54 protein-coding genes and 1 tRNA gene (1 of these 55 running past the window's edge) are annotated in these 57671 nt (G+C 34.9%); 26 read left to right on the plus strand and 29 right to left on the minus strand.

Annotation, left to right across the window (positions count from 1 at the left end; all coding sequences use genetic code 11):
* Nucleotides 1-484: 484 nt before the first annotated feature.
* Nucleotides 485-2104: an alkaline phosphatase PafA gene (gene pafA / locus G3A47_RS19215; protein WP_166925341.1), complete on the plus strand. Its 1620-nt coding sequence runs from the start codon at nt 485-487 to the stop codon at nt 2102-2104.
* A 105-nt stretch (nt 2105-2209) separates the two neighbouring features.
* Here pafA and ald read toward each other — a convergent pair whose 3' ends face one another.
* Nucleotides 2210-3328 (minus strand): alanine dehydrogenase, encoded by a 1119-nt coding sequence (gene ald / locus G3A47_RS19220; protein WP_166925343.1) that lies wholly within the window; start codon nt 3326-3328, stop codon nt 2210-2212.
* A 199-nt stretch (nt 3329-3527) separates the two neighbouring features.
* Here ald and G3A47_RS19225 point away from each other — a divergent pair, with 199 nt between their 5' ends.
* Nucleotides 3528-3986, plus strand: coding sequence for an Lrp/AsnC family transcriptional regulator (locus tag G3A47_RS19225; protein ID WP_166925345.1), 459 nt, complete (start codon nt 3528-3530; stop codon nt 3984-3986).
* A 384-nt stretch (nt 3987-4370) separates the two neighbouring features.
* Here the strand turns inward: G3A47_RS19225 and G3A47_RS19230 are convergent, their stop codons facing one another.
* Together G3A47_RS19230 and G3A47_RS19235 are read right to left on the minus strand one after the other, a co-directional pair.
* Entirely contained in the window at nt 4371-5819 is a 1449-nt protein-coding gene (locus tag G3A47_RS19230; RefSeq protein ID WP_166925347.1) for a glyceraldehyde-3-phosphate dehydrogenase, read from the minus strand.
* 243 nt (nt 5820-6062) lie between these two features.
* A complete protein-coding gene (locus tag G3A47_RS19235) occupies nt 6063-7463 on the minus strand; it encodes a S1C family serine protease (RefSeq protein WP_166925349.1) in 1401 nt (466 codons plus the stop codon).
* Nucleotides 7464-7601: 138 nt separating this feature from the next.
* On the opposite strand from G3A47_RS19235, the gene dapF reads away from it, so the two are divergent.
* The 5 genes from dapF to G3A47_RS19260 all read left to right on the plus strand — a co-directional run bounded on the left by dapF (nt 7602) and on the right by G3A47_RS19260 (nt 11719).
* The gene (dapF, locus tag G3A47_RS19240) at nt 7602-8384 is read left to right on the plus strand and encodes a diaminopimelate epimerase (protein WP_166925351.1); all 783 of its coding nucleotides are present in this window, start codon (nt 7602-7604) and stop codon (nt 8382-8384) included.
* 83 nt (nt 8385-8467) lie between these two features.
* On the plus strand, nt 8468-9001 hold the full coding sequence (locus G3A47_RS19245; protein WP_166925353.1) for a GNAT family N-acetyltransferase: 534 nt from the start codon (nt 8468-8470) through the stop codon (nt 8999-9001).
* 10 nt (nt 9002-9011) lie between these two features.
* Nucleotides 9012-10052: an endolytic transglycosylase MltG gene (gene mltG, locus G3A47_RS19250; RefSeq protein WP_166925355.1), complete on the plus strand. Its 1041-nt coding sequence runs from the start codon at nt 9012-9014 to the stop codon at nt 10050-10052.
* Nucleotides 10053-10111: 59 nt separating this feature from the next.
* Nucleotides 10112-10975: a DUF2279 domain-containing protein gene (locus G3A47_RS19255; protein WP_166925357.1), complete on the plus strand. Its 864-nt coding sequence runs from the start codon at nt 10112-10114 to the stop codon at nt 10973-10975.
* 99 nt (nt 10976-11074) lie between these two features.
* Complete coding sequence (locus tag G3A47_RS19260) at nt 11075-11719, plus strand: peptidoglycan-binding protein LysM (protein ID WP_166925359.1); 645 nt, start codon at nt 11075-11077, stop codon at nt 11717-11719.
* Nucleotides 11720-12376: 657 nt separating this feature from the next.
* Here the strand turns inward: G3A47_RS19260 and G3A47_RS19265 are convergent.
* From G3A47_RS19265 to dnaA, 11 genes are all read right to left on the minus strand, one after another.
* A complete protein-coding gene (locus G3A47_RS19265; protein ID WP_166925361.1) occupies nt 12377-12694 on the minus strand; it encodes a GIY-YIG nuclease family protein in 318 nt (105 codons plus the stop codon).
* Nucleotides 12695-13454: 760 nt separating this feature from the next.
* Nucleotides 13455-15593, minus strand: coding sequence for a methylmalonyl-CoA mutase (scpA, locus tag G3A47_RS19270; RefSeq protein WP_166925363.1), 2139 nt, complete (start codon nt 15591-15593; stop codon nt 13455-13457).
* Between the two features lie 45 nt (nt 15594-15638).
* Nucleotides 15639-17003 carry a methylmalonyl-CoA mutase subunit beta gene (locus G3A47_RS19275; RefSeq protein WP_166925365.1) on the minus strand — a complete coding sequence of 455 codons (1365 nt, stop codon included), beginning with the start codon at nt 17001-17003 and terminating at the stop codon, nt 15639-15641.
* 19 nt (nt 17004-17022) lie between these two features.
* Entirely contained in the window at nt 17023-17358 is a 336-nt protein-coding gene (locus G3A47_RS19280; protein WP_166925367.1) for an FtsB family cell division protein, read from the minus strand.
* 142 nt (nt 17359-17500) lie between these two features.
* A complete protein-coding gene (udk, locus tag G3A47_RS19285) occupies nt 17501-18109 on the minus strand; it encodes a uridine kinase (RefSeq protein ID WP_166925369.1) in 609 nt (202 codons plus the stop codon).
* A gap of 637 nt (nt 18110-18746) precedes the next feature.
* Nucleotides 18747-19628, minus strand: a complete 882-nt coding sequence (locus G3A47_RS19290; RefSeq protein WP_166925371.1) for an SDR family oxidoreductase — start codon at nt 19626-19628, stop codon at nt 18747-18749.
* Between the two features lie 74 nt (nt 19629-19702).
* On the minus strand, nt 19703-20830 hold the full coding sequence (locus tag G3A47_RS19295) for a methionine aminotransferase (RefSeq protein ID WP_166925372.1): 1128 nt from the start codon (nt 20828-20830) through the stop codon (nt 19703-19705).
* Between the two features lie 66 nt (nt 20831-20896).
* The gene (locus tag G3A47_RS19300) at nt 20897-21358 is read right to left on the minus strand and encodes an energy transducer TonB (protein ID WP_166925374.1); all 462 of its coding nucleotides are present in this window, start codon (nt 21356-21358) and stop codon (nt 20897-20899) included.
* A gap of 23 nt (nt 21359-21381) precedes the next feature.
* Nucleotides 21382-22095, minus strand: a complete 714-nt coding sequence (locus tag G3A47_RS19305; RefSeq protein WP_166925376.1) for an SAM-dependent methyltransferase — start codon at nt 22093-22095, stop codon at nt 21382-21384.
* Nucleotides 22096-22168: 73 nt separating this feature from the next.
* On the minus strand, nt 22169-22636 hold the full coding sequence (locus tag G3A47_RS19310) for a low molecular weight protein-tyrosine-phosphatase (RefSeq protein WP_166925378.1): 468 nt from the start codon (nt 22634-22636) through the stop codon (nt 22169-22171).
* Nucleotides 22637-22645: 9 nt separating this feature from the next.
* Nucleotides 22646-24073, minus strand: a complete 1428-nt coding sequence (dnaA, locus tag G3A47_RS19315; protein ID WP_041517015.1) for a chromosomal replication initiator protein DnaA — start codon at nt 24071-24073, stop codon at nt 22646-22648.
* 188 nt (nt 24074-24261) lie between these two features.
* Between dnaA and G3A47_RS19320 the strand changes: the two genes are divergently transcribed.
* Nucleotides 24262-24666 carry an acyl-CoA thioesterase gene (locus G3A47_RS19320; RefSeq protein ID WP_166925380.1) on the plus strand — a complete coding sequence of 135 codons (405 nt, stop codon included), beginning with the start codon at nt 24262-24264 and terminating at the stop codon, nt 24664-24666.
* Between the two features lie 31 nt (nt 24667-24697).
* On the opposite strand, the gene G3A47_RS19325 is transcribed toward G3A47_RS19320, so the two are convergent.
* The 3 genes from G3A47_RS19325 to ribD are packed head-to-tail and all read right to left on the minus strand — an operon-like array spanning nt 24698 to nt 26986.
* Nucleotides 24698-25330 (minus strand): IMPACT family protein, encoded by a 633-nt coding sequence (locus G3A47_RS19325; RefSeq protein WP_166925382.1) that lies wholly within the window; start codon nt 25328-25330, stop codon nt 24698-24700.
* An 11-nt stretch (nt 25331-25341) separates the two neighbouring features.
* A complete protein-coding gene (locus G3A47_RS19330) occupies nt 25342-25944 on the minus strand; it encodes an HAD family hydrolase (RefSeq protein ID WP_166925384.1) in 603 nt (200 codons plus the stop codon).
* Nucleotides 25937-26986, minus strand: coding sequence for a bifunctional diaminohydroxyphosphoribosylaminopyrimidine deaminase/5-amino-6-(5-phosphoribosylamino)uracil reductase RibD (gene ribD / locus G3A47_RS19335; protein ID WP_166925386.1), 1050 nt, complete (start codon nt 26984-26986; stop codon nt 25937-25939). Before ribD ends, G3A47_RS19330 begins: the two co-directional genes overlap by 8 nt.
* A 95-nt stretch (nt 26987-27081) precedes the next feature.
* On the opposite strand from ribD, the gene G3A47_RS19340 reads away from it, so the two are divergent.
* Together G3A47_RS19340 and prmC are read left to right on the plus strand one after the other, a co-directional pair.
* Nucleotides 27082-27567, plus strand: a complete 486-nt coding sequence (locus tag G3A47_RS19340) for a GNAT family N-acetyltransferase (RefSeq protein ID WP_166925388.1) — start codon at nt 27082-27084, stop codon at nt 27565-27567.
* Between the two features lie 88 nt (nt 27568-27655).
* Entirely contained in the window at nt 27656-28510 is an 855-nt protein-coding gene (gene prmC, locus G3A47_RS19345) for a peptide chain release factor N(5)-glutamine methyltransferase (protein ID WP_166925390.1), read from the plus strand.
* 125 nt (nt 28511-28635) lie between these two features.
* On the opposite strand, the gene G3A47_RS19350 is transcribed toward prmC, so the two are convergent.
* Entirely contained in the window at nt 28636-29880 is a 1245-nt protein-coding gene (locus tag G3A47_RS19350) for an ABC transporter permease (protein WP_166925392.1), read from the minus strand.
* 203 nt (nt 29881-30083) lie between these two features.
* On the opposite strand from G3A47_RS19350, the gene hisS reads away from it, so the two are divergent.
* A complete protein-coding gene (hisS, locus tag G3A47_RS19355; protein ID WP_166925394.1) occupies nt 30084-31511 on the plus strand; it encodes a histidine--tRNA ligase in 1428 nt (475 codons plus the stop codon).
* 165 nt (nt 31512-31676) lie between these two features.
* Nucleotides 31677-31747, plus strand: a tRNA-Trp gene (locus tag G3A47_RS19360).
* A gap of 418 nt (nt 31748-32165) precedes the next feature.
* Here G3A47_RS19360 and G3A47_RS19365 read toward each other — a convergent pair.
* A complete protein-coding gene (locus G3A47_RS19365; RefSeq protein WP_166925395.1) occupies nt 32166-32654 on the minus strand; it encodes a hypothetical protein in 489 nt (162 codons plus the stop codon).
* 327 nt (nt 32655-32981) lie between these two features.
* Here G3A47_RS19365 and G3A47_RS19370 point away from each other — a divergent pair, with 327 nt between their 5' ends.
* The 9 genes from G3A47_RS19370 (at nt 32982) to G3A47_RS19410 (ending at nt 41071) form a co-directional block, all read left to right on the plus strand.
* Nucleotides 32982-33560: a nucleotide exchange factor GrpE gene (locus G3A47_RS19370; protein WP_166925397.1), complete on the plus strand. Its 579-nt coding sequence runs from the start codon at nt 32982-32984 to the stop codon at nt 33558-33560.
* Nucleotides 33561-33664: 104 nt separating this feature from the next.
* A complete protein-coding gene (dnaJ, locus tag G3A47_RS19375; RefSeq protein ID WP_166925399.1) occupies nt 33665-34777 on the plus strand; it encodes a molecular chaperone DnaJ in 1113 nt (370 codons plus the stop codon).
* 161 nt (nt 34778-34938) lie between these two features.
* Entirely contained in the window at nt 34939-35868 is a 930-nt protein-coding gene (locus G3A47_RS19380) for an ABC transporter ATP-binding protein (protein ID WP_166925401.1), read from the plus strand.
* Nucleotides 35869-35936: 68 nt separating this feature from the next.
* Nucleotides 35937-37253 carry an ABC transporter permease gene (locus G3A47_RS19385; RefSeq protein ID WP_166925403.1) on the plus strand — a complete coding sequence of 439 codons (1317 nt, stop codon included), beginning with the start codon at nt 35937-35939 and terminating at the stop codon, nt 37251-37253.
* An 85-nt stretch (nt 37254-37338) separates the two neighbouring features.
* Nucleotides 37339-38502, plus strand: coding sequence for a sigma-54-dependent transcriptional regulator (locus G3A47_RS19390; RefSeq protein WP_166925405.1), 1164 nt, complete (start codon nt 37339-37341; stop codon nt 38500-38502).
* A 147-nt stretch (nt 38503-38649) separates the two neighbouring features.
* Nucleotides 38650-39312 (plus strand): DEAD/DEAH box helicase, encoded by a 663-nt coding sequence (locus G3A47_RS19395; protein WP_166925407.1) that lies wholly within the window; start codon nt 38650-38652, stop codon nt 39310-39312.
* Between the two features lie 137 nt (nt 39313-39449).
* Nucleotides 39450-39668 (plus strand): putative signal transducing protein, encoded by a 219-nt coding sequence (locus G3A47_RS19400; protein WP_166925409.1) that lies wholly within the window; start codon nt 39450-39452, stop codon nt 39666-39668.
* Nucleotides 39669-39730: 62 nt separating this feature from the next.
* Nucleotides 39731-40534 carry a Cof-type HAD-IIB family hydrolase gene (locus tag G3A47_RS19405; RefSeq protein ID WP_166925411.1) on the plus strand — a complete coding sequence of 268 codons (804 nt, stop codon included), beginning with the start codon at nt 39731-39733 and terminating at the stop codon, nt 40532-40534.
* Between the two features lie 6 nt (nt 40535-40540).
* Nucleotides 40541-41071, plus strand: coding sequence for a GNAT family N-acetyltransferase (locus tag G3A47_RS19410; RefSeq protein ID WP_166925413.1), 531 nt, complete (start codon nt 40541-40543; stop codon nt 41069-41071).
* A gap of 100 nt (nt 41072-41171) precedes the next feature.
* Here G3A47_RS19410 and G3A47_RS19415 read toward each other — a convergent pair whose 3' ends face one another.
* Nucleotides 41172-41690 (minus strand): hypothetical protein, encoded by a 519-nt coding sequence (locus G3A47_RS19415; RefSeq protein ID WP_166925415.1) that lies wholly within the window; start codon nt 41688-41690, stop codon nt 41172-41174.
* 507 nt (nt 41691-42197) lie between these two features.
* On the opposite strand from G3A47_RS19415, the gene mtaB reads away from it, so the two are divergent.
* Nucleotides 42198-43532 (plus strand): tRNA (N(6)-L-threonylcarbamoyladenosine(37)-C(2))-methylthiotransferase MtaB, encoded by a 1335-nt coding sequence (mtaB, locus tag G3A47_RS19420; protein WP_166925417.1) that lies wholly within the window; start codon nt 42198-42200, stop codon nt 43530-43532.
* 344 nt (nt 43533-43876) lie between these two features.
* Here the strand turns inward: mtaB and G3A47_RS19425 are convergent, their stop codons facing one another.
* From G3A47_RS19425 to G3A47_RS19455, 7 genes are all read right to left on the minus strand, one after another.
* Nucleotides 43877-44386 (minus strand): hypothetical protein, encoded by a 510-nt coding sequence (locus G3A47_RS19425; protein ID WP_166925418.1) that lies wholly within the window; start codon nt 44384-44386, stop codon nt 43877-43879.
* 11 nt (nt 44387-44397) lie between these two features.
* A complete protein-coding gene (locus G3A47_RS19430) occupies nt 44398-45114 on the minus strand; it encodes a 3-ketoacyl-ACP reductase (RefSeq protein WP_166925420.1) in 717 nt (238 codons plus the stop codon).
* Between the two features lie 112 nt (nt 45115-45226).
* The gene (locus tag G3A47_RS19435) at nt 45227-45814 is read right to left on the minus strand and encodes a phospholipid scramblase-related protein (RefSeq protein ID WP_166925422.1); all 588 of its coding nucleotides are present in this window, start codon (nt 45812-45814) and stop codon (nt 45227-45229) included.
* A 74-nt stretch (nt 45815-45888) separates the two neighbouring features.
* On the minus strand, nt 45889-48048 hold the full coding sequence (locus tag G3A47_RS19440; RefSeq protein WP_166925424.1) for a YfbK domain-containing protein: 2160 nt from the start codon (nt 48046-48048) through the stop codon (nt 45889-45891).
* Nucleotides 48049-48083: 35 nt separating this feature from the next.
* On the minus strand, nt 48084-49055 hold the full coding sequence (locus G3A47_RS19445; protein WP_166925426.1) for a hypothetical protein: 972 nt from the start codon (nt 49053-49055) through the stop codon (nt 48084-48086).
* 2 nt (nt 49056-49057) lie between these two features.
* Nucleotides 49058-49558, minus strand: a complete 501-nt coding sequence (locus tag G3A47_RS19450; RefSeq protein WP_166925473.1) for an RNA polymerase sigma factor — start codon at nt 49556-49558, stop codon at nt 49058-49060.
* A 439-nt stretch (nt 49559-49997) separates the two neighbouring features.
* Nucleotides 49998-50837 (minus strand): DUF6929 family protein, encoded by an 840-nt coding sequence (locus G3A47_RS19455; protein ID WP_166925428.1) that lies wholly within the window; start codon nt 50835-50837, stop codon nt 49998-50000.
* Between the two features lie 330 nt (nt 50838-51167).
* On the opposite strand from G3A47_RS19455, the gene G3A47_RS19460 reads away from it, so the two are divergent.
* Nucleotides 51168-52043, plus strand: coding sequence for a PPK2 family polyphosphate kinase (locus tag G3A47_RS19460; protein WP_166925430.1), 876 nt, complete (start codon nt 51168-51170; stop codon nt 52041-52043).
* 75 nt (nt 52044-52118) lie between these two features.
* On the opposite strand, the gene G3A47_RS19465 is transcribed toward G3A47_RS19460, so the two are convergent.
* On the minus strand, nt 52119-52652 hold the full coding sequence (locus tag G3A47_RS19465) for a hypothetical protein (RefSeq protein WP_208328377.1): 534 nt from the start codon (nt 52650-52652) through the stop codon (nt 52119-52121).
* A 191-nt stretch (nt 52653-52843) separates the two neighbouring features.
* Between G3A47_RS19465 and G3A47_RS19470 the strand changes: the two genes are divergently transcribed.
* From G3A47_RS19470 to G3A47_RS19480, 3 genes are all read left to right on the plus strand, one after another.
* On the plus strand, nt 52844-54229 hold the full coding sequence (locus G3A47_RS19470; protein WP_166925432.1) for an MATE family efflux transporter: 1386 nt from the start codon (nt 52844-52846) through the stop codon (nt 54227-54229).
* A gap of 117 nt (nt 54230-54346) precedes the next feature.
* Entirely contained in the window at nt 54347-54574 is a 228-nt protein-coding gene (locus tag G3A47_RS19475; RefSeq protein ID WP_166925434.1) for a hypothetical protein, read from the plus strand.
* 85 nt (nt 54575-54659) lie between these two features.
* Nucleotides 54660-56597, plus strand: coding sequence for an LTA synthase family protein (locus tag G3A47_RS19480; protein ID WP_166925436.1), 1938 nt, complete (start codon nt 54660-54662; stop codon nt 56595-56597).
* Nucleotides 56598-56855: 258 nt separating this feature from the next.
* On the opposite strand, the gene meaB is transcribed toward G3A47_RS19480, so the two are convergent.
* Nucleotides 56856-57671 carry the 3' portion of a methylmalonyl Co-A mutase-associated GTPase MeaB gene (meaB, locus tag G3A47_RS19485; RefSeq protein WP_166925438.1) on the minus strand. The gene runs 309 nt beyond the window's last position, so the window shows 816 of its 1125 coding nt (coding positions 310-1125); the start codon falls outside the window, past its right edge; the stop codon is at nt 56856-56858.

Here is a 57671-nt window from a genome sequence, read left to right on the forward strand (position 1 = left end):
GCAGTTATGTGGGAGAGTATGTCGTCGCCTTTCTTTTAAAAACCCTGTTCTAACGAACGGGGTTTTTTGTTTTATAACGTTTTTTAAATTTCGCAGAGATTCGCAGAGATTCGCAAAGAAGACACAGAGAGACACAGAGTTTAATCTAAATTTTAGCGAATCTCTGTGCTTGCTTTGTGCAGCTCTGTGTAATCCTTGTTTGTTGAAATATAGAGAATTGTCACGCAAAGACGCAAAAGCGCAAAGTAATTTGAAACTGAAAAAAGAAAACTCTGCGTCTCTGCGTCTTTGCGAGGAAAAACAGTATCTTAAAAATCGTTGTGTTTCTTTGTGTGTATTTAATCGGCAAAGATTGGATTGCTGCTAATGATTAGTAAACTTCTGAAAATCTGTTAAATTATAGTAAATAATGGTTTTTAGAGTGGGACTGGTTAGAGTTTTTAAATGTGAATCTGTATTTTTGTTTTTTAATTATAATCTAAATATGAAAAAAAGTATCTTATTGTTGGCCTTATTTGTTATCACAAATATAAGTGCTCAACAGCGCCCCAAATTAGTTGTAGGTATTGTGGTTGATCAAATGAAAATGGAGTATTTATACCGGTTTTCTGATGATTTTTCGTCAAATGGTTTTAAGAGATTAATGAATAATGGGTATACTTTTCAAAATATGCATTATAATTATATGCCAACTTATACTGCACCGGGACATGCTTCTATTTATACAGGAACTACACCGGCGACACACGGTATTGTAGGTAATGAGTGGTTTAGCAGAACCCTTGGTAAAGAAATGTATTGTACAGATGATGCAAGTGTTAAAACGGTTGGTGAGGGTACAGCAGAAGAAGGAGCGATGTCGCCAAAAAACTTGCAGAGTACTACTATTACAGATGAAGTAAGAATGGCAACAAATTTTAACGGAAAAGTAATTGGTATCAGTTTAAAAGATCGCGGGGCAATTTTACCTGCCGGACACTTTGCAAATTGGGCATTTTGGTATAGTAAAACAGGTTCTTTTATTTCAAGTACCTTTTACGGTGATAATTTGCCTGATTGGGTTACAGAGTTTAATAAGGAGAAACGTTATTTGAATTATATTAATAAAGGCTGGGATTTATACAAGTCAGCAGATACATATAATGAAAGTTTACCGGATAATAATCCTTACGAAGGGAAATTATACGGAAGTGCTGCACCGGTTTTTCCATATGACTTGAAATCAATGTATGAGAAAAATGATGCTGGTATTTTGAGAGCTACTCCATTTGGTAATGATTTGTTAGCAGATTTTGCCATGAAAGCAATCGAAAAAGAAGAGTTAGGGAAAGATAATGTTACAGATTTCCTTACTGTTAGTTTTTCTTCTACGGACTATGTTGGTCATTTGTTAGGGCCTCGTTCTATGGAGCTTCAGGATACTTATTTGAGATTAGACCAAACTATTGCTGACTTTCTGAATTATCTTGATAAAACGGTTGGAAAAGATAATTATTTGCTTTTTCTAACAGCAGATCATGCGGGTGCAGAGAATGTAATCTATTTGAAAGATCGCAAGTATGATGTAAATAATTATCCTGGAAAAGAGGTTAAGAAGAGTTTACAGGATTTCTCTGTTAAAGCTTTTGGAGTTGATTTGATTTTGAACTATTCTAATTTTAATGTATTCTTAAATAAAACGCTTATTAAAGCGAAAAAATTAGATTTGGTAAATGTGAAAAAAGCCTTCAAGAACTTTTTAATTGCACAACCACAAGTAAAGAAAGTATATACAGAAGAAGAGGTTTTGGCTAATTCCGGAAATGATTACTACTTAAATTTTGTGGCAAAAGGGTACGATGTAACTCAAAATGGAGATTTGATTATTGTAGACAAACCAGGGAATATTGAGTATTCAACGACAGGAACATCACACGGAACACCTTATAGTTATGATACACATGTGCCTGCTATTTTTTACGGCTGGCATATCAAAAAAGGAGAGTCATATGATAAAAAAGCGATTACTGAAATTGCACCAACAATAGCACAAAAAGTAAAAGTTACTTTTCCAAATGGTACTGAGGCAAAAGTGTTGCAGGAAATTTTAAATGAAGAGAAGTAATCTCAAAAAATAATAAAGCTTGATTTAATAGCAGGCTTTTATGCAAAAAAGGCTTTTCAATTAAGAAAAGCCTTTTTATTTAGTAAGCATTTATTTAATTTAGTATTATGCGTTTGCTAACACTAATTCTTCGTTAAAAGGAAGATTCCATGCTTCAGCAACTCCTTTGTAAAGGATTTTTCCATTAGCAACGTTTAATCCTTTTTTCAATTCTTCATTTTCAGCACAAGCTTTTTCCCATCCTTTGTTAGCCAATTGTACAGCATACGGTAAAGTAGCATTTGTCAAAGCTAATGTAGAGGTGTAAGGAACAGCTCCTGGCATATTTGCTACACAGTAGTGAACAATATCGTCAATAATAAAAGTTGGGTTTTCGTGAGTTGTTGGAGTACAAGTCTCGATACAACCACCTTGATCTACTGCTACGTCAACAACAACAGTTCCCGGACGCATTAATTTAAGCATATCACGAGTGATTAAGTGAGGTGCTTTTGCTCCTGGAATTAAAACAGCACCAACAATTAAATCTGCATCAGCAATTGCTCTGGTAATGTTATAGTGATTTGACATTTCAGTATTAACGTTAGCCGGCATAATATCATCTAATTGACGTAAACGTGGTAAGCTTAAGTCCATAATAGTTACCTGAGCTCCTAAACCTGCTGCCATTTTAGCTGCTTGAGTACCAACGATACCTCCACCTAAAACTAAAACTTTTGCCGGTGGTACACCTGGAACACCTCCTAAAAGAATTCCTCTTCCTTTTAATGGTTTCTCAAGGTATTTAGCTCCTTGTTGAATAGCCATACGACCTGCAACTTCAGACATTGGAACTAATAGAGGTAAACTACGATCTGCTTTTTCAACTGTTTCGTAAGCTAAACATACAGCTCCTCTTTCTAACATAGCATGTGTTAATGGCTCAGATGAAGCAAAGTGAAAGTAGGTAAAAAGTAATTGATCTTTTTTGATTAATGGATATTCAGAAGCAATAGGCTCTTTTACTTTGATAATCATTTCAGCGATAGCATATACTTCTTCAATAGTTGCTAAAACTGTCGCACCAGCTTTTACATATTCTTCATCAGCAAAACCACTACCTACACCTGCAGTTGCTTGAACGTAAACTACATGACCGTGTTTTTTCATTTCAGAAACTCCGGCTGGAGTTAAGGCTACACGATTCTCGTTATTCTTGATTTCTTTAGGAACACCTATTATCATATTGTTATATTTTTTTGTTTTTTGAAATTGTTTTTACAAATTTACAGTTAGAGAATATATTATTGATAATTGATTGATAAATAAGAAAATATTATTTTATTTGTTACTTTTACAGGAAAATATTCTTTATGAAAGTGTTTTTCTTTCGTGAAAAAGAAAAAAAGACTTTTTTTGAATTAAAATTTATATCGTTTTCGTTATGGCTTTAGATGAAACTGACAAAAAAATCCTACGACTTTTGCAGGAAGATGCGCATTATACGTTAAAAGACATTGCTAATAAGATCAATTTATCGTTAACACCGGTTCATGATCGGGTGAAACGTCTTGAGAAAGAGGGAGTTATAGAGCGATATGTTACGATTTTGAATAAAAAAAAATTAGGGAATAATCTTACTGTCTATTGTCAAGTCACTTTGACTAAACAAACGTATGATACTTCGGAAGGTTTTAATCAGTCGATTTTGAATTTGCCGGAGGTCGTAGAGTGTAATTATGTTTCGGGGAATTTTGATTATATGCTCAAAATTATCATACCGGACATGGAAAGCTATCATCGTTTTCACCAGCAGAAATTATCAGTTTTACCGGAAGTTTCTTTGTTAAACACCGTTTTTGTAATGTCGGAGGTGAAAAGCACGACAGTTTTACCTATTTAAGCTGCTGTTTGTGAGTTGTGGGTTGTGCGTTGTGAGTTGTAAAATGTATAATGTAAAATGTGAGATGTAAGCCTGAAATTTGATGCGTTTTGTTTTATGGTTTTATTGTACAAGATAGAGATAGAAGGTGATAGAGTTTACAGGGATTGTCGAAGTACATTAATTAGCAACTCCATGTTCGGTTCTTGAAAATGGTAATCAGTGTTGTTTTTTACTTTCGCAAGTATTCTATTCAGTAAGGTTTGGTTGTTGTAAAAAAAAACTATAAATTCTGAGACTCACATTTCACATTTTGCATTTCACAAAGAGCAACTTGAGTTATTTAAATAAAAAAACCACCAAGTAAAACTTGATGGTTTTGTGTAACATTGGTTTTGGTGTATATTAATAGTAAGTAAAACGTCTTACTTTTGCAATATATTTGGCTAAACGAATAACCTGATGGCTATAACCGTATTCATTGTCGTACCAGATGTACAATACAATATTTTTTCCGTCTTTAGATACGATAGTAGCATTACTGTCATAAATTGAAGGTGCTGATGTACCAACAATATCTGATGAAACTAATTCATTATTTAATGAATATTTAATTTGCTCTACCAATTCTCCTTCTAAAGCATATTTTTTCATTATTTTATTGATCGCAGCTACGGTCGTTCCTTTTTTAACTTCTAAATTAAGAACTACCAATGAACCATTTGGAACCGGAACTCTAATTGCATTTGAAGTTAATTTACCTTCTAGTGAAGGCAAGGCCTTTGCTACAGCACTTCCGGCTCCCGTTTCGGTGATGACCATATTTAAAGCTGCAGCTCTTCCACGACGGTATTTTTTGTGCATGTTATCCACTAAATTTTGGTCGTTTGTATAGGCGTGAATGGTTTCTAAATGACCTTTTACAACTCCTAAAGTGTCTTCGATAGCTTTTAAAACCGGTGTAATGGCATTTGTAGTGCAAGACGCTGCTGAGAAAATATCGATCTCATCAGGATTATATTCGTTGTGGTTTACACCATGTACAATATTAGGAACTCCTTTTCCTGGAGCAGTCAATAAAACTTTACCAGCACCATTTGAAGTCAAATGTCTTTGTAAAGCTGCTTCTGTAGTAAAGACTCCGGTATTGTCAATGATCAATGCGTCGTTGATTCCGTATTGTGTATAATCGATTTCTTCCGGTGTATTTGCGGTGATCATATGAACAGTAGTTCCATTAATGATCAAAGCATTGTTTTTAGGGTCAGTAGTTACAGATCCTTGAAAATCTCCGTGAATCGAATCATATCGTAATAATGAAGCTCTCTTTTCTAAACTAGTTGCATCGTTGTTGTCACGAGTTACAATTGCTCTTAGACGTAATTGATTTCCTTTTCCGGTTTTAGACATTAATTCTCTGGCCAATAAACGACCAATTCTTCCAAAACCATATAAAACAACATCTTTTGGTTGAATTTCTTCAGATGATTTGGCTTCTTTCAATTTATCAAGTACAAAATATCTTGCATCAGGATATTTCTCATCTTCTAAACGATATTCGTATGTTAGTTTTCCTAAATCTAATTTGGAAGGAGGAAGATCTAACGACAGGATAACCTGAGCAATTTCTACAGAATCAAAAATGGTGATGGGTTTACCAACAAACTCACCTGCGTATTGATGTAAATTAATAATATCGCTTACATTTTTATCCAACAATTGATTTTTGAATAAAACCATTTCGATGGATTTGTCATACCATAAATCACTTATGATTTTGATTAATTCGACACCAGCTCTTCTTCGGTCGACTTGAAGTGATACTTCTTTTTGGTACAAAGATTTTTTGCTCATAATGGGAAATTTGAAAAAATAAAGAGGGCACTATTTTAAAATTTTGCGCAAAAGTACCCATTTCAATCGATTTCGTAAACTATTTTAGCATTTTTTTTTGAATGCCATGCAAAAAAAATATTTTCTTACATTTTAAATAAAAGAGGGTTCCGGCAACCAAAACTTAAATTGTTTTTGGGCAATAGAAGTAAAAAAGCCATCTTATTTTTAAGATGGCTTTCAATTATAATTTAGATAAGATGTTTAGATAATAATTCTTAGAATTTCACCATTTTTATTTATCATTTCAAGACGCATACTTTGTCCTTCATCTTTTTTATTTAAGAGTCTGGAAACCGTCTCAATATTGATTGCTTTTACATTATCGATACTTAAGATGATATTGCCTTGTAATTCGTTTTGATATTGCATTAGATTTTCATTCGTAATATTTTTGATTTTTACACCATAATCTATTCGGAATCTCTTTTTATCAGCAGAATCAATATTTTCCAGTTCTATACCTTTAAATTCGGTACTGTAAAATTCATTTTTACTTAAAGTTACCGGTACTGTTCTGGTTTTTCCGTCTTTAATATAAGTAACTTTAACAACATCATTTGGACGCTTAGCATTGATGTAACCTGAAAGATCGGCATAGGTTGCAATATTTTGCTCATCCAGTTTTATTATAATGTCTCCTTTTGCTAGTCCGGCTTTTTCTGCTCCCGAATTTTTGGTTACCTTATTAATATAGAAACCTTGGGTTTCGGTAATGCCAAGTTCTTTGGAAGCAGTACTGTTTAATTCTCCTCCTTCAACACCTAAAATTCCTCTTTGAACATTTCCAAATTCCATAATGTCCTCAATAATTTTTCGGGCTATGTTAGAAGGAACAGCAAAAGAATATCCCACATAAGAACCCGTCATGGAAGAGATCATAGTATTGATACCAATTAATTCACCACGTGTATTAACCAAAGCACCACCACTGTTTCCAGGATTTACCGCAGCATCAGTCTGAATAAAGGATTGAATACCCTTCGTATCTAAATTTCTGGCTTTTGCCGAAACAATTCCGGCAGTTACCGTTGACGTTAAATTATACGGATTTCCAACAGCCAAAACCCATTCGCCAATTTTTACAGAATCTGAATTTGCAAAAGTGGTGTAAGGAAGTTTTTCATCTGCATTGATTTTTAGCAATGCAATATCCATTTTAGAATCTGTACCAATAAGTTTGGCGGTATATGATTTTTTATTGTTCAGGGTAATTTCAATTTCCGATGCATCTTTGATCACGTGATTGTTGGTTACAATATATCCGTCTTCAGAAATAATGACACCTGAACCGGTTCCGACCTGTTCTTGCTGTTGTTGCCCGCCGTAGCCATAGAAAAATTCCATCATAGGATTACTGACCGTTCTTCGTGAGACGTTTTTTACGTGAACAACCGTGTGAATCGTTTTATCTGCGGCTGCTGTGAAATCTACAGTCTCTGCGGCCAATCCAACATTTTTGCCAAACGAATTTGGAGCGAGAGTAACAACAGAATTTCCTTTTCCAAAAAAAGAAGTGTTGCTTTCAAATAATAACTTGTAAGCACCAAGGGTAATAGCGCCGCTGAATAATGACACTAAAAATAAGGCTGAAAATCTTTTCATAATTAGAATTTATATTTAAGTTATTTAACGTAAAATTACTTCAAAAAATTATTTAGAAAAATGGTTTAACGCTCTTTAACAATGATTAACATTTCATTAATTAATAGTTCGTACTTTTGTACTTCTTAAAGACTAAAAATGCAAGTAGAATTTTATAAATATCAAGGTACAGGGAACGATTTTGTGATGATTGACAATCGCTCTGATTTTTTCCCAAAAGACAATATTAAACTGATTGAACGACTGTGTGACAGACGATTTGGAATCGGTGCTGACGGACTTATTTTACTCGAAAATGACTCTGAAACTGATTTTAGAATGGTGTATTATAATTCAGATGGAAATCAGAGTTCAATGTGTGGAAACGGTGGTCGTTGTCTGGTCGCTTTTGCCAATCAGTTGGGCGTAATTGAAAACAAAACAACTTTTATCGCAACAGATGGTTTGCATCATGCGACGGTTGGAGAAGATGCTATTATTTCGTTGCAAATGATAGATGTTGATGAAATCCAGAAGCAAGATTCTTATACTTTTTTAAATACTGGCTCTCCGCACCATGTGCAAATCGTTGAAGATTTAGAGCATTATAATGTAAAAGAAAACGGAGCAGCAATTCGTTACGGTGTCTTGTATGGAGAAAAAGGAAGCAATGTTAATTTTGTGAAAAAAGTCGACGATAGTACTTTCTCACTTCGTACTTACGAAAGAGGTGTTGAAGACGAAACTTTAGCTTGCGGAACTGGTGCTACGGCTGTTGCTATTGCGATGAATGCAACTGGTCAGACTGATAAAACTTCAATTAATTTGAATGTTGAAGGTGGAAAACTGATCGTTTCTTTTGATAAAATAGGAGATCATTTTTCGAATGTTTTCTTAACCGGACCTGCAAAATTTGTTTTTAAAGGAACGATAGAAATTTAATTTTAGCACTTAATTCCCGAATTACAGTTCAAAATCTAAAATCAACAATCTACAATCAACAATCTACAATCTAAAATCAACAAATGATAACTCTCAAAGGTGATTCGGTATATCTGAGGGCATTAGAACCTAATGATCTGGAATTCGTGTATGCCATGGAAAACGATCAGAGTATTTGGGAAGTCAGTAATACCCAAACACCCTACAGTAGATTTTTAGTGCGTCAGTATCTCGAAAATGCACATCAGGATATTTATGAAGCCAAACAATTGCGATTGGCGATTTGTCAGGATGAAGATTTTCCGGCGGTTGGATTGATTGATTTATTTGAATTTGATCCTAAAAATAATAGGGCCGGAGTTGGAATTGTGATTCAAAGTAAAGACAACAGGAATCAAAATATTGGTTCTGAGGCTTTAGAGTTGCTAATTAAATATGCTTTTTACAATTTAAACCTGCATCAATTATATGCAAATATTAATGTGGGAAATGTAGCCAGTATAGCACTTTTTACTAAATTTGGCTTCAAGGAAATAGGAATTAAAAAAGATTGGATATTGGTAAACAACCAGTATCAGGACGAAGCAATTTTTCAGTTAATTAACAAACAAATTTAAAATCTTAGCTTTGAGTATAAAAAAAATAATCACGTTAGCTGCCGTAGCCGTAATTTCAGTTTTAATGATTTACGGATTTATTTTAATCAGTAGAATTTTTAGTGCCAATACTAAATTCGAAGAAAAAGAAGTATACGTATACGTTCCTACCGGAGCTAATTATACGGATGTGAAAAAAATATTGCATCCATACATCAAAAATTTCGAAAATTTTGAGATGGTTGCCAATAAAAGAAGTTATCCGGAAAATGTGAAGCCGGGTCGTTTTTTGCTTAAAAAAGATATGAATAATATCGATTTGGTTCGAGCGATGCGTTCTAATATCCCTGTAAAATTGGCTTTTAATAATCAGGAGCGTTTAGAGAATTTTGCTGGAAAAGTGGGGGCTCAGATCGAAGCAGACAGTTTGTCGCTGATGAAAGCGATTAAAGATTCGACTTTCTTAAAAGAAAACGGTTTCAATGAAGAAAATGTTTTTGCCATGTTTATTCCGAATACCTATGAAGTTTATTGGAATACTTCTGCAGTGAAGTTTCGCGATAAAATGATCAAAGAGTATCATAATTTCTGGACAACTGAAAGAATTGCAAAAGCAAAAGCACAGGGATTAACTCCGGTTCAGGCTACAATTTTGGCGTCTATTGTTCATAAAGAATCCGTTAAAAAAGATGAAAGACCTCGTATCGCAGGGGTATATTTAAACCGTTTGCGTTTGGCGATGCCATTACAAGCTGATCCAACTGTTATTTATGCTTTGAAATTAAGAGATAATGATTTCGACCAGGTTATTAAAAGAGTTTTTTATAATGATTTGGTAATGAAATCTCCATATAACACTTATGTAAATATAGGCCTTCCTCCGGGGCCAATTGCGATGCCTGACATTACTGCTCTTGATGCTGTTCTAAATCCGGAGAAGCATGATTATATTTATTTTTGTGCCAGCGTAGATCGTTTTGGATACCACGAATTTGCTTCGACTTACGAACAGCATACCATAAATGCAAAAAAATATTCAGACTGGATTGCCAGTCAGGGCGTAACAAGATAGTTTTGAGTTTAAAAAAGATCCTTATTTTATTGGTTTTACTTTTTTTGAATTTTCAACTGATGAAAGCTCAAAGTAAAATTGACGCTTTTTTGACGCCTTCAGATACTTTAAATCTAAAAAGACAAAATACAGTTATAGTGACTGAAGCTACTTTGGCTTCAGCCACTTTAATTGGTTTACATCAGCTGTGGTATTCCGATTATCCCAAGTCAAATTTTCATTTTATAAATGATAATAAAGAATGGCTGCAAATGGATAAAGTGGGGCATTTCTACTCTGCCTATCATTTAGGAAGATTTGGTGCAGAAGCGCTCAATTGGAGTGGTGCCAGTACTAAAAAACAACTAATTTACGGTGCAGGTATAGGTTTTGTTTTTTTAGCAGCTGTCGAAGTGTTGGATGGCTATTCTTCTGAATGGGGAGCTTCTTCGGGGGATATTATTGCCAACACAGCCGGAACCGCATTGTATGTCTCTCAGGAATTACTTTGGAAAGAGCAACGCATTACACCAAAGTTTTCTTTTCATACAACTTCATACGCCAATCAGAGACCAAATGTATTAGGAGCTTCACTAAATGAGCAGATTCTAAAAGATTATAATGGACAAACGTATTGGCTTTCTGTAAATCTTCATTCTTTTGCCAAAAAATCAAAAATTCCGAAGTGGTTAAATGTCGCTTTCGGATATGGAGCGGAGGGTATGTTATCGGGAAATGTGCAAAACGAAATTCCGATTTCGGTCGAAAATCCTGAAAGATATCGTCAGTTTTTTCTTAGTTTTGACGTTGATTTAGCTAAAATTAACACAAAATCGCATTTTTTGAAAACTATTTTTTCGGTTTTGAACACGATTAAAATTCCGGCGCCAACCTTGGAATACACTGCCAGCAAAGGGCTTAGGGCGCATGCGTTTTATTTTTAAAAAATATAACTTATTGATTATCAGTATATTTGTAAATTGTTTTACCTTTGCAGCGTAGAAATTTCAAAAAGGTGACAGCGTTTTGAAGAAAAACAATTTATGATAAAGAAATGGTACTTTTACTCGAGTTTAATCGTAGTTATTACATTTTTAAGTTTGGGTTTTAAACCCTTTAATCTGGAAACCAAACCTTGGTTTCTAATCGAAAAAACAGATGGATCCGAATACTTATTTCCATCGCAAGAAAAGGATGATTATCCTAATTTAAATTACAATTTTCCCTACACCGGAAATCGCCTTATTGCTTTTAAAGAAGCAGTAGCTTTTAAAGAATCTCAAGGGAAGTACCGATTAGTTAATTCTTTAGGGTACATGGGAAAATACCAATTTGGCTCTCAAGCATTAAGGGCAATTGGTGTTCGTAATGAGAAAGCCTTTTTGAAAGATCCCGCTTTACAGGAAAAAGCATTTGTAACGTTATTGTCCAAAAACAAATGGATTTTGCGTAACGAAATCGAAAAGTACGAAGGGAAAGTGATTAGTGGTGTCGAAATTACCGAATCCGGAATTTTGGCTGCCGCACACCTTGGAGGAGCTGGTTCAGTAAAAAACTTCTTTAAAAACAAAGGAAACAGACATTTTAGAGATGCCTTTGGTACTTCGTTGAGAAGCTACATGAAAGCCTTTGGTGGTTATGACCTTTCTTATATTGAAGCAGATAGTAATGCTACAATAAACGATTAGTAAAGTGTAAACTTTATAAAAAAACCTGCTTTTAGAGCAGGTTTTTTTGTGTTGAGTCTTTTGTGTTGGATGATTCGCGTTGAATGTGTCATTTACAGGAATGATTATCTAATTTGTTTAATTATGTCATTTCGACGCAGGAGAAATCACACCAATAATTCGGCAAAGTTTGGCGATATACTGTGTGGAGCACCTAGTGCGATTCCTCATTCTTCGGAATGACAAACGATTACCTACTTCGTTTAGTATGTCATTTCGACTTTAGGAGAAATCACACCAATAATTCGGCAAAGTTTGGCGATATACTGTGTGGAGCACCTAGTGCGATTCCTCATTCTTCGGAATGACAAACGATTACCTACTTCGTTTAGTATGTCATTTCGACTTTAGGAGAAATCACACCAATAATTCGGCAAAGTTTGGCGATATACTGTGTGGAGCACCTAGTGCGATTCCTCATTCTTCGGAATGACAAACGATTACCTACTTCGTTTAGTATGTCCTTTCGATGAAGGAGAAATTACACCCGTACTTCGACAATAATTGGTGACATACTGTGCGGAGCTCCTAGCTCGATTCCTCATTCTTCGGAATGACAAACGATTACCTATTTCGTTTAGTATGTCTCTTTAATCAAGTAAAAGTTTTTATGTTTTACTACTCAAAAAGGTGATTAAGAAATTCAAATGCTGGATTTTGTTCTCTAATTAACATTAGCTTTTTGCTTCTATTCCATTTTTTTAATTGCTTCTCTCTAGCAATTGCTTCCTGTATCCAAGTAAATTTTTCATAATAAACTAAAAACTTAATGTTGTATCTTGAAGCAAATGTTTTCGTTTTGTTTTCTATGTTCTCTTTGTGTTGACGTAATCTTGCTCTTAAATTATTGGTTACACCAATATAATAGCTAGAGCGATATTTGTTTGTGATAATGTAAACGTAATAAGTATGATAACGGAAATGAGGATTGAACATATTATTTTTTTATACGAATATGCATATTTCATTTGATTCTTGTTTGTTTTGTTTTGGCGACGTAGAAATTGCATAGATAAGTGGTAATTTGTCATTTCGACTTTAGGAGAAATCACACCAGTAATTCTACAAAGATTGGCGACATACTGTGTGGTGCTTCTATTGTGATTCCTCATTCTTCGGAATGACAAAGTAAGTAGTCATTTGCCTTTTCTGACAAAGTAAGTGGTGATTTGTCATTTCGACTTTAGGAGAAATCACACCAGTAATTCGACAAAGATTGGCGACATACTATGTGGAGTTTCTAGTGTGATTCCTCATTCTTCGGAATGACAAAGTAAGTAATCATTTGTCATTTCTGACAAAGTAAGTGGTGATTTGTCATTTCGACTTTAGGAGAAATCACACCAGTAATTCGACAAAGATTGGCGACATACTATGTGGAGTTTCTAGTGTGATTCCTCATTCTTCGGAATGACAAAGTAAGTAATCATTTGTCATTTCTGACAAAGTAAGTGGTGATTTGTCATTTCGACTTTAGGAGAAATCACACCAGTAATTCGACAAAGATTGGCGACATACTGTGTTGAGCTCCTAGTGTGATTCCTCATTCTTGGAATGACAAAGTAAGTAGTCATGTCAGGAATGACAAAGTTTCAATTAGGTCTTTTACGTGAGAATTGACAAGGTTAGAGAAAAAATTATAAATAAAAAAAGAGAGACATAATGTCTCCCTTTTTGAATTAGTTTGTTATAATCTTTAGTCAATTAAAATATCAAGAATTTTTATAGCTGCTTCACTAATTTTAGTTCCGGGACCAAAAACGGCTACTGCACCGGCATCAAATAAATATTGATAGTCTTGTGCCGGAATTACTCCACCTACAATTACCATTATATCTTCGCGACCGTGTTTTTTAAGTTCTTCGATTACCTGCGGAACCAAAGTTTTATGACCTGCAGCCAAAGATGAAACGCCTAAAATATGTACGTCATTTTCTACCGCTTGTTTGGCAGCTTCAGCAGGGGTTTGGAAAAGTGGACCTATGTCTACGTCAAAACCAACATCGGCGTAGCCGGTTGCAACTACTTTTGCGCCACGATCATGTCCGTCTTGTCCCATTTTGGCAATCATGATTCTCGGACGTCTTCCTTCCTGTTTTGCAAAGGCATCGGCTAATTGCTTTGCTTTTTCAAAACTTTCATCGTTTTTTATTGCTGCACTATACACACCGCTAAAGGATTTAATTTGTGCTTTGAATCTTCCGAAAGTACTTTCCAAAGCATCACTGATTTCGCCTAAAGTTGCTCTGTTTCTGGCAGCTTCAACAGCGATTTCAAGTAAATTACCTTGTCCGGTTTTGGCACAAAGAATTAATTTTTCCAGTGATTGATTTACTTTTTCAGTATCTCTTTTTGATTTTATTTCTTCTAAACGTTCTATTTGTTGCTTACGAACCATCTGGTTGTCTACATCTAGAATATGTAAAGGATCTTCTTTTTCTAATCTAAATTGATTTACACCAACAATAATATCCTGTCCGCTGTCAATTCTTGCTTGTTTTCTGGCTGCTGCTTCTTCGATTCTTAGTTTTGGAATTCCTGCTTCAATTGCTTTTGTCATTCCACCTAATTCTTCGACTTCCTCGATCAGTTTCCAGGTGCTTTTTACAATTTCGTTGGTTAGACTTTCGACATAATAGCTACCTGCCCAAGGATCAACAGTTTTAGTGATCTTTGTTTCTTCCTGTAAAAATATTTGAGTGTTACGGGCAATCCTTGCAGAGAAATCAGTTGGCAGAGCAATTGCTTCATCTAAGGCATTGGTGTGCAAAGATTGTGTTCCTCCAAAGGCTGCCGCTGTTGCTTCAATACAAGTTCTGGCAACATTATTAAAAGGATCTTGTTCTGTTAAGCTCCAACCACTGGTTTGACAATGGGTTCTTAATGCCAGTGATTTATCGCTTTTTGGATTAAATTGCTGAATTAATTTTGCCCAAATCATTCTTCCGGCTCTCATTTTGGCAATCTCCATAAAATGATTCATACCAATTGCCCAGAAAAAAGAAAGACGCGGAGCAAATTCATCAATCGTCATTCCGGTCGAAAGGCCGGTTCTGATGTATTCTAAACCATCTGCCAATGTGTAAGCCAATTCAATATCAGCTGTTGCACCGGCTTCCTGCATATGATATCCGGAGATGGAGATCGAATTGAATTTTGGCATTTTCTTGCTTGTAAATTCAAAAATATCAGCAATTATTTTCATAGAAGGCGTTGGCGGATAGATGTAGGTGTTTCTAACCATAAATTCTTTCAGGATATCATTTTGTATTGTTCCTGAAAGTTTTTGTATGGCAACTCCTTGCTCTTCTGCCGCAACAATATAGAATGCCATAATAGGTAAAACGGCACCATTCATTGTCATTGAAACGGACATTTCATCTAATGGGATCTGATCAAAAAGTACTTTCATATCTTCAACAGAATCGATAGCCACACCAGCTTTTCCGACATCACCGACAACACGTTCGTGGTCTGAATCGTAACCGCGGTGTGTAGGTAAATCAAAGGCAATGGATAACCCTTTTTGTCCGGCGGCAAGATTTCTTCTGTAAAAGGCATTACTTTCTTCTGCCGTAGAGAATCCTGCGTATTGACGAATTGTCCACGGACGCCTTACGTACATAGTGGCATAAGGCCCACGTAAATTGGGTGCATATCCCGCTCCGAAATTAAGAAATTCCAAATCCTTAGTATCTTTTTCAGAATACGTTTTTTTGATCTCAATTCCTTCTGCGGTTAAAAAGTTACCGTCAGCCTGTTGACTTCCCTGTGCAACTTCTAACTTCTGACTTTTAACTTCTAACTTTATATGTGTAAGGTCTTTTCTTATCATGGAAACACTCTTTTGAGTTGTTTTTTAATTACTTTGAATATATGATTACTCTAACTCCAATCGTTCCTGTTCCAGCTTTTCAGCTAGTCTTTTCTCTATTATGGGCGTAATTAATGTTTTTCTTGGTTTTATTTTTACAAAAGGAAACAATTCTAAATCGTGTTTCATTTTATCGTCTTTGTTCGGATATTTATTGGTGCCTAAGAGAATTTCTTTTTTAGCATCGAATAAATCCTGTTCTTTAGCAGCACTTTCCTGAATTTTCTTTTTAATGGTTCCGTCATTTAAAAGTTTTAGGAAACCGCCATTGGCCTCAATATCTTTAAAGAGGGCCAAACTTTTTTCTGCAAGCTGCATGGTCAAGCTTTCGATATAATAACTTCCGTCAGCCGGATTATCTACTTTGTCAAAGTAACTTTCGTGTTTTAAAACCAATAATTGATTTCGGGCAATTCGGTCTCCAAATTCATTGTCTTTATGATACAGCGCATCATAAGGCAAATTGGCGATCGAGTCTGCTCCACCAAGAATGGCCGACATGCATTCGGTTGTGGTGCGAAGCATATTGACATTATAATCATAAATTGTTTTGTTGCGTTTGGTTGGTGTAACTAATAAATGACAGTCTAATTCCGGATTGTATTCGTTTGCTATTAATTTGAAAAGCATTCGCAACGCACGAAGTTTAGCAATTTCAAAAAAATAGTTAGTTCCAACCGAAACCTGAAATACAATTTGTTTTGTTACGTTAGGCAAACGGTTTAAGTATTCGTTAGCATGTGCTAAGCTATACGCAATTTGTTGTGTGATTGTAGCTCCTGCATTTTGGTAGAGCCCCAGGTCTACACTTAATAAAGAGATATTTGAAGTTGCTTTTGAAATCAATTCAATGGTCTCAAAATTAGTTTTATCAGGAGTAGTAAACCAGTTTCCTTCTTTTGCAAGATGACCAATCGGGTCTAAATTACAATAAAAAGTACTCTTTTTTTGAATAGCAATAACATCCAGTTGTTTAACGAAATCGATTGAAATAAAATTCAAATTAAAGTAAACGATTTTGTTTTCTAAAGGAAGACTTTCCAGTAGTTGCTGAATGTTTGTTTTTTCGTTTTCAATCGTAAATCGAAGGCTTTCAGCTCCTCTTTCAATCGTATTTAACGCTCTCTGAATTGATTTCTCAATATCATAAACAAAGATGTTTTGACAAATTTTGAATTCGGTTACTTTTGTTTCTACGCTGGCAGCTTTTGAGAATTCATCTCTATGGTAAAATGGTTTTACCTGAATGTCTTCAGGGGAATTCCAAATTACGGTTTCGTTATAATCAGCCCCATCCAGTTCAAACTGAATTTTTTGTTTCCATTGTTTGGATGAAATTGGACTAAAATCGTCGAATAGGGTAGTAGCCATTTAGTGGTTTTTTTTCTGATTATTCTTTAGTTTCCTGAATAGTGTCTCCTTCAAATTGAATGATATATATGTCTTCGCTGTCTTTTTTCATAAAGTATTTTTCGCGGGCATATTTTTCTATTTGTTCAGGATTTTTTAATAGTTTGATCTGTTCCTGATCTTTTCTGATTTCCTCCTGATAGTATTTTTTATTGTCTTCGAGTTCTTCAATTTGCTGGTCTAGAAAGCGATGATCAAAATAGGAGTAATTGTCTAAAAATAACATCCAGACCACAAAAAATAATAATACCCAAACGTATTTATTGCCCAGAAGACTGAGCCAGGATTTTCCTTTGAAAGGGTTTGTTATTTTCATTTTAATCGGTTGTATTTTTAGTATTTGATTCCTCTTTTAACCCGGTAATTCCTTTATCTTTTTATCGTTTTAGCGTTATAAAAAGATAAAGGGAAATCGGGTAATGGCTTTTAGCTTTAATGCAATAAATTTACAATAAAAATTATAAAATTCGCTGATTTATTACGGCGCGAACGACATCAATTGCTACGGTATTGTATTTGTCGTTTGGTATAATGATGTCTGCAAAAGCTTTTGAAGGTTCTATAAATTGCTCATGCATAGGTTTTAAGGTGTTCTGATAACGTGTTAAAACTTCATCAATATCACGACCACGTTCTGAAATATCACGTTTCAAACGACGGATTAATCTTTCGTCTGAATCTGCGTGAACGTATATTTTAATATCAAAAAGATCACGTAGCTCGGGATTTGTCAAGATTAGAATCCCTTCAACGATCATTACTTTTCTCGGATGCGTAGAAACCGTGTCGTCGGTTCTGTTGTGTTGTATAAATGAATATACAGGTTGATTGATTGTTTCTCCGGCTTTTAATGCTTTTAGGTGTTTTACCAATAATTCAAAGTCAATCGCACGTGGGTGATCAAAATTAATTAATGCTCTTTCGTCAAATGATAGATTAGTGGTTTCTTTATAGTATGAATCCTGAGAAATTACGCCCACTTCTGTGTCCGGTAATTCATTCATGATTTGGTGTACTACTGTTGTTTTTCCACTTCCTGTTCCTCCTGCAAGTCCAATAATGAGCATAAATTTGTTGTTATATATTTGTTTGGCAAAAATAATAATTTAAGTGGATACATAATGGAATCCAAACTTTAAAATTGAATTTACAAGCAGAAGTTTAAGGAGCGGTTAAGATTATGCGGGTTAATTGCGAATTGTTTAAACTAAATAATTGTTTTAAACCATATAAGTGATGTAAGTTCATTTTATGTTGAAGGCTTAATTACAGGCCAATCCGAATGTCACCCTGAGCGAAATCGAAGGTTATGTGAGAAATTTTACTGTTGTTAAACCATATAAGTAATATAAGTTCATTTAATCCTGGGAACTTAATTATTGGCAAACCCAATGTCACCCTGAGCGGAGTCAAAGGCTGCGTGAGAAACTGTACTGTTGTTAAACCATATAAGTGATGTAAGTTCATTTTATGCTGAGCACATAATTATAAAAATCCGAATGTCACCCTGAGCGAAATCGAAGGCTACGTGAGAAACTTCAATGTTCTTAAACCTAAGCCAACAATTCCGCAAAGCTTACATTTTCTTATATCACTTATATGGTTTAAAAAAAGCAAAAAAAAATCCCGACAACAATAGCCATCGGGATTTAGTGCAATCAGTATAGTTTTTTGAAAATATTCTGAATTTAGTAAGCACATTAATTATTTATTCTTTTTTGCTTTTATCATCATTTCAAGCTGATCCCAAAGTTCTTCCGGTATAGCCTCCAGTAAATTAAATTGTCCGGCACCTTTCAGCCATTCACCACCATCAATTGTGATAACATCGCCGTTTACATAAGCAGAGAAATCAGAAACCAAATAAGCGGCTAAATTAGCCAACTCCTGATGATCGCCTACACGTTTTAAAGGTACTTTTTTGGCCATATCAAATTTTTCAGCTAAATCTCCAGGCAATAATCTGTCCCAGGCGCCTTTAGTTGGGAATGGTCCCGGAGCAATAGCATTAGAACGAATTCCGTATTTGGCCCATTCTACCGCAAGACTTCGTGTCATTGCCAAAACTCCCGCTTTTGCTGTAGCACTTGGTACTACATAAGCAGAACCAGTCCAGGCATAAGTGGTAACAATATTTAAAATCGTAGCTGATTTCTGTTTGCTGTCGATCCAGTGTTTTCCAAAAGCCAATGTACAGTTTTTAGAACCTTTAAGAACAATGTCAATAACAGTGTCAAATGCATTTGCAGATAATCTTTCTGTTGGAGAAATAAAATTTCCGGCCGCATTGTTCAGAAGAACATCTACTTTACCGAAAGTCTTTAAAACTTCCTGAAGCATGTTTTCTACTTCCTCATAATGACGAACATCACATTGAAGTGGCAAACATTTTCCACCGGTTTCAGCTTCCAGCTCTGTTGCCGTATTTTTTAGCTTTTCTAAATCTCTTGAAGTAATCGCTACCTGAGCTCCTAATTCTAAGAAGTATTTCGTCATGGCTTTTCCTAAACCACTTCCACCGCCTGTAACTACAATCACTTTGCCTTGTAAAGCATCATCTCGTAACATTTTATCTGTATAGCTCATATTTTCTTTTTTTTACAATATTAATCAAATATATAGTATGCATGCATAATATCGTTATAAAATTTTGATAAAATTTATATAGTACATAATTTTTTCGCAGCAGCTTCTAAAGTAAAGTCATCTTTGGCAAAGCAAAAGCGTATTAATTTTTGATCTTTATGATCGGAGTAGAAAGTCGATATCGGAATGGCAGCAACACCATGATCTGTGATTAGTTTTTTGCAAAAAGTAACATCGTCTTCGTTTGAAATAGCAGCATAAGAAGCAACCTGAAAATAAGTGCCCTCACAGGGTTTTAATTCAAATCGGCTGTTTTGTAATAGTTTTTGAAAATAATCTCTTTTCTCCTGATAGAATTTTCCCAAAAGATTCACGTCTACCACATCTAAATACTGACTGATTGCGACCTGTGAAATACTATTGACACTAAAAACCAAAAACTGATGTACCTTTTTGATTTCTCTCATCAAATAGTCCGGTGCTACAGCATAGCCAATCTTCCAGCCCGTAATATGGAATGATTTTCCGAAAGACGAAATCATGATACAACGATTTAGTAAAGCTTCTCTGGTGTGTGCCGAAATGTGTTTCTCTTCAAAAGTGATGTATTCGTAAACTTCGTCAGATAAGACAAGAAGATCAGGATATTTTGAAAGTATTTTTTCGAGTTCAAGAAAATCCTCTTCCTTTAGGATTTTTCCTGTCGGATTATGAGGGTTGTTGATGATAATCATTTTGCTCTTTGAAGAACAGGATTTTTCTATTCTTTCCCAGTTTGGCGTGTAATCATCGTTTAGAGCAACTCTTATTGGTTTTGCATTGCAAAGTAAAACAGGTGATTCATAAGAATCATAACTCGGATCGAGAATTAGTACTTCATCTCCCGATTTTACTAAAGCCAGAATCGTAGTAAAAATCCCTTGAGTGGCACCTGCAGTAACCAAAATTTCTGTTTCAGGTTCGATTGTTCTGTTGTAAGAACCCTTAACTAATTTCGCAATTTGACTCATCAACGGCGGATAACCGGCCATTGGCGTATATTGGTGTACATTTTCAGTCGTTAACTTGGCTAAGATTTGAGTTAATCGTTCATCAACCGGGAAATTAGGAAATCCCTGCGAGAGATTAATCGCATTGTATTCAGCGGCCATTTTTGACATGACCGTAAAAATACTGGTAGTGATATTGGGTAATTTACTCATGAGTAAGTTTTGAGGTTAGAAACTTGTGAGTTAAATATACGATAAGAAATGATTTTTTATTAAAAATTATTTTACAAAATTATTTACAGAAACTGGCAGAGAATAAAGAACTCTAACTAGTTTATTGTTTGCTTTTCCGGGAATCCATTTTGGAGCACCTTTTAGAACACGAATGGCTTCCTTTCCGGTCTCATAACCAATATCTCTTAATATTTTAATATCGCTTAACGATCCATCTTTTTCTATGATGAAGGTTGCGTAAATTTTTCCTTTAAGTGCCGTGTTTGTATTTGGAATTTTGAAGTTTTGCTCTACATATTTATTAAAAGCCTCTATTCCCCCAGGAAATTCAGGTTTTATATCTATTCCTGCTGTGTTATAAACGCTGTTATCATCATTAGGAACGGCTCCTTGTGGCGGGATTTTACTTGTGGGCTCGTCTATGGTAAGTACACCCTCTTTCTTAGTGGTTTGAGAAAAAATAGTTTGTACGGTGCAAATCAGAATTAGAATAAAAAACTTCTTCATTTTATGGTGGTTTTGGTGTTGGTTTACATCTTGTGAATGATAAAAATAGTTGGTCGGTTATGAAGGTCAACTTTGAGTTTTTTCCAGTCCGAAATGCGCATTGTTTTAATGAATTCTGTTGGTAAGGTAATGTCTGTAGCGATACAAAGATGAGTGGCCGGATTTAGAATTTGTAAAATATCTTCAACCAGTTTGTTGTTTCGATACGGCGTTTCTATAAAAAGCTGAGATTGGTTTTTATCGTGTGATAATTTTTCAAAATACTTTAATGCCGATTTTTTTTCGTCTTTGTCAATTGGTAAATACCCATTGAAAGTAAAACTCTGGCCATTCATTCCGGAAGCCATCATGGCTAATAAAATAGATGAGGGCCCAACTAAAGGAACAACCTGGATTCCTTTTTCATGTGCCAATTTTACAATCACAGCACCCGGATCGGCAACACCGGGACAGCCGGCTTCGCTCATTAGTCCCATGTTTTTTCCTTCCAGTAAAGGTTTTATAAAGTCTAAATGTTCGCTTGGCTCTGTACGTTTGTTGAGTGTAAAAAGAACCAATTCGGATTGTTTCTTTTCTGGATAAACCGCTTTTATAGATTTTCGGGCCGTTTTGTCGTTTTCGACTATGTAATAATCTATAAGTTCGATACTTCTTCTTACTGTTTGCGGTAAAACGTCCATCGGATCGCTTTCGCCCATAGTGGTTGGAATCAAATATAATTTTCCTAGAAGTTTCATGTGCGTTTCTTTAAATTTATAAACAGATTAGCTCTCAATTGTCTTTTTTACAAGTCAATTGAAAGGAGGCAAGTTATGAATATTTTTCGATAAGTTTTCTGGCAATTAGCTCTGTTGCTTCGTCCAGCATTTCGTAAACATTGTCAAAGCCATTAGAGGCTCCAAAATAGGGATCAGGAACATCTACGTTTTCGTCAGGAAATAACTCATTTAGAATAAGTTGTACCTTGTTTTTGTGTTCCGGTGTTTTGGCAAGAAGAGTTACATCGTGGTAATTGGAAATATCCATTACATATATATAATCAAATTCATCGAAGTCAGCAGTTTTAAATTGTCTTCCTTTTTGATGACTGATATCCAGGCCATTTTTTTGAGCAACGGCAATAGAACGTTTATCGGGTGAGTGACCAACATGCCAGGAGCCGGTTCCTGCAGAATCTACCAGAAATGTATTTTTGGGCAACTTGGAGGCTAAAATTCCTTCAGCTAAAGGAGATCTGCATATATTCCCCAAACAAACCATTAAAATCTTTACTGGCATGGTGCGCGTTTATAGCGTTAGTTTTTTGTTGATGTCTTCTACAAATTTCTTGAATTGTTTGTCTGTAGAAACTAAATTGTCAACTGTTTTACAGGCGTGCAATACAGTAGCGTGATCGCGGTCTCCAATTTGTGAACCAATATTTGCTAAAGAAGCTTTGGTGAATTTCTTTGCAAAAAACATGGCCAATTGTCTTGCTTGTACAACGTGCCTCTTTCTGGTTTTAGATTGAAGTGTTTCAATGTCTAATTGGAAATAATCAGAGACAATTTTCTGGATATAATCGATAGAAATTTCTCTTTTTACGTTTTTAACAAATTTCTCTACTACACTTTTAGCCAACTCAATGGTTACTTCTTTTTTGTTAAAAGAAGATTGAGCGATTAAGGAAATAATAGCACCTTCTAATTCTCTAACGTTAGATTTGATATTGCGGGCAACATATTCAATAATGTCTTCCGGCATTTCAACACCGTCACGGTATAAGATATTTTTTAAGATCGAAATACGGGTTTCGTAATCCGGCTGATGTAATTCAGCAGATAATCCCCATTTAAAACGGGACAATAAACGCTGCTCAATATCCTGCATATCAACAGGAGCCTTGTCAGAAGTTAGAATTACCTGTTTTCCGTTTTGATGTAAATAATTGAAAATATGGAAGAATACGTCCTGAGTTCCTGATTTTCCGGATAAAAACTGAACGTCGTCAATAATTAAAACGTCGATCAATTGGTAAAAGTGAATGAAATCATTACGATTGTTCTTCTTTACCGAATCAATATATTGTTGTGTGAAAATTTCGGCAGAAATATATAAAACCGTTTTTTCAGGATATTTGTCTTTTACTTCTACACCTATAGCATGTGCTAAGTGTGTTTTACCCAAACCAACACCTCCAAAAATTAACAGAGGGTTAAAAGAAGTTCCTCCAGGCTTATTGGCAACAGCCATACCTGCAGAACGAGCCAAACGATTAGAATCCCCTTCAAGGAAATTGTCAAAACTGTAGTTGGCATTTAACTGCGACTCAATTTTTAAATTTCTGATTCCGGGAATTACGAAAGGATTTTTAAGTTCAGGATTTAAGTTTTTAAACGGAGCATCAACCTCTTGCGGTTTCATTGGCACTCTGTTGGCACTTGGCAGCTGTTCGGTAAACGGCTGTTTATTACCATAAGTGTTTTCCATTTTAATTTTATACAGTAACTTTGCGTTTTTCCCTAGTTCTTTGGTAAGCGCAACTTTCAATAATTTAACGTAATGTTCTTCGAGCCATTCGTAGAAAAATTTACTTGGAACTTGAATGTATAATGCGTTATCGGTTAGTTCAACTGATTTGATTGGCTCAAACCAAGTTTTGTACGCCTGGTCTTGAATATTGTCTTTTATAAAAGACAAACAGTTTTCCCATACCGATTGAGCAGTTTTAGTCATATATTCGAGTAAATTTTGTATATTATTGATAAAGATTCTCCTAATAAAAAAGGAGCAATTTTATTCCGTATTTCGGGATAACAAATATGTGAACAAATTTCTTTAAAAAAAAATAATTTGAACTCTAATTTTATAAAAAAATGTTGTAAGGGGACTTTTATAAACTAAATTTTTTTAATCTATAAATAATGAAAAATCATCAAACTCAAGTACGAGTTCGTTACTCTGAAACCGACCAAATGGGGGTTGTTTATCATGGAAATTATGTTCCCTATTTTGAGATAGGACGCGTGGAATGGCTTAGAGATAAAGGGATTTCGTATAAAAGCATGGAAGAAAGCGGTATTGGATTGCCAATTGTTTCGATGCAGATAAATTATAAAAAATCTGCTCGCTATGATGAGCTTCTAACCATCCATACAACGTTTAAAAGTCAATCGTCTGTGAAGATCGAATTCGATTGCGAAATCTATAACGAAGCAAATGAGTTATTAACAACGGCAGTGTTTATTTTGGTATTTATTTCGCTAAAAACAGGTCGCCCAACAGCCCCTCCAAAATATATTTTAGAGTTGTTTGAAACCCTTGTATAATTGTTAAATTGTGAGGTGTTTTTATTGGAATTTATAAAGTTTTAATATCGATTTCAAACATTAAATCAAAAATGTCGAATATTATTTCGGCATTTTTTTTTCGTGTTTTGGTCTCAATTTTGCCAATTGGCAGTCCTGAATCTTCATTCATTTCCATTTCCTGAGAGACAATATCGAGTTTTTTTTCTTTGATAACCCGCATCACTTTATTCATATTCTTGTAATCAAAAGAAATTAAAAAATGCACATCGATCGTTTTTTCGATTATTTCACAAACTTCAAGTGCCATTTGGGCAGTTGTTCTATAAGCAGAAATCAATCCGCCAACACCTAGTTTAACACCACCGAAAATTCGAACTACGACTATTAGTACATTTGTTACACCAAAAGATTGTATTTGTCCGTATATGGGTGCGCCTGCTGTATTGCTGGGTTCTCCATCGTCATTGGCGCGATAGGTAATTTTTGCTCCGCTGCCTAATTGGTAGGCATAGCAAAAATGAACAGCATGCGGATGTTGTTTTTTTAAAGTCTCGATAATAGGTTTTACTTCTTCTTCGTTTTCGATGGGGAAAGCGTAGCCAAAGAATTTACTGCCTTTTTCTTTTAATAAAACCTCTTCTGATTCGAAAGCAATGGTTTGGTAAGTGTCGTTGTAGTCCAAAAGTAAAAAGCTTAAAGTATGTTTTTCTCGAATAAATCAACAACATCTTCCTGTCCAACCTGTAAATTCCAGACATTGAAACCTAAAGCAGCAGCGCCGTCTGTGTTCTCTTTTTTATCGTCTATAAATAAGGTGCGTTTTGGAGATAGCTCGTGTTTGTTGATCAGGTATTGAAAAACATCTGCATTTGGTTTTCGCATTCCAATTTCAAATGAAAAATAAACTTTTTCAAAACATTGATAAAAATCGCTGTAAAAGGAAATGCCACTTTTGTTTTCGAAAGTTTCAATATGAATAGAATCGGTATTGCTCAATAAAAACAATCGGTACTTATTGGTGAGCATTTGCAGAAATTCTAAACGGTATAAAGGGAAATCTGCCAAAATAGCATTCCAGGCCTCGAGAATTTCTTCTTTTGTGGTATTTGGAAGTTCTTTTTGGAAACCTCCAATAAATTCATCCGGCGAAATATCACCGGTTTCAAACAACAAGTTTAAACGATCTAGTTCTGAACTCCATTCTGTCATGCCTAATTGCTGCAATTTAGAAATGGTAGCTTGTTTATCTAAATTGATAAAAATGTCTCCGAAGTCAAAAATTATAGTATCAATCATGATTTCTAATGTGTATTAATTCATCAGTTATGAGGTGTGTTTTGGATGCCTTATTTCGGGCTATTGCCGGTGCTTTTGTTCCTTTTCCGAAAGTGGTTTTTCCTATGAAAATACAAGCCTCATCCCAAATATCCTGATCAATAAAAGTTTGTAAAGTTTGTAATCCACCTTCAATTATAATAGATTGAATCTGGTTTTGAAACAAAATTGCTAAAAGCTGTGGTACTATATTTTGATTAAAATCAATTACCTCAAAGGTAGTGTTTTCTTTTTGGACGGCAATTTTTGAACCTGTTAATACGATTGTTTTAACACTGTCGTCAAAAATAAAACTGTCTTTTTCGATTCGGTTATGTCGGTCCAAAACAACTCTCACGGGATTATGCCCACTCCAGTCCCGAACGTTTAATTTTGGATTATCGTCTACAACGGTTTGCGTTCCCACAAGAATTGCTTGCTCTTCACTTCGCCATTTGTGAACCAGTTGCCTCGAATACCCATTGGTTATCCAAATCGGTTTTCTGCTTTGGTTGCTTTCTTTTTCAGGTGCCAGAAAACCATCCTGAGTTTCGGCCCATTTCAGAATAATATAAGGTCTTTGTTTTTGATGAAAGGTAAAAAAACGTTTGTTGAGTTCGTTGCATTCTGCTTCTAAAACACCTACAACAACATTTGCACCAGATTCGATTATTTTTTTGATTCCTCTTCCGGCGACTTTTTCATTGGGATCTACAGTGCCGACTACTACGTTTGGAATTTTATTCTCAATTATTAAATCACAACAGGGCGGCGTTTTTCCAAAATGACTGCAGGGTTCTAAGCTGACATATATGGTAGCTTTTTGTAATAACGATTTGTCTTTTACTGATCGAATCGCATTTACTTCCGCATGTGGCTCTCCTGCTTTTCTGTGCCAGCCTTCGCCAATAATTCGGTCTTCGTAAACAATTACGCTTCCTACCATTGGGTTGGGGTAAGTAGTTCCCAGGCCATTCCTGGCCAATTCGATGCAACGCTTGATGTATTTTTCCTGTATGTTCACACTACAAAAGTAGTTATTTTTCAGTTTACGATTTCGTTAAGAAAACTATCGGAAAACTATTTTTACTTTTGTAGGTATAAGCAGCATAGACAAAAATGGAAAATTGGAATATCAGAAAAATTGAAAAGAAAGACAATCAGGAAGTTGCGAAATTAATACGTTCGGTTTTTGATGAAATGGAGATTCCAAAAGTCGGAACTGCTTACGAAGATCCTTATCTGGATTTAATGTTTGAAGAATATAAAAAACCGAAATCAGCTTATTTTGTAGTCGAAATTCAGGGAAAAGTTTTGGGTTGTGCCGGAATTGCACCTTTGGAAAATGCAGATTCGAAAATTTGCGAATTGCAAAAAATGTATTTTTTACCTGAAACAAGAGGGTTGGGAATTGGCAGTGCAATGATGGACATCTGTTTGCAGCAAGCGAGGGATTTTGGTTTTGAAAAATGTTATATCGAAACGATGCCTTTTATGCATGCTGCTCAAAAGTTATACAAAAAAACGGGTTTTGAGTATCTCGATGCACCAATGGGAAATACCGGGCACTGTTCTTGCCCTGTATGGATGCTAAAAGATTTGTAAAACGAATTGTAACATATTTTATTTTTCATTACTTATTATCACAGAATGCTACTGGTTTTAATCGAAAATTAATGCTCAAACACCCAAAATGAAAATCAAACAATACCGTACTCAATTTATAAAAGAGCTGTCGTCTTTTTATGATGCCTATGAAGCAGAAAGTTTTTTCTATTTAATTTTAGAAAACAAACATAAACTAAGACAAATTGATTTGGCTTTAAATCATGAATTGGTTTTTAATCAATCTGATTTTGCATTTTGGGATATTATTTTGGAGGAGTTAAAGAAAGAAGTTCCTATTCAGTATCTTTTGGGGAAAACCAATTTTTATGGGTTGGATTTCGAAGTTAATGAAAATGTACTGATTCCAAGACCGGAGACCGAAGAATTGGTAGAATGGATTGTAAACGAAAATGCTAAAATTGATAAAATTAAGACGTTGAAGATTTTAGATATCGGTACAGGAAGTGGCTGTATTGCTATCTCATTGGCCAAAAATCTTCCGAACGCAAAAGTTTATGCTATCGACGTTTCGAAAAAAGCATTGGAGACAGCAAAACGAAATGCCATAAATAACAAAGTTGAAGTCATTTTTATGCTTAATAATGTATTGGAGTTAGAGGAACTACCACACGATTTTGATATCATTGTTTCAAATCCGCCTTATGTTCGCAATCTGGAAAAAGAGGAGATTAAAAAAAATGTATTGGACTATGAACCGCATTTAGCACTTTTTGTGGAAGATCACGATGCTTTGATCTTTTATAAAAAAATTGCTTCTCTGGCTCAGGATAATCTGTTTAAAAATGGACAGCTGTATTTTGAAATTAATCAATACCTGGGTAAGGAAATGATTGATTTACTTGAAGAAATGGAATTTAAAAATATTGAGTTACGCAAAGATATTTACGACAATGACAGAATGCTGAGAGGTTTTCTTTAGTCGGTAAATTCAGAAGAAAGAGTCCGAAACCTCGATTATGATTGACTTTATTATATTCTGAAAATGACTTCTTTAGGCTCGATTTTCAGTAAACTGTGACTGTGACTGAAAACTGTAACTAGAAATTACTCATATCGCAAAGCTTCGATAGGATCTAACTGAGATGCTTTTATTGCAGGGTATAAGCCCGAGGCCAGAGCAACAAGAAAACTGGTGATAAAAGCAGCCATAATCGCTACCCATGGAACAACAAAAACAAAATCCATGGCAGAGGCAATACCATATCCTAAAAGTATTCCCCATACAATCCCTACTAAACCGCCAATTTGTCCAATTAATAAAGTTTCGATAAAAAACTGAACGGCAATTGTTGATCTTTTTGCGCCTAAGGCTTTTCGAACACCAATTTCACGGGTACGTTCGGTAACAGAAACAATCATGATGTTCATTAAGGCAATGGAAGAGCCTAAAATGGTTATGACGCTTATGACAACGGAAGCCCAGCGTAAATATATAGTAATGCTTAAAATTCGGTTGATTAAATCGTCGCTTCGACCAATACCAAAATTAGAATCACGTACAGGGCTTAATTTTCGAACTCTTCGCATGACGCTGGTGGCATTATCAACGGCCTCATCTAAAAACTCCTTTTTTGAGACCATGGCACTGATCGTATAGTTGATGTTGGGAGCTGTAAATAAGGAACGAGCTACCTGAATCGGAATTAAAACCCGTAAATCCTGACTGTTTCCAAATGTTGATCCTTTTTCTTTCAAAACTCCGATAACTTTAAATCTGGCACCTCGTATCGAAATTATTTTATCAATTGGATTGACATCTTTTAAAAGACCTTTCTCAAAATCGGATCCCACAACACAAGAATACGTATTGTTGTCAATATCAAACGAATTAAAACTACGACCGGAGCTAATCTCTAAACCGGAATTGGTTATAAAGTGTTCATCGACACCAAGGATTGTAATTTCGGGATCTGTTTTTTGATCTAAATATTTAACTTCGGCTTTTGAAGTTGCTGTAAACGAAAGCGAAGTTTCGGTAAAAGGATATTTGTATTTGTTTTTAAAAGCAACGGCTTCCGGATAGGAGATAATCGGATTTATAATTTCACGCTCGTTACCACCACTGTTTTTAAGATTGTTTTCGTATTGGTTAATGTTGAACGTATTTGCCCCCATTGATGCAAAATTGGTAGAAATGGTGTTTTCTAGTGCTGTAACAACGGTAAGAATTCCAACCAAAGCAGTAATTCCAATAGCAATAATTAATACGGTAAGAATAGTACGTAGCAATTGTGTTTTGATAGAACCAAACGCAATTCGAATATTTTCTCTGAATAATTTTAGCATCATGACCAATTTGTCACGAAAATACGTTTTTTGTTACAAGTTTGTTTTCGAACGGACAATATTTATTTTAAAAAATAAGATATTTGCAAACGATTTTAGGATTCAGAGAATCCAAAAGAAAATAATCTAAAAAAGAGTTTTTGAATTTTAAGTTTCAAAAGAAAAGAGACTTAAAATCTAAAATCCAAAATCTAAAATAAATTAAGATGGCATCAAAACCAAGTATACCAAAAGGAACGAGAGATTTTTCACCTGCAGAGGTGTCAAAACGTCAATATATTATTCAAACCATAAAAAGTAATTTTGAGAAATTTGGTTTTCAGCCTATTGAAACACCCTCATTTGAAAACTCAGAAACCTTAATGGGGAAATATGGAGAAGAGGGAGATCGTTTGATTTTTAAAATATTGAATTCAGGTAATTTTTTCTACAATAAAAAGAATAAAATCGAATTACCGGAATCTATAGAAGAATTACAAATAAATTCTGCTGAAACAATTGACACGAATCAGAGAATTCAATTGAATAAATTTACAGGAACGATTTCAGAAAAAGCCTTGCGTTATGATTTGACGGTTCCGTTTGCCAGATACGTGGTGCAACACCAAAATGAAATTGAGTTTCCTTTTAAAAGATATCAGATTCAACCGGTTTGGAGAGCAGATAATCCGCAAAAGGGTCGTTTCAGAGAATTTTTTCAATGTGATGCCGATGTGGTGGGATCAAAATCATTGTGGCAGGAAGTAGAATTGGTGCAGTTGTATGATGCCGTTTTTACAGCTTTAAAATTAGAAGGCGTAACAATTAAAATCAATAACAGAAAGATCTTATCCGGAATTGCAGAAGTAATTGGCGCTTCAGATAAATTGATTGATTTTACCGTTGCTTTAGATAAACTCGATAAAATTGGTGAAGAGGGCGTAAAGAAAGAAATGATCGAAAAAGGAATTTCTGAAGAGGCAATAGTTAAGGTACAACCACTTTTTGGTTTTACAGGAACTTTTGCGGATAAAATCGCTCAGCTTTCTACTTTGTTAAGTTCGTCTGAAGAAGGGATGAAAGGAGTAGAAGAGTTGCGTTTTATTTGTGATAATGTGGCTGCTTTAGGTCTTTCTACTGCAACGCTGGACCTTGATGTGACTTTAGCACGTGGGCTAAATTATTATACCGGAGCTATTTTTGAAGTAGCTGCTCCTAAAACAGTTGCTATGGGGTCTATCGGTGGTGGTGGAAGATACGATGATTTAACCGGTATTTTTGGTTTGAAAAATATGAGTGGAGTAGGAATTTCTTTTGGACTGGACAGAATTTACTTGGTTCTGGAAGAACTTCAATTGTTTCCTGAAACTGTTGCGGCAACTACCAAAGCAATTTTTATAAATTACGGAGATACGGAAGCATTGTACGCGTCACAGGCTATTCAGAAATTGAGAAACGAGAATATAAAAGTAGAACTGTACCCTGATAACGTAAAAGTGGGCAAACAGTTCCAATATGCTGATAAACGATTCATTCCTTTTGCCGTAATCGCAGGGGAACAGGAAATAGCATTAAATTCTTATTCACTTAAAAATTTGGTAAGTGGTGAGCAGATTTCTGTAGATTTTGAAGGGTTGAAAAACGCATTGATTTAATAATGAGGATTTAAAGATTTGTTTCGCGCAGATTCAGCAAATTTCAGCAGATTTTAATTGATTCTACTAATAAAAAAAACGATGTATATCCGCTTAAATCTCAATAAAACTGCGTGAAATAGTTGCAGGAAAAGAAAAAAAACTTTTAATTTGCGACCTCAAGTTACGGGCGTAGTTCAAGGGTAGAATAGCGGTCTCCAAAACCGTTGATGGGGGTTCGAATCCCTCCGCCCGTGCAATAAAAAAATAGCAATGACAATAGTTATTGAAGGTTTTAAAAACGCTTTGATTTAAAATTTTTACCACTCCCGATAAATATTGGTAGTGGTATTTTTTTTTTTTGAAAATCCTTTAAGTTTAAGGCATAAAAAAAGCTTCGTCTGAAATAGGCGAAGCTTTTTTTTAATATAAGGTAAACTTGAATTAATAATTATTTATAAAGCCGAGGCTAAACCCTTAAATTCAATTTTAATTTGGTAATATTTTTGTTTTTTGTTTGAAGTTCAAATATACCATTTACTAAAACGTAATAGTCTTAAAATTATACTAATTTTTTGAGTTGAAAAACAGGTAGTTTTTTAGAATTGATTTTTAAATAACAATGAACTATTTAGCCTGTAGTTAGTTGTGTTTGATCTTTTAAAGGTATTTTGGTTATGACAGATTTTTGCTTTTTTTTAAAATTTGTGTGTAGTCTGCGAATTCGGTATTTTGAAGTTCTTCATTAATTACGTTTTTTGCGATATTGTGATCGGTAACGGTACATTCAATTTTTATAGTGTCCGGCTTGTTACCAATAATGTTACAATACCCAAGACTTCTTAATTCTAATAAATGGTTGATCCATTCTTCAAGTTTGTATTGTTTTTCTAAGTCGTTTTCTGTTTTGCAAGGATGATTTTTATATTCAATCAGTAAGACTGAAAATTTGTTTTCATCAAACTCTTTGTATCCTTCTTTTCTTTTTGTTTTGATTTTGTTTTTAATGGTTCGTGAGAAATTGGCAAAAATGCTGCTTTTAACTTCTTCGTATTGTCCTATTTTTCCAATAGTTCCCCAATAAGTAAGGGCCGTTTTTTCGTCAATTTGCCAAATTTCCCAATAATTGAGTTGGTTGTGGATTGTTTTATAAAGTTTAATCATTTTTTTTAGTTGCGATATAAAGTTCTTAATTAGGGGTAGATTAGAATATGCTTGAATAAGATACAGTATCTGCAATTGCAATGATTTTTTTCTTTATATCTGTAAGGTTTTAATTTATTAACGATTAATTAGGAGGGATAAGTTCTTTGAGATTTAATTTAATGATAGTTGGTTTTTTCTATATTCGCCTACATGTACTTTGGTTTTTTAGATTGCATTTTGAAGCCTAATTGTTTTTTTTGAATAAATTTTATTTTTGTCAAAGTGACAATTTGACATTTTAGAAGATTTGGCAGTACTTTTGCAGTCCAACAGAAAGAATAAAAAATGAAGTTTAAAAATATTTTTAAAAATAAAAGTAATATGACTACGGAAAATACAGAATTCGATCAGGAATTAGATGAAGTAACGTTAGAGAACAATGCCAACGGAGAGCAGTTAATTGTTGAAGAATTAAGTGTTGAAGAGCAATTAGCTCAAGATTTGGCAAAAGAAAAAGATAAGTTTCTGAGATTATTTGCCGAATTCGAAAATTACAAAAAAAGAACTTCAAAAGAGCGTATCGATTTATTTAAAACAGCAAACCAGGATGTTTTGTTAGCTATGCTACCAGTTTTGGATGATTTTGACAGAGCAATTGTAGAGATAAACAAATCTGAAGATGAAACTCTGACAAAAGGGGTGGAATTAATTCACGAAAAACTAAAAAGCACTTTGGTTGCTAAAGGTTTAGAGCAGGTTGAGCTTAAAGCAGGTGATGCTTTCGATGCTGATTTTGCTGAAGCAATTACTCAAATTCCTGCACCTTCTGATAAATTGAAGGGTAAAATTGTTGATGTTATAGAAAAAGGATACAAATTAGGAGACAAAATTATTCGTTTCCCTAAAGTAGTTATCGGTAACTAAAATGCAAATGAAATTCTGAAAACCAATTATTGAAACATTGGATTTTGGGATTTAGGATTTGGTCATAAGCGCTAATGAACTGGCGAAGCAATTTAACTTAGATTATGAAAAAAGATTTTTACGAAATACTTGGCATTTCAAAAAATGCTGATGCTGCCGAAATAAAAAAAGCGTACCGAAAAAGTGCACTAAAATACCACCCGGATAAAAACCCGGGCGACAAAGAGGCAGAAGAAAACTTCAAATTGGCAGCAGAAGCTTATGAAGTTTTGAGTGATCCGAACAAAAAAGCTAAATACGATCAATACGGACATCAGGCATTTGATGGTTCCGGAGGATTTGGTGGTGGCCACGGCGGGATGAATATGGACGACATTTTCAGCCAGTTTGGTGACATTTTTGGTGGCGGATTTGGCGGATTTGGTGGCGGTGGAGGCGGAGGCCCTCGTCGTGCTAAAGGAAGTAATCTTCGAATTAAAGTGAAACTGACTTTAGAAGAGATTGCCAATGGAGTAGAGAAAAAAGTAAAAGTAAAACGTAAAGTTCAGGCCAAAGGGGCTACCTATAAAACATGTACAACCTGTAATGGTCAAGGTCAGGTTATGCGTGTGACAAACACCATTTTAGGAAGAATGCAATCTGCATCTACCTGCCCGGCTTGTGGTGGTTCAGGACAAATTTTAGATAAAAAACCTTCTGAAGCAGATTCACAAGGAATGGTTTTGGAAGACGAAACTGTATCGATCAAAATTCCGGCCGGTGTTGTTGACGGTATGCAGCTTAAAGTTTCCGGAAAAGGAAATGATGCTCCCGGAAACAGTATTCCAGGTGATTTGATTGTAGCGATCGAAGAGTTAGAACATGAGTTTTTGAAACGTGAAGGAGAAAATGTTCACTATGATTTGTACATCAGTTTCCCGGAAGCCGTTTTAGGAATTTCTAAAGATATTGAAGCAATCAACGGAAAAGTACGTATCAAATTAGAAGAAGGAATCCAGTCCGGAAAAATCTTAAGATTAAAAGGAAAAGGAATTCCAAGTATAAATGGTTACGGAAACGGAGACTTGTTAGTTCATGTAAATGTATGGACACCAAAAACGTTGAATAAAGAACAAAAACAGTTTTTTGAAAATGCATTAAACGACGATCATTTTATTCCAAGCCCTGAAAAATCAGAAAAATCATTTTTTGAGAAAGTAAAAGATATGTTCTCATAGATTAGACTTTTTTAAATGATCAAAATAAAGACAAAACCCATCCTGAGAAAAACATTAGGATGGGTTTTTTGCGTATTAGTACGCAGATTCGCTTCGAATTATTTACTTTTACAATCTTGTATCACAATGATCAAACTGACGCAGAAAATTCTAAAAACAGCATGAGCAACTTACTCGAAGTACATAAAGTCGTAAAACAATACGGTGATTATGTAGCGCTTAACGAAGTTTCATTAAATGTACCAAAAGGTAGTATTTATGGACTATTAGGTCCTAATGGAGCCGGAAAAACATCCCTTATTCGTATTATAAACCAAATTACTTTGCCCGATAGTGGCGAGATTATTTTAGACGGCGAAAAATTGCAGCCCAAACATGTGCAGACTATTGGTTATTTGCCCGAAGAAAGAGGTTTGTATACTTCAATGAAAGTAGGAGAACAATGTTTGTATCTCGCACAAATGAAAGGGCTCTCTAAAGCAGAAGCCAAACAGCAACTGGAATACTGGTTTGATCGTCTGGGAATTCAGGGTTGGTGGAACAAGAAAATTCAGGAACTTTCTAAAGGAATGGCGCAGAAAATACAGTTTGTAGTTTGTGTCTTGCATAAACCTAAATTACTGATTTTTGACGAACCGTTCTCAGGCTTTGATCCTGTAAACGCCAACGTTATTAAGGATGAAATTTTAGCCTTAAAAGAACAAGGCGCGACGATTATTTTCTCTACACACCGTATGGAAAGTGTTGAGGAACTTTGCGATCATATTGCTTTGATTCATAAATCAAATAAATTAATAGAAGGAAAAGTTAATGATGTAAAACGTCAGTTTAGAACGAATAGTTTTGAAGTAGGGATATTAACGGGGAATGTAGAAGGATTGATGTACGATATCACACAGAAATTCACAGTGGCTCCGGCTCAGTTTAAATCATTAAATGATGATTTGAAGTTAGAGATTCAAATCGGGAATGCAACTCCAAACGAACTATTGCATCTTTTGACACAACGCGGACAAGTGACGCATTTTGTCGAAAAAATCCCTAGTATCAATGATATTTTTATCAAAACCGTAACGGAAAACAAAAATTAAAAACCAAAACATAAATTCCAAATTCCAAAGTTGGGTTTTGGAATTTTTAAATTTGAAAATTGCGTAAGATGAGTATTATATCATTAATTATAAAAAGAGAATTTATAGCAAAAGTCCGCAATAAATCTTTTGTTGTCATGACATTTTTGAGTCCGCTGTTGTTTGTTGCCATTACTGTATTTATTGGTTATTTGGCATCAATGAAAGCCGATACAAAACGTATCGCAATTCATGACGAAACAGGTTTATTTGTCGACGATTTTCTGAAAGAGAATAAAAAAGAGGCAGAATACAATTATCTAAATTTGTCGGAGATAAATGTCAAGGACTTAAAAGACAGTATCACCAATGAAAACTTTAGTGGACTGATTGTAATTCCTAAAACCGGTAATTTAAAGGAGCTGGAAAGCAAAGTAGAATTGATATCCGGCGAAAGTTTACCGGGACCTTTTATCAAAGATGTACAAAATTTAGTAGAGAAAAAGCTTACCGCCTTTAACCTGGAAAAAGCGAAAATAGATACTTTGGAAATCAAAAAAGCACAATCTAAAGTAGATGTGGTTTTAAAAAATACCAAAGGCGAAAAGAGATTCAAAGGGCTAAATTGGATGAAAATCGTAATTGGTGGCGGATTCGGTTATTTGATTATGATGTTTATTATCATTTATGGAAATATGGTAATGCGCAGTGTGATTGAAGAAAAAACCAATCGTATTATAGAAATCATCATCTCATCGGTAAAACCTTTTCAGCTGATGATTGGTAAAATTGTTGGAACCTCGCTTGCCGGATTGTTGCAGTTCTTGATTTGGGTGGTTATTGGTCTCGGGTTAATGTTTGTGGCTTCTGCTTTTTTTGGAGTCAATGTGAGCCCGGAAGCCAGAATCTCTCCCGAATTAATGCAATCAGCGCAACAGGAAATGTCTGGAACGGCACAAATGTACATTGCCGAATTATGGAACTTGCCTATTGCCAGTATTGTAATTGGTTTTGTGATTTATTTTATCGGAGGTTACTTTTTATACAGTTCGTTTTATGCAGCAATTGGAGCTGCTGTTGACAATCAGACCGATTCACAACAGTTTCTTTTACCTATTATTATGCCGTTAATTCTAAGTGTCTATATCGGATTTTTTACGGTTGTCAATGATCCGAATGGAACTATAGCGGTCGTATTTTCGATGATTCCGTTAACATCGCCAATTGTAATGCTGATGCGAATTCCGTTTGGTGTGCCTTGGTGGCAAATTGCAATTTCGGTATCATTATTGTTTGCAACCTTCTTCCTTGTAGTTTGGTTCGCAGCAAAAATTTACCGTGTTGGGATTTTAATGTATGGAAAGAAACCAACCTGGAAGGAATTGTACAAATGGCTTAAATATTAATTTTATAGCTGCTAAAGTTCTGAGATATTAAGTTTTTAAACTTAAAAGAAAACTCAGCAGCTCAAAACCTTAAGAATCTTAGAGAATGAGTAAAATATTAATTATAGAAGACGAAGCAGCAATCAGAAGAGTTTTGGTGAAAATTTTATCAGAAGAAAATGATACGTATCAGGTTGAAGAAGCTGAGGACGGTGCTGTAGGTCTCGAAAAAATAAAAAACAACGACTACGATTTGGTTTTGTGTGATATCAAAATGCCAAAAATGGATGGAGTTGAGGTTCTGGAAGCCGCTAAAAAAATAAAACCGGAAATTCCGATGGTAATGATTTCAGGCCATGGTGACATGGAAACGGCAATTCATACCATGCGATTAGGCGCTTTTGATTATATTTCGAAACCACCCGATTTAAATCGTTTGTTAAATACGGTTCGTAATGCTTTAGATAAAAAACAGCTGGTAGTTGAGAATAAAATACTGAAGAAAAAAGTCAGTAAAAATTACGAAATGGTTGGTGAAAGTGAAGCGATCTCTCATATTAAAGTGATGATTGATAAAGTAGCACAAACGGAAGCCAGAGTTTTAATCACAGGTCCAAACGGAACCGGAAAAGAGTTAGTAGCACATCAGTTGCATGAGAAAAGTGAACGTTCTAATTTTCCTTTGATTGAGGTGAATTGTGCTGCAATTCCAAGCGAGTTGATCGAGAGTGAACTGTTCGGACACGTAAAAGGTGCTTTTACATCGGCGGTGAAAGATCGTGCCGGAAAGTTTGAAGCGGCAGACAAAGGAACTATTTTCTTAGATGAGATTGGTGACATGAGTCTTTCGGCACAAGCAAAAGTATTACGAGCGCTGCAGGAAAGTATGATCACGAGAGTCGGTGCCGAAAAAGACATAAAAGTTGATGTTCGCGTCGTGGCGGCAACCAATAAAGACTTAAAAACAGAAATTGCCGAAGGTCGTTTCCGTGAAGATTTATACCACAGGTTGGCTGTTATTCTGATTAAAGTACCGCCTTTAAACGAAAGACGTGACGATATTCCGGCTTTGATTACCCATTTTACGGAGAAAATTGCTTCTGAGCAAGGAAACGCAATCAAAGTATTTTCAGCACCGGCAATCAAATTATTACAAGAATACGATTGGACGGGGAATATTCGTGAACTTAGAAATGTGGTCGAAAGATTGATTATCTTAGGAGGGAACGAAATTTCGGAAACAGATGTAAAAATGTTCGCAAGTAAATAAAAAAGGACACTTTAGACTTTAGGCAGTAGCTAAAAAGAATAAGTAAGTTTTATATCTCACATTTTACAGTCAACATTTTACAACCTACAGCATAAAAATAAAACAATTTGCTTATGGCATATAGCCTAAAGCTTACAGCATAAAAAAATGAAACTAAAAAAAATAAAAGAGCAATTGCAGGACGCTTTAATCGAAAATGGTTTAACGGAAGCAAATGCATTGCAACAGGAAACCTTTTCGACTATTAAAAGTGGTGCTGATTGTATCATACTTTCTCCCGAAAAAAGCGGAAAATCGACTACAATTGTCATAAATGTGATTCAGCAATTGGCCGGTTCGGTTGAAGAATCTCCAAGAGCTTTGATCATTGTAGAAGACAAAACAAAAGTTTTGGAAATGGTGGAGCTTTTTGAAAAATACGGAAAGTATACCGGTCTTGAAGTTTATGGTGTTCACGACAAAGGCGATATGGATTATGATAAAAACTATATTTCAACCGGAATTGATGTTTTGATCGGAACGCCAAACAAATTAAACGATATGTTTACAACAGCCGGTTACAATGTAAACCGTTTGAGAATGTTTATTTTAGATGATGCAGATGCGATTTTAAAATTGCGCCATGAAACCAAAATCATGCGTATTTCTAACAGTATTGCCAAAACGCAAAGAATTATTTTTGCAGAAGAATTAACCGAGCGTATCGAAATTTTGGCTGACAAATTTTTATTGGAGCCTTATATTTTTGATATGGAGGAAGAAGATGAAGAAGAATTCGACGACGAAGAAGATCAGACTGAGGAGGAATAAGAAAACGAAGCGATAGATTTTATGGAGGCATTATGCCTTTTTTTTCATTTTCAAAACCTATGTTTCTATGTGTTTAATAACAATTACGCACAATGAATTTACAATAGAGAATAAATAATAATAAAAAACAGAATGTTATGGGATTAATGAAGGTGTTTTCAGGAAGTGAAGTATTAGCAATTGCTTTAAAAGAAAGATTAGAAGAAGCCGGAGTAGATACGGTAAAAAAAGACAATATCCAATCAGCAAGATTGGGAGGTTTTGGCGGTTCTGATTTGGCTGTTGAGATTTTCATTCAGGAAACTGATTTTGCAAAAGCAAACCCCGTTATTGAAGATTTTAGAATGAATATTTAATTAGACACAGTCTCAGCGTCTGATAAACAAGTACTGCGACTGCAAACTGTAAACTAACAAAAATGCAATATAAAATGCTGGTGCTCGACATGGACGATACCTTGTTGACAGACGATCATAAAATTTCAGATTTAAACAAAAAAGTACTTCTTGAAGCGCAGGCCAAAGGAGTTTATGTGGTTTTGGCTTCCGGTCGGCCAACATCTGCGATGACTGCTTATGCTAAAGAATTGGAGTTGGACTTGAATAATTCGTATCTAATTTCGTTTAATGGTGCTATTATCAGTACAGTTAAAGATGATGTTGTTTTGTTTGAGCAAACGCTGACACAAAAGCAGATTCACGAATTATACGACTACAGCGTAAAGATGAAAACACATATCATTACGTATCTGGATGGTGAAATTATCAGTGAAACCAATTCTGAATTTATTGAGATCGAAAAAGAAATTACCGGATTGCCACATCGCATAGTATCAAGTTTTAAAGATGCTATTTATAAACCGGCAGTGAAGTGTATTTTGTTGGAACAGCCTTCGTATTTAAAAGAAGTAGAGAAAGACTTAAAAGCGACAATGCCTAATTTGAGTGTGGCAATGTCCAAACCTTTTTTCTTAGAAGCGGCCCAAACGGGAATCGATAAAGCGGCAAGTTTGAGGATTTTGGCAGAGAAGCTGAATATTGAGCAAAGTGAAATTATCGCTGTAGGAAATGCCGGAAATGACCTGACCATGATCGAATATGCTGGTTTGGGTGTTTGGGTAGACAATGTGACGCCGGAATTGCGTGATTTTGCTGATGTGATTGTAGCGTCAAACAATAATGATGGTGTTGCAGAAGTAGTACAACGTTATATTTTAAACTAAATCATAATGAAAAAAACAATTGAAACAGAGCGTTTAATTCTGCGGGAATTACTGCTTTCTGACGCTGATGGTATGTTTGAATTAGATTCTAATCCCAATGTGCATATTTATGTGGGGAAGAAACCGGTTATGGTTATTGAGGAGAGTATTGCTCAAATCGAGAATATTCAACAACAGTATAAAGATTTTGGTACCGGACGCTGGGCCGTTATTTTAAAAGAAACCAATGAATTTCTGGGTTGGTCGGGAATAAAATTTATCACAAAAGAAATTAATAATCATAAAGACTTTTATGAAATTGGGTATCGTTTTATAGAAAGACATTGGGGAAAAGGTTATTCTACCGAGGCAGGTAATGCTTTCGTAAAACATGCCTTCAACGAAATGAAAGTAGAGGCACTCTATGCTTATGCAGATGAAGGAAACGAAAATTCAAGAAAAGTTTTAGAAAAACTGGGCCTTCGTTATGTGAATTCGTTTGATGACGAAGGTGAAAGAGAAGTTTGGTACGAACTAAAGAATCCAAACTTGGTATAATATCCTAAGAAATGCATCCCAAATCTTTTTAAATGTACTCTTTACAAATTAAAAAGATTTGGAAAACAGCTCGTAGTTTAGGTTTCCGAAATGTATCGAATTATTTTTTAGCTACAGAAACAAAATATTTATTTCCATCACCCATAGTTAATTTTACACGCTCATCGCAAAGATCGATTGCAAAATTTACGCTTTCGTAACAAGCACAGGTAGTGTTTTTGTCCTTAGACATTTCTGTTTTACAATTGTTGTTTTTAAAAGTAGCCAATTGTGGAGTGTACAGGCTAACTAAATCAGTAGAAGCAGTTACTAAAGAAATAATACTTGCAGAATTATTGTTTGTAATTCTGTAAACAATTCTATCAGTATAGTTTACTTCATTTACTGTTACCTTACGGATGTAAGTATAGGCTGTAGATCCTTCACTTGGTTCTTTTACCTCAAATTTAAACCCAACAGCGCGAATTGCAATATCAAATTGCGATTGATTGTTTAAACTAGCCCAACCTGTTAAAGTACTAATTGACGGGAATGGATTGGTTGCCGGAGCAGCAGTTTGCGCTTGCGAACTGAAAATGGTTAAGAACATCAAGCAGATTGTGGGTAAAAATGCTTTCATAGTAAGTCTGGAATATTTAATTGTTGCCTACTCTTTATGGTTTTCGGCTTTCCCCATTATTTTTATTAAACAAAACAACAACATAACGACAGAATATCAAAATTGTTATGGCAAAATCTGCTGATTGATCAATTAATTTATATTAAATTTTAAATTACTTAATGTTTTTGGCCAGTGGCGCTGTTTTGAACAGTTAAATGTAAGAAAATTTTAATTTAATTGAGAGAAAAACGCATTTAATCGATAATATTTGCCTTTAATCGATGTTTTTGTCATTTAATTCTTATTCAAAGAACATTCGCGATCTTTTAAAGATAAAACTTATTTTGGTCATTAGCAGGTGCAATTTATAGTTTTTAAGCCAAACTTAAATGTCTGGTTAATGCAAAATGTTGATATATAGTGTATTATTGATTTTATTTTAAAGAATATTGTATGTAAATTTGCAAACTCTTCAATTGAGAATGTAAATATAATATCTTACTACTTAAAACGTAGTGTATTCCTATGGAAAATAGAAAAAAAGTTGCCTTTTATACGCTTGGTTGCAAACTGAATTTTTCAGAAACTTCTACAATCGCCCGAAATTTTAATGATGAAGGATTTGATCGTGTTGATTTTGAAGAAGTAGCAGACATTTATGTCATCAATACCTGTTCTGTTACAGAAAATGCGGACAAACAATTTAAGCAGGTAGTAAAAAAAGCAATGAAACTCAACGAAAAAGCCTTTGTTGCCGCAGTTGGGTGTTATGCGCAATTAAAACCGGAAGAATTGGCAGCCGTTGACGGAGTTGATTTGGTTTTGGGCGCTACCGAAAAATTTAAAATCACCGATTATATTCACGACTTAAGTAAAAACGATATGGGGGAAGTACACTCCTGCGAAATTGCTGAGGCCGATTTTTATGTTGGAAGTTATTCTATTGGTGACAGAACCCGTGCCTTTTTGAAAGTTCAGGATGGTTGTGACTACAAATGTACGTATTGTACCATTCCGTTAGCGAGAGGAATTTCACGCAGTGATGCCCTTGAGAACGTTTTGCAGAACGCAAAAGAAATTTCAGCACAAAATATAAAAGAAATCGTTTTAACCGGAGTAAATATCGGAGATTACGGAAAAGGAGAATTCGGAAATAAAAAACACGAACATACCTTTCTGGACTTGGTTCAGGCTTTAGATAAAGTAGATGGAATTGAACGTTTGCGTATTTCTTCGATTGAGCCTAATTTATTAAAAAATGAGACGATTGATTTTGTTTCTAAAAGCAGAACTTTTGTACCGCATTTTCATATCCCGTTACAATCGGGAAGCAATGATATTTTGAAATTAATGAAACGTCGTTACCTACGTGAGGTGTACACAGAACGTGTAAATAAAATTCGCGAAGTAATGCCACATGCCTGTATTGGTGTTGATGTTATTGTTGGTTTTCCTGGTGAGACAGACGATCACTTTTTGGAAACCTATCATTTTCTGAACGAAATGGATATTTCTTATTTACATGTATTCACTTATTCAGAAAGAGACAATACCGAAGCGGCAAATATGCCCGGAATTGTTCCGGCAAATGTAAGAGCAAAACGCAGTAAAATGCTACGAGGATTATCGGTTAAAAAACGTCGCGCTTTTTATGAAAGTCAATTAGGGAAAAACAGAACTGTTTTGTTTGAAGGCGAAAATAAAGAAGGTTATATTCATGGTTTTACTGAAAACTACGTAAAAGTAAAAACACCATGGAATCCGGAACTAATAAATACATTACAGGAAATTAACCTGACTAAAATAGACGAAGACGGAAGCGTTCGTTTAGAGTTTCTGAATAAACTGGCAGAGGTGTAGTTTTTTTGTGAGATGTGGGTTGTGAGATGTGAGTTGTTTTTTAGAGGTACTTTTAACCAGAAAGTGTTACCTAATAAATGATTGAACGCCATTTTTGTCATTCCGAGGTACGAGGAATCACACCCAATATTCGACAACGATTGGTAACATTCTTTACGGAGTCTCATGTGCGATTCCTCATTCTTCGGAATGACAATTGTTGCCTGTTATTGATTAGAATTACAGAGTTGTCGCATAAGCTCGTCTCGTCTGCCATGAAATGACAGCTGGCAGCCTAAGTAATAGTATAAAAACAGAAAAGTCCTTTATTTCAAAGGACTTTTCTGTTTTTATAAAGTAAAATATTATCTCTCTTCTTCCTCTAAAACCAATTTCAAGGAATTGATATAATCAGTATCAAACTCAATGACTCTTATTTTCTCAGGATTGAAGCTCAATTCTCCTCCAAACTTCCCTCTTGTGTCTAAGAAATCGATGGTTAGTTCTTCGTCTGTTAGTTCAAGTAGTTTACCTAAATAAGCAGATTTAGCCGATTTTTTTGAAATCTGAAAAATGCCATATTTATTGGTAAGGAAACTTACAATAGAAGCAAGGTCTCTGATCGGAATGATATCTTCGGCATTTGTTTTCAGACCTTTCATTCGGATTACTTTTTCGGTAAAAGCAAGATCCTGATCTCTGTGAACGGCTTCGATATTTTTGTTTTTCAAAATCACAAAACCATCAAGGATATAATCAACCGGATTATTTCTCAATAAAATCCAGTCGTCAGAATAATCGATAAGAAAACCGGTAAAAATTTCTTTTTTATCGGTAAATTCTATGGCAATTAATTGTCTTAGATACTGTTCCATTTGATTTTAAATTAAGGATTTGTAGACCAGATACTACTGCTCTTAACAAAAACTCTGCGGTTTAGTTTAAGTTGTGCGATAATCAATTCTGCAAGATCTTCGGACTGCATTACTTTCTCCGGATTTCCATCGGTTAATTTGGAGTTTATAGCCAAATCGGTTGCAACAGTACTTGGTGTCAGAGCAGTAACACGTATATTGTGTTTTCTCATTTCCTGCATCAAAGAATCGGTCAAGCCTAAAACGGCAAATTTAGAAGCGCTATAAGCACTGGTTAAAGCATTTCCGTTTAAACCTGCTGTCGATGAAATGTTAATAATGTCTCCGGTTTGTCTTTCGATCATATTGGGTATAACAGCACGGGTTGTGTAGTAGGTTCCCATAAGATTCACCTGAATGATTTTCTCCCAGGCAGCAGGTTCCATCTCAAGGAATTTTCCAAATGAACCGATACCGGCATTGTTGATTAAAATATCAATAGTTTTAAATTCAGCTAACGCTTTTTCTACTGCAGTATTTATAGAATTGATGTCTGAAACATCAGCACTTAATGCTAAAGATTTTACACCTAAAGCAGAGATTTCGGTACTTAATTGATCCACATCAGCTTGTGTTCTTGCAACTAAAATTACATTTACACCTTCTTTGGCTAAAGCAATTGCAATTGCTTTTCCGATTCCTTTTCCGGCTCCGGTAATAAGAGCGTTTTTATTTTTTAAATCTGTCATGATAGTATTTTTGAAATGCAGAAAGCATCCTTTTAGATATACAAAAATAATTCATTTGAATACTAAAATGATGCTCTCCGTTGTTTTCTTAATTTAAGTTTAACAACCTTAACTATTCTTTAAGAACCATATCAATGCACATTACCGCTCCAAGGATTAATTGTCTAAGTGGACTGTCTGCCGATACATTTTCTTCGATTTGAAGAACATAATTGTCAGCACTTGTAAAGAATTCTTTCCCCATTCCTGCCCATTTTTTACTTACTTGTGCTAATGGTTTGTTTTCATGGGAAAATTTAAAATCCCAACCCGTCCATTTTCCCTGAAGAGTAGCACATGGTCTTTCATTTTTATCCAGAATTTCGAATTTTCCTCCAATAGAAAAGAATTTTTGTTTGAAAGTTCCAATTAAACGATCTCTCTCATCCAGTACTTCTACAGTCGAGCGGAATATGGCAATACCACGTCTAACCGTAATTAATTTTTCTCCTGAAACAGTTGAGATTTCAACATTAAAAGGAGTCATTCTTTTGTAATCTGTAAAACGAAGTACTTTGGTGAAAAAGCCAAGATTGTTTTCACGGCAGTTCATCGTAATTTGATTGGTTTTCGGATCGTAGATGTCAAAATTGTTTGCTGCTTTAAACATGCCAACATGCTCTTTTACAAGGAATAAATTCTGATTTAAAATAGGATTCATTTTACTTTTTTAAAATTAGGTTATAAATGGATATTTCCGATTTTGAGGAAAGTCCAAATGTACTAAAACCACTATTAATAAGCTAGCTTTGCACCTTCAATAAGACGAATAAATTCTGCTTTATATCCTTCGGTATCGTTCGATAATCCTTGCTTTGCCAATTTTAAAATAGCATCGGAAGATTTATTCGAAATCAATTTTGAATCTCTCAGTTTTAATCCGAACCAGGCAACGGCTGTACTGAATTTAAAATCATCACTTGCACTTTTTAGCGGAGTAACTTTATTCTCAATTATATGTGCCATTTCGATGCTTTTCTCGCCATCAGGTTTTTTGTAGCGAAACTTTATCGTCGCCAGTTCTGTACTGTATTCATTGGTATTTTCTTTAACCTTAGTATATTTTAGAGCATCTGGTTGATGGCTTAAATAATCACTTTTTACACCTGCAGGAATAATTTCATACAAAGCCGTAACGGTATGATTGCTTCCCAATTCACCCGCATCTATGGCATCATTTTTAAAATCTTCTGCACGTAGTTTTCTATTTTCATACCCAATCAATCGATACGCTTGAATTTGTTTTGGGTTAAATTCAATCTGGATTTTTACATCCTTCGCAATAGCAAACATTGAACCTTTGAATTCTTTTCCTAAAAAACGATTCGCTTCCTGAATGTTATCGATATAAGCATAGTTTCCATTTCCTTTATCGGCCAGAGTTTCCATTTTGCTGTCTTTGTAATTTCCCATGCCGTAACCAAGACAAGTTAAGAAAACACCTGTTTTTCTTTTTTGCTCAATTAACGTTTCCATATCAGAATTAGAAGAACTGCCAACATTAAAATCGCCGTCTGTGGCCAAAACCACTCTGTTGTTTCCGTCTTTAATAAAATTTTCAGCTGCCACTTTATAAGCTAATTCAATTCCGGCTCCACCGGCTGTGCTTCCTCCGGCGTTTAGGTGATCTAAAGCATCAATAATTGTTTTTTTCTCGTCTCCCGAAGTTGGAGGCAAGACCAATCCCGCTGCACCGGCATAAACGACAATAGACACTTTGTCTTTTGAACGTAGTTCGTTTACCAATATTTTCATGGATTGTTTTAATAAAGGCAGTTTATTAGCGTTATCCATAGAACCCGAAACATCTATTAAAAAAACAAGATTTGATGCCGGTAAATTCTCGGTTGGAATGTTTTTTCCCTGCAAACCGATTCTTAGAATTTTATTTTCAGGATTCCAAGGAGATTCGCTTAACTCTGTGTTTATAGAAAATGGATTTTTATCTTTTGGCTGCGGATACGTGTACTTAAAGAAATTTACCATTTCTTCAACACGAACGGCATCTTTAGGAACCGCTTGTCCATTGTTTATAAAACGTCTGATATTGGTATAAGAGGCATTGTCAACATCTATTGAAAAAGTAGATAAAGGCGCTCCCTTTGGATTTTCGAATGCATTTTCTGTGAAAGTATCATAATCTTCATTATCGACTTCAGGTTGATTAGGAATAGTCAGGTTTAGCTTTTTGTTAATTTCCTGCTCCGTAAGATTTTTGTAAAGTTCATTTTTAGTAGAAAGCACAACAACACCATTTACAGCTCTGGTTCCATAAATAGCCGTGGCCGCTGTGTCCTTTAGCACTTTTACGTCCTGAATATCATTCGGATTTATTTTTGCCATTTGTTGTGATTTTACAGGAGTTCCATCTACAATATATAAAGGTTCCTCTTGCGTTGAAATAGATTGGTATCCACGAATTTTAATAGGTGGAGCTGCATACACGTTATTTTGAATTTGCAAACCGGGAGTTCTTCCCTGAAGCATTTCGGCTGCAGCTATTTTAGCTTTTTTTCTTTCTGAACGGGTATAACTTTTATCTGTATACTCAGAATCACTTCTTCCGTAGGCTGTAGTAACAACAACTTCACTTAAAGTTTGTGAAGCTTCTTTCATCTTTACATTGATAATGTCACTGTTGTTTACGACAACTGTTTCCGTATTAAATCCGATGTAGCTAAAGACAAGGAGATCTCCTTTTTGAGCACGAATCGTATATTTTTCATCAAAGTCTGTTGAAGTTCCTGTTTTTGAATTTTTAATAGTTATACTAACACCCGGAAGTGCTATAGCATTATAATCTGAAACCGTTCCTTTAATGGTTTTTTCCTGTGCCATAGACACGAAACATATAAGCATAGTAAGGGCTGATGAAATAAGTTTTAGACTTTTCATGATCGTAAATTTTAAGATTAAATGTTAGGTTTTAACTAGTGCTGTGAAGCAGGTTTTCCTGTTTTGGTAGTGATTATTATGACTCCTTTTTTTCCTTTTTCGCCATATTTTGAGGTGGCTTCAAGGTCCTGAAGAATCGTGATGGTTTTAATTTCCTGTTGGTTTAAAGGAGCATAAGGACTCGTTGGATTTTTGCCAAATAAATCATTTTCAGAATAGTAGTTTCCATCAATAATGTATAAAGGTTCCTCTAATACTACCAGAGATTCTACATTTTCAGGAGCCAGATTAGAAAGCTCGGCCTGCATCATTTTATCTCTTTTAACATCATCATTGTGGGAAATGGCTTTACCGTTCATGATGACTAATGGAGCAGCTTTTCTGGCCATTTGCGGTGGTGGCTGAGAATCAGCAATTCGGTAAGATTCTCTTTTTGTGGATTTTGATAGTTCATCAGATACAAAAGCTTTGTCTTTTGAAGAGGAACTTTCTTCTCTCGAATAAGCGGAAACCACCGGTGGAGCAGGAGCAGCATATGCTTTAGCGGAAATTTCCGGTTCTATTGTTTCATAGCTAGCTTTCGCTTCAGGGACAGGGCCTTGAATGTCATTTTGCACAACTTCTTTTTGTTGCTTAATCTGATGGTCTATGATCTTTTCAGCTTCTTTTTCGGAAACTATCTTTGACTCTTCAATGGCGACTTTGCTTTCTTCTAAAACCGGTTTTTGAACAGGTGCCGTTTTAGTTTCGGTTGTTACTACTTTATTATTGTTTTCGATAGTTTGACTTTTGTCTGTTTTTATAAATTGAGAACCTAAAGAGATTACTAATAAAAGAGAGGCAGCAATTGCAATCTTTTTCCATAGGGCAATTGTTTTTTTGTCTTCTTTTTTGTCGAGTTTCTCTTCAACTCGGGACCAGACTTTTTCCATTGCCGGAAAATCTCTGCTCTCGGCGTTGTGCGAAGCTTCTTTTATTTTTTCGAATAATTTATCTTGATTGTCCATGACTATTTTGCTTTTTGATAATATAACTTATTTACTAAATCCTTTAGCTTGGTTTTAGAGGCATTCAATTGTGATTTGGAGGTGCCCTCAGAAATGTTTAGCATGCTGGCTATTTCTTTATGTCCGTAGCCTTCAATTACAAAAAGATTAAAGACCGTTTTACAGCCGTCTGGAATATGATTTAATAAATTGAGCAAATCTTCTTCTTCTAAATGATTGATCTCATCCGTAAAAGGTTGTGACTGTAATTTGACATCATCAAGATACATATTGAAATTGGTGTTCTTTCTGATGGTTGCCAAACAATGGTTCACAGTTATTTTTCGGGCCCAGGCCTCAAAAGCCTGAACTTCTTTGAGCTGATCCATTTTTGTAAATATGGTATAGAAAGCATCGGCTATAGCTTCTTCGATCTCTTCCTCTTTTTTTAGATAGCGCTTGCAGAGGCGATACAGCTTTGGAGCCATATACTCATACACCTGACGCTGCGCATCGCGATGCATTTTTTTACAGTTAGCAATTTGAGTTTCGTTTATCACAATTGTTGTCTTTATACTAAAGAGAGTTAAAAAGATAAAAAGGTTGGGACGATAGTAAAATAAAAGTAAAAATAATTAAATTTTATGTGTAAAGTATTGATTTTGTTTAATTTGTGGTATAATATCAGTTCCTTTTTTTTTGAAACTTATTTAATTCACAACAAATTTTTGATCTTTTATTTCGGAATAAAAACTATTATGTAAATAGTTGTATGTACTTAAAATATATTAATTTCTACTTAAATTTAAATCTGACAGGTTTTTAAAACCTGTCAGATTTGTCGTTTAGTATTATCAGGAATGAAACATAAATAAAGTTTCATTTTTTTAACTGTAAAATTGGCTTTTGTTTTAGAAACCTCTGCACCTTTGCTCCTCTGCACCTTTGTACCTCAAAAAAAAACTATTTCTTCAAAGGCAAACTAAGCTTAAAAATTTTCGTTTCTAAAACCTCTGTATCATTGTCCTCGCAAAGTAAAAACTCGATTTTGTCATTTGATTTTTGATAGAGTGTCAGACCTTCGAATTTATGAGTTGTTGTTATTTTTTGTGTAAAGTCAATTTTCATGTTTTTAAGATCGATGCGTCCGATGAAGCTTCCGAGGATTGCTCCGTCGTCGTAAGTCGATTTGGTGTCTTCGGCAGTAGAGAGGAAATAAATTTTATCTTCGACTAAAATCGCATCTGTAAAACTGGAACGTACCCCTTTTATTTTAGGAAGTTTATAATTGACAGCCACCAATGCAAATTCTTCGCCCAAACTTTTGGCATGGATTGTAAAAATGGTGTTTTTGTTTGAAACACCGTTACCACGATTGAATAAATACCAATTTTCACCATCAAAAATAGCACCTTCCAGATTAAAGTCTTCCGGTTTTATTTCTCCAAAACTTTGCATTAAGCCGTATAAATCGACCAGATTGTTTTTTTGTAAAACGGTTTTGGTTTTCAGATCAAACTCGATCATTTTGTTTCGTTTTTCGGTAGAACCTGAACCAAATACATATAAAGTATCATTGTGATTAGTCATCGATTCAAAATCCGGTTTTAGGTTTTTCGGAATGTTTTGTGTCGGATTATCGATTAAAGTATGTTGATTTAATTGCTGATTCTGCATATTGTATTCGTACAAAAAGCCGCTGTTGTCCCCAACGACATAAAGAGAATTGTTGTTAAGGAATAATCCTGATGCAGAACCGATTCCGATGATTTGAAATAATATTTCTAAGGTGAATTTTTCCATGAATGTTGTTTTGAAAAGTAGAATCTAAGTTTGTTAAAATGAAAATAACTTATTGAAAAAGTATTTACAAGTAATAACAAAAATATGATTCGTAAAAGTAGTATATTTAACCTATTGAGTGCACTTATTTTTTAGCACATAGATATAGTTTTGAAAACAAAAAATGACATTTCACTTAATTAAATCATTATAGTCTGACTATGTGAAAGAAATGTATTTCTTTTTTGAGTTCTTTTTTATAAATAAAATCTATGTTTCCTCTATGTGTTAAGTGTTTTTTTGAATAGCACCCAATGGACTCTATTTACTAAATATGATAAAACTGATACTATGAAATCTATCGATCCGAATAATTTTAAAGTTGTAGAGAAAATAAGTTTAAAGCGTATTCCGACTTTGTTGGACATAAAGGCGGATGATGATGAAAAGGAGGAAAAACTCGATAAAGTCCAGGCGAAATTGAGCAATTTGCAGGATGTGATGTATGCCCACAACAAATACGGCGTTCTGATTTGCCTACAGGGTATGGATACTTCCGGAAAAGACAGTTTGATTCGGGAAGTTTTTAAAGAATTTAATCCACGTGGAGTAGTGGTGCATAGTTTTAAAACGCCAACATCGGCTGAGTTAGAGCATGATTATTTGTGGAGGCATTATATCGCGCTACCGGAAAAAGGAAAGTTTGCTATTTTTAACAGAACCCACTATGAGAATGTTTTGGTGACAAGAGTACATCCGGAGTATATTTTAGGAGAGAATTTGCCGGGAATTAATACGATTGATGATATTACGCCCAGTTTTTGGGAAAACAGAATCGAGCAGATTAATAATTTTGAAAGACATATTGCGCAAAACGGAACGATCGTATTAAAGTTTTTTCTGCATTTGAGTAAGGAAGAACAACGTCAGCGTTTGCTGCGCCGTTTGGAGGAAGAAAAACACCATTGGAAATTTTCTCCTGCAGACTTGAAAGAACGGGAGCATTGGGAGGAGTATCAGAAATATTATGAAGAAGCAATAAATAAAACTTCAACCGAATTGGCACCCTGGTATATTGTTCCTGCTGATGATAAAGAAATGGCCCGATATATTGTCGCCAAAATTATTTGGGAAGAAATGCAAAAACATACTGATATTAAAGAACCGGAACTGGATGATAAAATTAGAGCCAATTTTGAAATGTATAAAAAGGAATTAGGAGAATAATAAAATTACAAACCCGACAGTCCATGAGAAACTGCCGGGTTTTACCAAAAACAAAAGAATAAAAGGTCTGTATTTTTACAAATCGAAACCGTAGGCTAAACGAAGCGCCACCTGATTTGTTTTAAATTTGTTGTAATCTTCGTATCGCACACTGATATCAATGTATTTATTCGCATATCCAATTCCGGGAGCCCATAAAAAAGTGGTGTCATTGTAACCGTTTGTTACTGCAAAACCGGCACCAACTTCCCCTAGTACATAAAATTGATCTTCCCAGATAAAAGCTTTAAAACCGGCTTTTGCAGGAATAAATCCAAGGTCTTTTACGTCATCTCCAATAAATAAATTGGTAAAACCTGTAGTCAGGGTTAATGAAGTTCTTTTAGATAAATCATATTGTAAACGTACATCTCCTCCAAGTGACCAATCGTAAGCGTTGTCAGTTGGGAGACCACCGTTTAATCCGAAACCTAATCTAAATCCCGGCTCGTAAGTTTTGATTTCGCCTTCATTTTTAATAGCTGTTGTCTCTTGTGCGAAAGTGGTATTGGCGAATAAAATGGAAATAACAGCAAGGAATAACATTTTTATATTAACTGATTTTTTCATGATCTCTTTTTTTGAATTATTAATAAGGTAAAAGTAGATTCTAACAGCTAGGAGGTTGTTATACAATTCGCAGGAATTGTTATATAATCTTAGCGTTATTAAGGATATTCCTAATATTCGCTTATATTGCTGATAATAGAAGAGAATTCAAAGCTTCTCTGTATCTTTGACCAACTTAAAAAACACTACAATTGAATATAAAACAATACACAAAGGAGTTTTCTTATAATTTTAGATTAGCATATCCTATTATTTTGGGAATGGTTGGACATACTTTAATAGGTATAGTCGATAATATTATGGTAGGGAAATTAGGAAGTACGGAGCTGGCAGCAGTTTCGTTGGGTAATAGTATGATCTTTGTTGCCATGTCATTAGGAATTGGGTTTTCGACCGCAATAACTCCAATTGTGGCAGAAGGAGATGCAGAGAAAAATGATACCAAAATTCGTTCTGCATTTCATCACGGTCTATTTTTATGTACCATTTTGGGATTGGTGATGTTTGGTGTGATTGTTCTGGCAAAGCCAATAATGGAAATGCTGGATCAGCCTGCTGAAGTAATTGTGCTTGCAAAGCCTTATCTGGACTGGGTTGCATTTTCATTGATTCCTTTAATTATGTATCAGGGATACAAACAATTTGCCGATGGAATGTCGATGACTAAGTATTCTATGTATGCTATGGTTATGGCGAATGTATTGCACGTAGGTATAAACTATCTTTTGATTTATGGGATTTGGATTTTTCCTAAAATGGGAATTATTGGGGCCGCCCTTGGAACCGTAATTTCGAGAATATTTTTAGTCATGTTTATGCATATTATGCTTTCGAGAAGGAATGATTTAAAGCGTTTTTTCAATGGTTTCAGCTTTAATGAAATAAAAAAAGCAACCATAAAAAAGATCATAAGTATTGGTCTTCCTTCGGCGATGCAGATGCTTTTTGAAGTGGTACTGTTCACGGCTTCAATCTGGCTTTGCGGGAATATCGGAAAAACGAGTCAGGCGGCTAATCAGGTTGCACTGAGTCTCTCTTCTCTGACTTTTATGTTTGCCATGGGATTAAGCGTAACGTCGATGATTAGGGTAAGTAATCAGAGAGGATTAAATGATTTTAAAAATTTAGTGGTAGTGGCCCGATCTATTTTTTTACTGGCTATTATAATTGAAACATTTTTTGCTATTTTGTTTGTTGTTTTCCATAATTATCTGCCACATCTCTTTTTGAATATGGAAAATAGTGGACAGTTGCTGGATAACAATGAAGTAATAGCCATTGCATCAAAGTTACTTTTAGTTGCGGCCGTTTTTCAAATTTCTGATGGAATTCAGGTAGTTGTTTTAGGTGCTTTACGTGGTTTACAAGATGTGAAAATCCCGATGTACATTACGTTTGTTGCCTATTGGGTAATTGGTTTTCCGATTTCCTACTATTTAGCAGAATATACACCTTGGAAAGCACAAGGAGTCTGGATTGGACTTTTAGCGGGTTTAACTACGGCGGCTGTATTTTTATATCTGCGTTTTAATTATTTAACTAAAAAATTAATTAAGAATTCAGTTACAAATAACTAAATTTGAAACTTATAAAATAAAAAGAAACCACAGATCTTAAAGATTGACACTGATTTTTAATTCATAAATGGAGTGAACTGTGGCAAGAATACAAATCAAAAAATAAATTAATAAAACATGGAATTACCTAAATTTTTACTTGGAGATAATACTGATTTTCCGGATGATATTTTTATCATTCATCTTGATTATCCAAGATTTATAATTAACCTGAAAGATGATGAGGTTGAGTTTATGGAAGAAGCCGAAGACCTTGATGAAGCAGAATTAAATGCCGAAATGGAAGGTTTGATTATTTTGGCTAACGACTTTTATGACAGAGAAATAAATCGTTACGAAGAGTAGAGACGCCCGGTAGAGACGCACAGCAGTGCGTCTCTACACAGTGCGTTTCTACAGGTTTCAATTTTTGCACCTTAAATTATCTTTAATGAAAAAATTAAGTTTTTTAAAACCCGTTTTTAATTTTATAGCAATCGGATTGCTAATTACTACTTTAAGTCGACTGTTTTTATTTTTTATCTTTAAAGATAGAGTTGTTGAAACACCAAATTTCTGGTATATTTTTCCAATCGGTTTGCGAATGGATTTGATATTATTATGTTATTTATCTTTTTTACCGGCTGTTTTAATAACATTTTTACCTGGGAAATGGGTGAAATTTACCAACAAATTCTTGGTAATTTATAGCTTTCTGTTTTTGTTTCTGATTCTTTTTGTAGAGTTAGCTACACCTGACTTTGTAAAACAATACGATACACGTCCCAACAAAATTTTTCTGGATTATCTGATTTATCCAAAAGAGGTGGTAGGAATGTTGTTGAAAAGCTACCTGATGTCTATTATTGTTACTTTCCTGATTTTGGGAGTAGTACTTTATTTTGCCTTTAAGAAAGGAAAACGTTTCTTTCATACAACGAATACGGAGTATAAGTTTAAATTGTTGCTTTTCCCGTTAGTGGCTTTTTTATTGTTTTTCGGAGCACGTTCCAGTCTGACTTCAAAACGACCAATTAATGCCAGTAATGCGGTTTTTTCTACCGATCAGTTAACGAATACTTTGGGGTTGAATTCTTTTTATACCGTTGCTTTTGCTGCTTATTCGATTAAAAACGAAGGAAACACCAAAATGTATGGAAAAATGGATGAAGCAGAAGCCATTGCCCGTGTAAAAAAATACATGATTGCCGGACCAAGTGACTTTACTGATGCCGAGATTCCGTTTCTTCATGTACAGCAACCGGATACAGCTGTTGCAAAGCCTTATAATTTGGTTATTTTTCTACAGGAAAGTTTAGGAGCAGAATATGTTGGAATCTTAGGAGGGAAACCTTTAACACCGGAATTTGATAAATTATCAAAAGAAGGATTGTTGTTTACCAATTTGTATTGTACAGGAACTCGTAGCGTTCGTGGAATTGAAGCTGTCGTAACCGGGTTTTTACCATCGCCATCTGAAAGTGTGGTGAAATTAGGAAACTCGCAGCAAGGCTTTTTTACTTTGGCTGATGCCTTAAAACAAAAAGGGTATGAAACCAGTTTTATTTATGGTGGAATGGCAAATTTTGATAATATGGCTTCGTTTTTCAACGGAAATGGTTTCCAGGATATTGTAGATCAGGCAGATTTTGAAGCGGATGGAAACAAATATGCTTTCAAAGGAACCTGGGGGTATTCAGACGAAGATTTGGTAACAAAAGCAAATAATTATTTTAAAGCTAAAGGTGATAAACCGTTCTTTTCTTTAATGTTTTCTACTTCTAATCACGAGCCTTTTGAATATCCGGCAGGAAGAATAAAACCGTATGATCAGAAACCGGCAACGGTAAATAATGCCATGAAATATGCGGATTTTTCGATTGGGAAATTCTTTGAAATGGCTAAAAAAGAAGCGTATTTTAAAAACACCATTTTTATTGTTATTGCAGATCATAATACCAGAACGTACGGGAAAAATTTAGTGCCGATCAATAAATTCCATATCCCGGCTTTAATAATGGGACCTGGAGTTAAAAAAGGATCTGTTTACAGTAAATTGGCAAGTCAGATCGATATTCCGCCGACTTTATTGGGGTATTTAGGACTTCCGTTTGAAACCCCAATGGTAGGAAGAAATTTAAATAAACTCGACGCTAAAGTTCAGGGAAGATCTATCATGCAGTTTAATGATATCAATGCCTTTAGAGTAGAGAATCAGGTGGTAATCATGCAGCCAAACTTGAAACCGTTGCAATTTGAAATCAAAAATGATACAACTTTAATTCCTGTAAAATTAAACGAAGAATTAGCAAAAGATGCTTTGGCACACGTTATTACAGCAGGAAATTTGTATAAGGAGAGTAAGTATAAGCTTAGGACTAAGAAATAGGTTCAGAGGTTCAAAGTGACAAAGGTTCAGAGGTTTTTACCTTGCGTTTTTCTCAGTTGGAATCTTTCTCAAAAAGCATTGAATACAATTTTTAAGCAGTTGCAAAAGGTGATATTTCATCAGTTTGCAACTGTTTTTTTGTTTTGTTTTAATTGTGAAATTATTTCTGATTGTAGCTTTGACAAATGTTATTATAGAAATAAATTTTATTTAAAGAGAATTAGTCTATGCTTAAAACCAAGAAATAGGGGCAAAGATTTATTGCTTTGTACCTTTGTTACTTTGCACCTTTGTACCTTCCCCAAAATAAAGAGACAACAAATTCTGAGCAGCTGCAAAAGGTGATATTTCATCATTTTGCACTGCTTTTTTGTTTTGTTCCAGTTGTGCGATTATTTCCGGTTGGTTGTAGAAGTTTAATCGAAGTTGTTCGTTGATGGTTTCTATCATCCAAAAATGATTCTGGTCTTTTCGTTTTTCCTGGAAATAACCCGTTTTATTTGTCATTTCAAAATAACTCGAAATGGTCTCCCAGATTTCTGAAATTCCTTCCTGAGTAATGGCACTGCAGGTTGTCACTTTGGGTTGCCAGGTTGATTTTTTTGGAGGAAATAAATGCAGAGCGCGGTTAAATTCTAATTTGGCTTGGTTTGCTTTTTTGATGTTATCACCATCTGCTTTATTGATGACAATAGCATCCGCCATTTCCATAATACCACGTTTAATGCCCTGAAGCTCGTCGCCGGCACCCGAGATTTTTAGTAAAAGAAAAAAGTCAACCATGCTATGAACAGCAGTTTCGCTTTGTCCCACACCAACCGTTTCAATTAGAATTGTGTCAAAACCGGCAGCTTCACAAAGTATAATGGTTTCTCTAGTTTTTCGGGCTACTCCGCCTAAAGTATCGCCGGAAGCACTTGGTCTTATAAAAGCATTTTCATCTTTTACCAGTTCTTCCATTCGGGTTTTATCCCCCAGAATACTGCCGTGAGAAAGTGAACTACTCGGGTCAACAGCCAATACGGCAACTTTTTTACCCATTGCGGTCAGAAAGGTTCCAAAGGTTTCTATAAA

Origin of the sequence: Flavobacterium poyangense (genome assembly GCF_011751075.1) — a bacterium.
GTDB classification, from domain to species: Bacteria; Bacteroidota; Bacteroidia; order Flavobacteriales; family Flavobacteriaceae; genus Flavobacterium; species Flavobacterium poyangense.

Excerpts from the sequence above, each read along its gene's own strand:
- pafA (WP_166925341.1), top strand. The coding sequence starts at position 485 with ATGAAAAAAAGTATCTTATTGTTGGCCTTATTTGTTATCACAAATATA.
- ald (WP_166925343.1), bottom strand. The coding sequence starts at position 3,328 with ATGATAATAGGTGTTCCTAAAGAAATCAAGAATAACGAGAATCGTGTA.
- G3A47_RS19225 (WP_166925345.1), top strand. The coding sequence starts at position 3,528 with ATGGCTTTAGATGAAACTGACAAAAAAATCCTACGACTTTTGCAGGAA.
- G3A47_RS19230 (WP_166925347.1), bottom strand. The coding sequence starts at position 5,819 with ATGAGCAAAAAATCTTTGTACCAAAAAGAAGTATCACTTCAAGTCGAC.
- G3A47_RS19235 (WP_166925349.1), bottom strand. The coding sequence starts at position 7,463 with ATGAAAAGATTTTCAGCCTTATTTTTAGTGTCATTATTCAGCGGCGCT.
- dapF (WP_166925351.1), top strand. The coding sequence starts at position 7,602 with ATGCAAGTAGAATTTTATAAATATCAAGGTACAGGGAACGATTTTGTG.
- G3A47_RS19245 (WP_166925353.1), top strand. The coding sequence starts at position 8,468 with ATGATAACTCTCAAAGGTGATTCGGTATATCTGAGGGCATTAGAACCT.
- G3A47_RS19255 (WP_166925357.1), top strand. The coding sequence starts at position 10,112 with ATGAAAGCTCAAAGTAAAATTGACGCTTTTTTGACGCCTTCAGATACT.
- G3A47_RS19260 (WP_166925359.1), top strand. The coding sequence starts at position 11,075 with ATGATAAAGAAATGGTACTTTTACTCGAGTTTAATCGTAGTTATTACA.
- G3A47_RS19265 (WP_166925361.1), bottom strand. The coding sequence starts at position 12,694 with ATGTTCAATCCTCATTTCCGTTATCATACTTATTACGTTTACATTATC.
- scpA (WP_166925363.1), bottom strand. The coding sequence starts at position 15,593 with ATGATAAGAAAAGACCTTACACATATAAAGTTAGAAGTTAAAAGTCAG.
- G3A47_RS19275 (WP_166925365.1), bottom strand. The coding sequence starts at position 17,003 with ATGGCTACTACCCTATTCGACGATTTTAGTCCAATTTCATCCAAACAA.
- G3A47_RS19280 (WP_166925367.1), bottom strand. The coding sequence starts at position 17,358 with ATGAAAATAACAAACCCTTTCAAAGGAAAATCCTGGCTCAGTCTTCTG.
- udk (WP_166925369.1), bottom strand. The coding sequence starts at position 18,109 with ATGCTCATTATTGGACTTGCAGGAGGAACAGGAAGTGGAAAAACAACA.
- G3A47_RS19290 (WP_166925371.1), bottom strand. The coding sequence starts at position 19,628 with ATGAGCTATACAGATAAAATGTTACGAGATGATGCTTTACAAGGCAAA.
- G3A47_RS19295 (WP_166925372.1), bottom strand. The coding sequence starts at position 20,830 with ATGAGTAAATTACCCAATATCACTACCAGTATTTTTACGGTCATGTCA.
- G3A47_RS19300 (WP_166925374.1), bottom strand. The coding sequence starts at position 21,358 with ATGAAGAAGTTTTTTATTCTAATTCTGATTTGCACCGTACAAACTATT.
- G3A47_RS19305 (WP_166925376.1), bottom strand. The coding sequence starts at position 22,095 with ATGAAACTTCTAGGAAAATTATATTTGATTCCAACCACTATGGGCGAA.
- G3A47_RS19310 (WP_166925378.1), bottom strand. The coding sequence starts at position 22,636 with ATGCCAGTAAAGATTTTAATGGTTTGTTTGGGGAATATATGCAGATCT.
- dnaA (WP_041517015.1), bottom strand. The coding sequence starts at position 24,073 with ATGACTAAAACTGCTCAATCGGTATGGGAAAACTGTTTGTCTTTTATA.
- G3A47_RS19320 (WP_166925380.1), top strand. The coding sequence starts at position 24,262 with ATGAAAAATCATCAAACTCAAGTACGAGTTCGTTACTCTGAAACCGAC.
- G3A47_RS19330 (WP_166925384.1), bottom strand. The coding sequence starts at position 25,944 with ATGATTGATACTATAATTTTTGACTTCGGAGACATTTTTATCAATTTA.
- G3A47_RS19340 (WP_166925388.1), top strand. The coding sequence starts at position 27,082 with ATGGAAAATTGGAATATCAGAAAAATTGAAAAGAAAGACAATCAGGAA.
- prmC (WP_166925390.1), top strand. The coding sequence starts at position 27,656 with ATGAAAATCAAACAATACCGTACTCAATTTATAAAAGAGCTGTCGTCT.
- G3A47_RS19350 (WP_166925392.1), bottom strand. The coding sequence starts at position 29,880 with ATGATGCTAAAATTATTCAGAGAAAATATTCGAATTGCGTTTGGTTCT.
- hisS (WP_166925394.1), top strand. The coding sequence starts at position 30,084 with ATGGCATCAAAACCAAGTATACCAAAAGGAACGAGAGATTTTTCACCT.
- G3A47_RS19365 (WP_166925395.1), bottom strand. The coding sequence starts at position 32,654 with ATGATTAAACTTTATAAAACAATCCACAACCAACTCAATTATTGGGAA.
- G3A47_RS19370 (WP_166925397.1), top strand. The coding sequence starts at position 32,982 with ATGAAGTTTAAAAATATTTTTAAAAATAAAAGTAATATGACTACGGAA.
- dnaJ (WP_166925399.1), top strand. The coding sequence starts at position 33,665 with ATGAAAAAAGATTTTTACGAAATACTTGGCATTTCAAAAAATGCTGAT.
- G3A47_RS19380 (WP_166925401.1), top strand. The coding sequence starts at position 34,939 with ATGAGCAACTTACTCGAAGTACATAAAGTCGTAAAACAATACGGTGAT.
- G3A47_RS19385 (WP_166925403.1), top strand. The coding sequence starts at position 35,937 with ATGAGTATTATATCATTAATTATAAAAAGAGAATTTATAGCAAAAGTC.
- G3A47_RS19390 (WP_166925405.1), top strand. The coding sequence starts at position 37,339 with ATGAGTAAAATATTAATTATAGAAGACGAAGCAGCAATCAGAAGAGTT.
- G3A47_RS19395 (WP_166925407.1), top strand. The coding sequence starts at position 38,650 with ATGAAACTAAAAAAAATAAAAGAGCAATTGCAGGACGCTTTAATCGAA.
- G3A47_RS19400 (WP_166925409.1), top strand. The coding sequence starts at position 39,450 with ATGGGATTAATGAAGGTGTTTTCAGGAAGTGAAGTATTAGCAATTGCT.
- G3A47_RS19405 (WP_166925411.1), top strand. The coding sequence starts at position 39,731 with ATGCAATATAAAATGCTGGTGCTCGACATGGACGATACCTTGTTGACA.
- G3A47_RS19410 (WP_166925413.1), top strand. The coding sequence starts at position 40,541 with ATGAAAAAAACAATTGAAACAGAGCGTTTAATTCTGCGGGAATTACTG.
- G3A47_RS19415 (WP_166925415.1), bottom strand. The coding sequence starts at position 41,690 with ATGAAAGCATTTTTACCCACAATCTGCTTGATGTTCTTAACCATTTTC.
- mtaB (WP_166925417.1), top strand. The coding sequence starts at position 42,198 with ATGGAAAATAGAAAAAAAGTTGCCTTTTATACGCTTGGTTGCAAACTG.
- G3A47_RS19425 (WP_166925418.1), bottom strand. The coding sequence starts at position 44,386 with ATGGAACAGTATCTAAGACAATTAATTGCCATAGAATTTACCGATAAA.
- G3A47_RS19430 (WP_166925420.1), bottom strand. The coding sequence starts at position 45,114 with ATGACAGATTTAAAAAATAAAAACGCTCTTATTACCGGAGCCGGAAAA.
- G3A47_RS19435 (WP_166925422.1), bottom strand. The coding sequence starts at position 45,814 with ATGAATCCTATTTTAAATCAGAATTTATTCCTTGTAAAAGAGCATGTT.
- G3A47_RS19440 (WP_166925424.1), bottom strand. The coding sequence starts at position 48,048 with ATGAAAAGTCTAAAACTTATTTCATCAGCCCTTACTATGCTTATATGT.
- G3A47_RS19445 (WP_166925426.1), bottom strand. The coding sequence starts at position 49,055 with ATGGACAATCAAGATAAATTATTCGAAAAAATAAAAGAAGCTTCGCAC.
- G3A47_RS19450 (WP_166925473.1), bottom strand. The coding sequence starts at position 49,558 with ATGCATCGCGATGCGCAGCGTCAGGTGTATGAGTATATGGCTCCAAAG.
- G3A47_RS19455 (WP_166925428.1), bottom strand. The coding sequence starts at position 50,837 with ATGGAAAAATTCACCTTAGAAATATTATTTCAAATCATCGGAATCGGT.
- G3A47_RS19460 (WP_166925430.1), top strand. The coding sequence starts at position 51,168 with ATGAAATCTATCGATCCGAATAATTTTAAAGTTGTAGAGAAAATAAGT.
- G3A47_RS19465 (WP_208328377.1), bottom strand. The coding sequence starts at position 52,652 with ATGAAAAAATCAGTTAATATAAAAATGTTATTCCTTGCTGTTATTTCC.
- G3A47_RS19475 (WP_166925434.1), top strand. The coding sequence starts at position 54,347 with ATGGAATTACCTAAATTTTTACTTGGAGATAATACTGATTTTCCGGAT.
- G3A47_RS19480 (WP_166925436.1), top strand. The coding sequence starts at position 54,660 with ATGAAAAAATTAAGTTTTTTAAAACCCGTTTTTAATTTTATAGCAATC.